The sequence below is a fragment of the Streptomyces sp. NPDC018833 genome, assembly GCF_044390825.1.
In the GTDB taxonomy this organism is placed as follows: Bacteria; Actinomycetota; Actinomycetes; order Streptomycetales; family Streptomycetaceae; genus Streptomyces.
The window spans coordinates 208,151-249,412 of the sequence record NZ_JBIRZM010000012.1; the positions used below are offsets into that span (position 1 = coordinate 208,151).

Consider the following 41,262-nt stretch of genomic DNA (forward strand, 5'->3'; position numbering starts at 1 on the left):
GGTCGAGCGCACCGGTGGTCGAGCGCACCGGTGGTCGAGCGCACCGGTGGTCGAGCGCACCGGTGGTCGAGCGCACCGGTGGTCGAGCGCACCGGCGGTCGAAGGCACCGGCCGTCCAACGCACCGGCCGTCCAACGCACCGGCCGTCCAACGCACCGGCCGTCGAGCGTACCGGCGGTCGAAGGCACCGGCCGTCCAACGCACCGGCGTCGAGTGCCGGATCAGTAGTTCTGCCACTCCTGGTTGGTGTACTCCAGGATCACGGGGTCCATCAGGGTGCTGGCCCGTACGTCGCGCGGTCGGCGGTCCACGGGGAAGACGGTGGCCGCGTCGAGGACGGCGTCGTCCAGGAACCGCAGCGTCGGGGCGTCCTCGGCGAGGCGCAGGGACGGCGGCGGGCCCTCGGTGCCGGGAACGGCCAGGACGAAGCCCCAGTTGCCGAAGCTCGGTACGTCCACCTGGTATTCGGTGGTGCGGTAGCCGGCCTCGCCGATCGTCGCGGCGATGGACCAGTACGACTTGGGCGCGAAGAACGGTGAGCCGCCCTGCACCACGACTTGGCTCTCCGGATGCAGGACGTGCCGCAGCAGGTGGTAGAACTCGACCGAATAGAGCTTGGCCAGCGCCGCGTTGTCCGGATCGGGGAAGTCGATGACGACCGTGTCGTAGCGCCGGCTGGCGTCGCGCAGCCAGTTGAAGGCGTCGGCGTTGACGGTGTGGACCCGTGGATCGGCCAGGGCGCGGCCGTTGAGCTCGCGCAGCGGTTCGAAGGTACGGGCGAGCCGCGTCATCGCCGGATCGAGGTCGACCAGCGTGACCTCCTCGACGTCGTCGTAGCGCAGGATCTCCCGCAGGGCCAGGGCGTCACCGCCGCCCAGGATGAGCACGGACGACCGCTTCCCCGACAGGGCGGGGTGGGCCAGGGCCTCGTGGTAGCGGTACTCGTCGACGGAGGAGAACTGCAGGTCGCCGTTGAGGAACAGCCGTGTGTCGGGCTCCCCGGTGAAGGCGGTGGACCGGGTGACGACGATGTCCTGGTACGGCGTCGTCTCGGCGTGGATGATCGGGTCCCGGTAGAGCTGCTGCCGCGCGGTGATCTCGATGTCGTCCGCCAGCGCGTACACCGTGCCGAGTACGGCGAGGACGGCGGCCACCCCGGCGAGCAGCGCGGTCCGCACCACACGTCGGGTCTCGCGGCGGAAGATCCACAGCACGACGAGCACGCCCGCCACCGCGTTGACGGCACCCACCACCAGCGCGCCCTTGAGCTGGCCGAAGGCCGGCAGGAGCAGCAGCGGGAAGCACAGACCGCCGACCAGTGCCCCGATGTAGTCCACGGCGAACATGTCGGCGACGGCGCTGCCCGCCTCCTGGCGCCTGATCCGCTGAAGCAGCGTCATCAGCAGCGGTATCTCGGCTCCGATGAGGAGGCCGACGAGAAACGAGACCACCACCATGGACGGCATGTAGATCCGCAGCCAGGCGAACGACACGTAGAGGACGAGGACCGACAGACCGCCGGTCAGCGCGAGCAGTCCCTCCACGAGGGCGAAGGCGCCGACCGCGCGCCGCTGCAGCGGCTTGGCCGCCAGGGAGCCGATGCCCATGGCGAAGACCATGACGGAGATGACCACGGACGTCTGCATCACCGAGTTGCCGATGAGGTAGCTGCCCAGCGCCGTCAGCGCCAGTTCGTAGACGAGGCCGCAGGCCGCGCAGAGGAACACCGAGAAGAGCAGCAGGAAGCGCGCCCCCCGCGAGTGGGCCGCGGGCGGGCGCGCGGTGACCGTGGTGCCGCGGTCGAGTGCGGTGGTGCCCATGCGAGGTTATGAGACGGCGGCACCGACCATGAAGGCCGTGCCGATGTACATCGCGGCCTGGACCCAGGCGGCGGGGTGGGGACGGTCCCCGTTGTCGTCGAGCACGGCGGCGCCCAGGCGGCCCGGGATCAGCAGACCCACTATGACGGAGACGAGCGTCATCACGGCGACTCCGGCGAGGCCGTACAGCAGGGTGCTGAACAGGCCGAGGCCGAGGCCCTGCTCGGACTCGCTCGCCCGGATGGACTGGTCGATGACGAGACCGATGGCGATCGTCTGGCCGGCGAGCAGGACCGCGGCGCCGCGGTTGCGCTCCGTCCACACCACATGGACGAGCTTGCCGGGGGTCACGAGGTCGAGTGCGATGAAGCCGACCGCCATCACGATGAAGCCGGTCATGCCGTAGAGCAGGGCGGTGCCTGCCGACTCGAGGATCTCTGCCACGGGGGTGCCTTTCGGGGACGTCGTCGGGGAGTTCGGGTGGGTGGACCGGAAGCGGTTACTTGCCGGAGCCGGGGCCGCCGCCGCGGAATGCGTTGCTCTCCGGGTCCGGCCACACGTTGCGGATGTGGGACCTCCAGCGGCGGTGGCCGTTGCGGTAGTCGTCGACCTCGATCTGGCTGCCGCCCTTGTAGGGGCTTATCGCGACGATGTCGTCGCGGTAGCGCAGGAACACCAGGTCGCCGTCGTCGATGCGGTCGACGGCGTCGGTGTGGCCGTCGATCTCCTTGGCGACCTTCGACGTCTTGTCACTGCTGTCGGTGTAGATCGGGCCGACGCCGTCGTACTCCTGGTGGATCCACGACCTCGGCGCGTCGTTGCCGTCGTCCGGTTCACCGGCACAGGCGGTGAGCGCGACCGTGGCGAGCATCGTCACGCTGATGAGTCGGGCGGTCTTCATCGGGCCTCCAGCCGGGTGTGCGTCGCCACGATCTGGCGGCTCTGCGGGTACGTGTGCCAAGTGCGCCAGCTCACTCCGGTGCTGTGCCGCTCGACGATCAGGGCGGTGACGGCCTCGGCGGAGCCCGGGAAGATTCCGTACAGCGCCCCGGGATGCTCCCCGGACCGGCTGCGGATCCACGCCACCCGTGTGCTGAACTGCGCCGCGGCGAAGTGCCGGACGCGCGCGCCGAAGTGGTAGCCCCAGTCGTCGAAGTCCTGCACCGCCGTCGCCGGCAGTCCCCCCGCGACGCCGGGCAGGCAGGCCACGGTCTCCCGTACCGGGCCCGCGAAGACCTGATGGGAGGCGCCGAGCAGCCTGAGCTCGACTTCGAGCCCGCCGACCGTCAGATGGCGCACGGCAAGGGCGTCGAGCGCGGGCCGGCCCAGGGAGAAGGAGAGCTGCTCCGCGTCGGTGTCGAGGTAGGGAGTGCTGAGTGTTATGCCGCTCACTTAACGCTTCCCGCCGGGATGTCGGCTGCGGTCGTGGCGGGGCGCTGTCCTGGCGCGGCCGTCCGGTTTCTGCGATCGGCACCGGAGGCGGATCCGGTGCCGAGGACGGCGGGCACGGGCTTCAACAGTGATCCCCACGACTTCGTAAACGGGCAGCGAGCGCGCCGAGTATGGCACAGCGCTTCCACGTCTCCTCGCGGGGGTGGGCAGCCCGGGGTGCGGCGGCCCTGGCGGCCCGGGCCGCCGCGGGCGTGGTCAGCCGGTGGCCGTCCGCAGGTACCTCTCGTGGTCGTCCGCGGAGACCTTGCTGCCGGAGGCGGGGAGCAGTTGCGGAATGCCGTCCACGATCGGGTAACTCAGCTGCAGACGCGGGTTGTACAGCACGTCCAGACCGGCCGGCCGCACCAGCGGCCCCTTGTCGAGCGGGCAGGCCAGGATCCGCAGCAGCGGGTCGTCCGGATTCATGGGGCGGCTCCTCGTTCTCGTGGACTGCGTCGTGGGCGGGCGGCTCGGCGGTTTCAGGTCCGAGGGTCGTGGCGCGGCATGGCCAGGAGCACCGACAGCGCCAGAGCGGTGCCGGCCAACCGCAGGGTCAGCAGCAGCGGATCGTCCGGGAGCCGCTCCCCGAAGGTGAGCGTCCCGAGCACCGCCGTGAACAGACAGGTCACCGTCGTGCAGACGGGCACGATGAGGGAGGCCCTGCACCGCTGGAGAGCGGCCTGGGACATCACGAGGCCGGCCGCCGCCGTGAACAGCAGCAGATACGGATACGGGGAGGCGAACAGCGACCGGGCCGCCTCCCCGATGCCCGCGCCCGTCAGCCTTCCGGACGCGCCCTTGATCGCCAGCGAGCTGACGCCGTAGAGCAGCCCTACGGCCACGCCGTAGCCGATGCCGTTCGTCGGCACCCGGTGGCGCTTCCTCGCCCGCGCCTCCACCCTCCCGTACAGCCACACGCCGACCGCGAGCGCCGGTACGCACACGAGGAGCACCAGCGTCCACGGCGCCCCGGTGCTCACGACATCCTCGCCCTCGCGCACCGAGGCGACGACCATCAGCAGGGCGACCAGCACGGCGCCGAGCGCGTAGCGCTCCCGCCCGGACGGCTGTTCGCCCAGCACCGCGGACGACAGGAGCAGGAGCAGGACGAGACCGGACACGAAGATGCCCTGCGCGGCCGCAATGGGCAGCGCCCGGTAGACGATCAGCTGCGCGACGAACCCGGCGGCGAGCGCCAGTGCCCCGGCGATCCACAGCGGGCTGGCCAGCAGCACCCCGACGACGCGCAGCGGCCGCCGGGCCGACAGGGAGGGCAGTGCCCCGAGCGCCCGCTTCTCCACCACGAACCCCACGCTGTACAGCACGTTGGCCAGCAGCGCCGCGCCCACACCCCACCACATGCCGCTACCTCCGCCGTGCGTGGGCCAGCAGGACGGAGGAGGCCGACGGGACGGCGCACGCGGCCCGGTCCAGCCACCGCAGTCCACGCGGCACCCCGTGGAACGGCGCCCCCGCGATTCGGACGACCTCGAAACCCGACGCGGTGAGGAAGGAACGCAGCGCACGGGCGGTGTACAGCCGCAGATGGCCGACCACTTCACGGCCGGGCCGGCCGTGGATGCCGCGCAGGCTCACCTCCGAGAACACCGGCTGCCACCCGGCGAGCAGCAGGACGCGGTTGTACCAGGCGGCGAGGTTCGGCGTGGACAGCATCAGATGACCGCCCGGCCGCAGGATCCGCCGCACCTCGTCCAGGGCCCGGTCGGGGTCGACGAGATGCTCGACGACCTCGCTGAACAGCACGGCGTTCGCACAGCCGTCGGCGAACGGCAGGCCGCCCCGGTCGAGCTCGCCGCGCACCACATGCGCGAGCCGGGGCCGGGCCCGGCGCAGGGCGTCCTGCGACCAGTCGACACCGACGATCCGGTGTCCCGCGAGGATCGGCGCCGCGGCGGCAGCCGCGCTGCCGTCCCCGCAGCCGACGTCGACGACGAGCGCGCCGGGTGCGCCGAGCGCGGCGGCCAGCATCCGCGCCTGGCGCCTGCTGCGCGCGTCGCCCGACGCCACCGGCACGGCGGGGTTCTCGTAGAAGTCACGGAGCTCCGGGGGAGCGGTGCTGCTCACAGAGCCTCCGCGTCGGTCGCCGCCAGACGGCGGGTGAACAGGTGCAGCAGCCGCCGCCCGTCGTCGTCGCCCAGCAGCGCCCGGGACCAGCGCAGCACCAGATGCAGCCTGCCGCCCGTCGAGGCCGTGGTGACGGTCAGTCCACGGGGCATCCTGGCGGGCGCCGAGAACCAGACGGCGCTCGCCCGGCCCGCCTCGCCGAAGTCGAGCGGGTACGGGATCCGGCCGATGTTGCTGAGCAGCGTCGTGGAGGTCCACGGCGAGGCGAGCAGCCGCAGGCCCCGCGTCGCCGCCGCCCGGGCGCCGACGGGCAGCACCGGCGCGGTCAGCAGCGCGGCCGCGCGCCCCAGCGGGGGCCGGGGCAGTGCCTTGAGGGCCCGGGTGCGCTCGGCTGTGCGCCGCAGCAGCTCGGCCGGGTCCGTGTCCGCCGCCACCTCGGCGGTGGTGAAGCCGACCTCGACCAGGCGGGTGCCGTTGCCGATCGGCATCTCGGGCCCACGGCTGCGGTCGTCGACGGGCATCGTGATGCGCAGCGGGCGCTCGGGCGCGCCCTGTTCCCGGTTCCAGTCGGCGACGGTCAGGGCCGTGGCGACCATCAGCTGGTCGTTGACCGTGTACGGGGCGCCGGACTCCCGCCGCGGCACGGGCAGTTCGGCGACGAGCATCGCATTGCCGGGTACTGGGCCGGGTCTGCCCGCCGCGACCCGGGCGGGCCGGGCCACCGCGGGCGTCCGGCCCGCCTGTCGCGTCGCCGGTGCCGCCAAGGGCCGGACGACGGACGGTACGACGGGGGCCGGTCGTCCGCCCAGCAGTTCGGCGGCCGTCGCCGCGAGCCGCAGGCACGACGGGCCGTCCAGCGCCGTGTGGTGGATCGTGAAGAGCAGCACGCAGCCACTCCTCCCCGGTTCCTCGACCACCTCGAGGCGCAACGGAGGCGACGACGCCAGGGAAGGCGCCTCGGTGAGCGCGCGTTCGCGGGCGCGTGCGAGCGCGCCGGGCGCGCACGGGGGGAAGGAGACGACCTCGGTGTCCGGCCCGTCCGTGAGCTCCCACTCGTAGCGCAGGGCGAGCGGGCCGCGTGCCCGCTCCCGCATCAGCGCCCGCGGGTGCCGGGTGAGCGCGCGGGTGAACGCGTCGCGCAGCCGGGCCGGTTCGACGCGCCCGGGGAGGTGGATCTCGATGTGCACCGTGTTGGGCTCGGCGCGGTCCGTGCAGTGCCGTGCCACCTCGTCGACGACGGGAAACGGCACGCGCGGCAGCGGTCTGTCCGCCGCCTCGCCGGAGAAGGACGGACGTTGAACGGTGGCCATCAGGCACTCCCTCGGTCGTGGTCGAACCCTCGCCGGCCGCCGCCCTGCGCTTCTGGACCGGGCGGGCCGTCGGGCTGCGTCCCCGGGACGGCCGGCCGGTCGGCCCGATGGGCCCCGGCCCGGCGCTCCCGCCCCACCGTCACCAGTGCGGCGAACAGGGCGGTGAGCGCCAGCAGTTGGGCCACCGGTCCGTACGCGCCCCTGCCGAGGGCCGCCGCCTCCCCGCTGCCGGCGACCGCGGCGATCCCCGCACCGGCCATGGCCGCGAACGCCAGCGGGCCGAGGAGCGCGGGGCGCAGCCAGGCCACGACCGCGAGGACGGGCACCACCGCGGCGACCGGGCCGGCGACCACCGCACCCACCAGGGTCAGCGCGACCGTGCCGAGCAGCAGACCGGGACCGGGCGGCACCGGCTGCTGCTGCACGGTCACCGGCGGGCGGGAGCGGCGGCGGACGAAGGCGAGAGCGGCGAGTGCGATCAGCAGCCCCCCGGCGACGGCCAGACCGGCGTCGTACAGGCGCGAGGGCTCGTACAGGAGCGTCACCGTGCCGCCCTGCCCCGCCGGGACGAGCCACGCCTGCTGCCATCCGTCGATCCGCAGAGGGGACAGCTCCCTGCCGTTCAGCGTCGCCTTCCAGCCCGGATTGTGGTTCTCGTGGATCTGGAGGTACGAGGGGTCTCCCGCGCCCACCCGCACGGTTCGCCGGTCGCCGCCGCCGGAGACGGCCTCCACCTGGCGCCCCGCGCTCACGGCGCCCCGCGACGGACCGGTGGAGAGGGTGATCCCGGTGACGGCCAGCGGACCGGCGTCCCCCGCCTCGATCGTGTGCGTCCGCCGGTCGAGCGGCACCCGGCTGTCCTCGGTGCAGAGCGACACGGCGACCGGTCGGCGCTCCGTCAGATCCCGTACCCGTCCCTCGGCGCGTGTCTCGAGGAATTGTCCGTCGACCGACACGACCGGCCCCTTGCCGCACGGCAGGGTGAACGTGTCGTCCGGATCCGGCTGCGGCGCGCGGAACCTCTCCAGGGCCGGGATGTGGACCTCGCTCAGCCCGACCGGCAGCTGCAACTGGTCGTCGGCGACCGGGTTGTGCAGGGTCAGCGGTGCCACGCGGGAGATCGTGATGTCCATCCGGTCGGTGGTGATCGGGGAGAACCGCGCCATGCCGTTCTCGTCCACCGCCGCCACCGCGGTCCCGTCGGGGGAGCTGATCTGCACCTGCTCGGGCCGCGTGGCCAGGCCCCCGGCCGCCGCGAACACGATCTCGCCGACCGAGGTCTTCTTCGGCCAGGACAGGTGCAGCACGGGGCGTTCCCCGGCGACCCAGGCCGTGGTCAGGTCGCCGTCGGTCAGGTTGCGGGGGCTGAGATTGGTGCCGAGGCGTGCGGTGGAGTCGGCGCTCACGAGGATCTTGTCGCGCTGCCCGGTGAGGTCGAACAGCAGGTCGTCGAGCGCGTCGCCCGGTACGGGCAGGGCGGCGGCCCGCACCGTGTGGTCGCCCGACCGGACGGCGTCGAACTGCCGGTGCAGCCCCACCTCCGCGGGCACCGCGGACAGACCCCCCGGATCGCTGCCGCGCCGCAGCGCGTAGACGACGGAGTCGGCCCCTTCGCGCGGCGCGTCGGCGGGCAGCTGAAGCATCCGGGTCACCTGCACACCGGGGACCGAGATCTCGGTGAACCCCGCGCCGGTCAGTCCCGGGCGGCCCTGCTGCGAGTCGAGGATCGTCACCTTCAGCCATGTCGCGGCACCCTGGGGCGCGGCCACCTCCTGCGTGGTCCCGTCGGGCCGCAGGGGGCTGACCCGGCTGCCCCGGTCCGTCTCCACCCGTACGGTGGTCGGGGCCGCGCGCACATTGGCGCTGGGCAGCGGTGTCAGCGACAGCTTCTCGGGAATCGTCGTCGGGCCGGCGAAGGCGATACGCAGCCACTCGCCCTTCGGCGAGCCCGGTGAGCCCTCGGCCCAGCCGGTGTCGGGGTTGCCGTCGAAGGCGTTCACCGGGTCGTACTGGGGCAGGTGGAACAGCCAGTTCCCCACGGAGGAGGCGCTGACGGACGCAGCGCCCCGCAGCACGGCCGTCGTCCGGTGCCGCTCCCCGGTGGACGGCAGGATCTGGCGCGGCTGTGCGCCCGGGTCCTGCACCGCGCCTTCCGGATTGCGTTCGTCACGGGTGTACGTGTGGGACGTGTGGGAGTTCACCAGCCCGAACCGGGTGTCGGCACGGCGCATTCCGTCACCCGCCGCGTACAGCGGCGGCCGGTCGACCCCCGGATGCGCGTCACCCGCGAGGACGGCGGGCCGCCCGGCCAGGACGCCGTCCGCGGACAGCGGCAGCAGGCTCTCGGGCCCGCCGCTGACGACCGCCGTAGCCGCCACCGGCGTCAGCCGCGCGGCGCCGGGACGGGTGGTCCCCGCAGGCGGTTCGTAGATCTCCACCGCGCGCTGGCGCGGGAACAGTCCTTCGACCTGCACGGGGGTGTCGTCCGCGATGCGGCCGCCCGTCAGCACCGGCCCGAACCCGGTGACCCGCCGGTATCCGGACGCCTCCAGGGTCCGCTTCACCGTCGTGGTCGGGACGTGGCCGATCTGGTCCGGGTCGAGGTCGTTGCGCACGACGACGTAGTGCAGACCCGCGCGGCCCAGGTACTCGCTCAGGCCCGGCACTTCGCCGCCCGACGTCAGCGCCTGCTCCACCGCGTCCATGGCCCGGCGGTTGCCGGGCGTCCCGAAGGGCACGTAGTCGCGCTGTGCCCACGGCGAGCGGGCCAGCACGTCCAGCGGCTGGTCGATCGGCGAGCCCCAGGTGTAGAGGCCGTGCGCGGTCGCGGGCACGACGAGGGCGCGGTCGTCGGCCGAGTTCTCCGCCAGCCAGTCGGCGGTCGTCTCCCAGTACGCGGGCAGTTGCCGGAAGGAACCGGGCTGCAGGATCGAGCCGTTGAGGTACGGCCAGCACAGGCCGGGCAGCACCAGTGCGGCCGCTGCCATTGGCACCAGACGCCGCGCACGGGCGGGCAGCGTCCGGGGCACGGCGGCGGTGAGATACATGAACCCCAGGGCGAGCGCGAGCGCCAGGCCGGTCTGGAACTTGTAGATGTTGCGGAACGGCACCAGCGGACCGTTCAGCCAGTCCCGCACGGTCTCATGGAAGGGACCGCCCAGCGCGCCACCGTATCCGGCCAGAGTGACGAGGGCGACCGTCAGGACCGTCAGCACCAGCCAGCGACGCTCGGGCAGATCGCGCCGGGCGAGGCCGGCGAGGCCGAGCGCCGCGGCGAGCGCCGATCCGGCGATCACCGCGACCGAGGTGGCGACGGTCCAGCCGGCGGGCAGCCAGGGCTCGCCGAAGTTCAGATAGCCCACCCAGTTCCCCGCCCCGCGCAGCACCTCGGTGGCCGACATCGTCGCGGTGGTGGTCTGCGAGGTCTCCACGTACGGCATGAAGTTCTCGCCGTACGTCCCGAGGAGCAGCAGCGGAACGACCCACCAGGCCGTCGCGAGGATGACGCAAGGGGTCCACCAGGCGATCAGGGCGCGCTTGCGCGCACCGCCCGGCCGGCTCAGCAGATACAGGCCGACGGGCAGCAGCGAGGCAAGGGTGGACGCGGCGTTCACACCGCCCATGAGCGGAATCAGCAGCGCGGAGCGCGCGGCGGCGATCCGGGGGCTGGTGCGCGGATCGGTCAGCGGCAGGACCACCCAGGGGAGAAGCGCCCCGGGCAGGGCGGCTGCCGACGTCGAGCCGACGACGATGGTGTACGTCGGCCACAGCGCGTACATCGCGGCACCGGCGGTCCGGGTGGCGGCGGACCCGGTGCCCAGGCGCTCGGCCAGGCGCAGCGCACCCCAGAAGGCGGTGGTGACCACGAGTGAGAGCCACAGCCGTTCGGCGAGCCACACGGGCAGCTGGAGCAGATCGGCGGCGGCGTGGAAGGGCAGCATCGGGATCGCGTAGCCGATGTACTGGTCGGCGATACCGCCGAAGCCGGCCCGGTCGTGCCACAACTGCCCCAGATCACGAAGGAACTGCCACGGGTCGGCCACGACACCGAGCTTCGTCTCGAACGTCATCCGCCCCGGCGACACCGCGAGGAAGGCCACGAACACCGCGGCCCAGAACCCCAGCAGCCAGCGGCGCGAGCGCGGCGGCGGGGGCGGTGCTCCGGGCGGCGCGGTCCCGGCCGAGGGGGAAGCGGGCGGTCGTGCGTGGACAGCGCTGGTCATGAACACCGCCGGAGGATGAGAAGGAGGTTCCATGTGGCGAACTCCCGCAGCCCCGGCACCTGCGGGACGATATGGGGGACGACGGGCCAGTACCGCGACCGAGCGGAGACGATCTCCACATCGCCGCGGCCCCTGACGTGCCGCAGGGTCGTTCCGACGCCGATGGCGAACAGGTTCTGCCCGAGGCGGTGCTTGGCCGGTCGGCCGGTCCGGCGTTCGTACCGGGCACGGGCGCGCTCGGCGCCGAGGTAGTGCCAGGGCGCCCATTCGTGACCGCCCCAGGGAGACAGCCAGTTGGTGAACGAGACGTAGATCAGTCCGCCCGGCCGGGTGACGCGCACCATCTCGCTGAGGAACGTGCGCGGGTCGGACACGTGCTCCAGCACGTTGGAGGAGAAGCAGACGTCGGCCGCGCCGTCGGCGAGCGGCAGCAGATAGCCGTCGGCGACGACCGTGCCCGCGCCCGGCTGGGCGGCGAGCTCGGCCGGGTCCGGTTCGAAGAGGTAGCTGTGGGCGCCGCGCCTGCGGAACTCCCGCGTGAAGTACCCGCCTCCGCCGCCGATGTCGACGACGATCCGGCCGTTGAGCGCGATGTGGCGCTCGACCTGGTCGGCCGCGTCCCGCGCCAGCAGGTCGTAGGCGGTGCGGGGGTCGTCCTGCTCGCGCAGGAAGGCACGGAGGAGGGTGAGGGAGCGGCGGAACGACGGGTCCTTCACCTGCGTGCGCCCGTCGCCATGGCACCGGCGGCCCGGGCGCGTTCCACGGCCTCCGCCGCCACCGCCCCGAACTGCCGTACGGTGCTGCTCCAGTGAAAGGCGGTGGCGCGCTCGGCCGCGGCCTTGCCCATGACCTCACGGCGGTCGTCGTCGAGCGCCAGCGTGCACCACGCCGCGGCGAACGACGACTCGCCGCGGACGAGGACGCCGGTGACACCGTCCTCGACCGAGTCCCGCAGGCCCGGCACGTCGAAGCCGAGCGCGGGTGTGCCGCGCGCCCCCGCCTCTGTCACCACGAGCCCCCAGCCCTCGACGGCCGAGGGATGCAGCAGGAGCCAGGACGCGCACAGCAGCCGGTGCTTCTCCTCCTCCGTCACATGGCCGGTGAACTCCACCGATGAGCCCGCGAGGTGTTCGAGCCGCTGCCGTTCGGGGCCGTCGCCGACGATGACGAGCCGGCCGCCGGTCACGGGCCTGACTCTTTCCCACAGCCGCAGCAGGAGGTCGATGCGCTTGTAGTCGACCAGCCGGCCCAGCGCCAGGAAGAGCGGGGTCGCGGAGCGCGGGCCGCGCGGAGCGGGCTCGTGGACGCCGTTGTGCACCAGGCGGATCTGCCGCTGGTCCACCCCGATGGCGCGCAGGGCCTCCGCCGTGGACGGGGACACCGCGACCAGGAGGTTGCCCCGGTGCGCGCGCGCGAGGGCCCAGTGTTCCAGCAGCCGCCCGGCCCGTGCGACGGGTGCCGGGAAGCGCATGTCCCACAGCTCGGTGTGCACATGGTTGACCAGGCACAGGGTGGGTCCCCGGTGCCACAGCGGTGTCAGGTACGGCATCCCGTTGCAGACCTCGACGAGCAGGTCGCAGGCGCCGACCTGCCGGGCGAAGGCCGAGCGGGCGGCTGCGTAGTGGCCCAGCGTGCTGCCCGCCGACACGACGCGGTAGGACCGCCGGTGCGTGGCGGGGCCGCCGCACAGCAGGGTGACGTCGTGGCCCGCGTCCGTGAGGCCGCGGGCGAGTTGGTCGATCAGCAGCTCGGAGCCGCCGGCGGCCGGGTTGTCCAGGTCGCGGTGGGCGAGGAAGGCGATGCGGTGGGGACGCTCGGGGTCGTGCGGGGCGGCCTGGGTGCGGCCGAGCGGGTGCCGGTGCGGGTACTGTCCGGCGCCGAGCAGTGGGGGAGGTACGTGCTGGGGCATGCGGCTCCAACTCGTTGTGCGGTGTGGGAGGTTGGGGGACGGCCGCTGGGTGGGGGAGCGGCCGGCAGGCCGGTGCGGTGACCGGGGTTGGGGGGTGGGTGACCGGGGTGGGGCCGTGCTGTGGTGGGACAGCCAGTGTTCGGTACGTGTTCGACGCACGGCTACTCACGGGTCTGACAACTTGTTCGAATGTCAGGTCGGTTGATTCGTCATCAGGTGAGCATCCGGATTCACTGCTTCCGGTCGGCGTCCACGCGCTACGAGAGCACCGCCCACGAGGGTGAGCACCGCTCCGAGGGTGGCGGCTCCGGCCGGAGCGGTCGTGCCGAGCAGCGCGAGCTTCCGGCTGTCCGCCGAGGCCAGCTCCACCTGCTGCCGTTGGGTACGGGGCGTGAAGGCGATCTTCTCACTGGCCAGGAGCACGACCGCGTCCTTGTCCGCGCCCGGTGCGCGCAGGGTCTTCCTCGGTCCGATGGCGGCGTACACGATACGGCCGGTGCGCCGGTCCGCGACGAGCTCGATCCCGCTGTTGGCGTACCACTCCTCGGCGAGCACCTGGGGGCTCTTCGGCCTGCCCACCAGCCGCCCCGGCACCTGGCGCACGCCCGTCCTGGTGGGCGCCACACTGCCGGTGAACCGGAGTCCCTCGTATCCCTGCACCTTTGTGCGGCCCGTGTAGCGGAGCTGTACAACGGCGCCGAGCGTGCCGTCCCACCAGCGGTAGCCGCGCTCCTCGACGTCGAAGGGGAACTTCAGGTACGCCTCGCCGTCGAAGACCGGCGACTCCCGGCAGCAGTGGACCGGCTCGTTGGTGGAGCGGTCCGTGACCCAGCGTTCCAGCGTCCACTGCAGGGAGTCCCGGGTGTCGGACGCGGGCAGGGTGTCGTCGGTGTCGACGGAGGTGGACACGTCCCAGACGGCGTTGCCGCTCTCGACGCTGTCGGCGACGTCCCCCCGGACCTGCCGGGTGACCGTGATCGTCTTCCCGTGCACGGTCTTGAGCTTCCCGGTGTCGAAGTAGCTGCCGGTACCGGTGAAGACCGTCGTGGTGTCCACGTCGATCGGGGTGCGCTTGGCGTGCGGCTGGACGTACGCGACCAGAAGAGGGGCGAGGACGAGCAGGAAGACCCCGGCTCCCAGCAGGACAAGGGACATCGGTGAGGCGGTACGGCGCATCCGGGCACTCCTGAATCGAGAAACTCGCAGGGAGGTGCACGGGTCCCCGGGCCGGTCAGCCCTTGAGGGCCAAGACAGTAGGCAGCCACTTGACGGATTGTCAATGTCCTGTCAACACTTGCGTCCAGCCGGTGGGGGCCGGCCCATGGGGTGGGGATCGTCTCCAACGAGGAGCTGACCCGACTATGCGCAGACTGTCCGCCGCCGCTGCCACCGCGGTGATCGCCGCGGTACTCGCCGTGGGCACGGCCTTCGGGATCGTCGCCTTGCTGAACGCCACGCCCGACCAGCCGAACGTCCCATTGATCAGCTACGACACCGCCCCGCCCCGCCGATGACGCGCCCGGCCTGGAGCGAGGTGCCCAAGCCGCAGGTGGAACGGTTCGCCGCCATCGCCCTCGGCGAGGCCGGCGAACTCGCGCAGGCGATCCTCCACCAGATCCGCCAGGACTTCCCGCACCTCAGGCTCGTGGAGGACGACTCCGGCGAACCGATGGCGCTCATCGGCATCCGGCGCGCCATCGAGGGGTTCGTGCAGCACCTGGCCTCAGGGGCGCTCAACCCCCGGGTGCCGCCCGAGGTGTTCCAGGAGTTCGGCCGGGGCGAGGGCCTCAACGGCCGCAGCCTCGACTCACTTCAGGCCATCTACCGGCTCGGAGTCCGGCTCGCGTGGCGGCGGTTCGCCGAGATCGGCCAACAGGTCGACATCGCCGCGCCGGCCATGTACGAGCTGGCCGAATCCGGTTTCGAGTACCTGGACGGGCTGGTGGAGCAGTCGGTACGCGGCTACGCCGAGGCAGCGGCCCGCCGAGCCGGTGAACGCCTGCGGCTGCAACGGCAGTTCATCGACCGCCTGCTGGTCCAGCACCGCGGCGACCCGGTCGACGCGCTCGGGGAACGGGCCGCCCGCATCGGCTGGGAGCTGCCCGGCACGATCGCCGTGGGCGTACTCATCCGGCCGGCCAGGGAAGCGGTGGCGCCGGCCGTCGGCCAGGGCATCCTCCTCGACATGGAGAGCGAGCAGCCCCGCATCGTCATCCCCGAACCGGACACCGCGGGCCGCTCGGAGATGGTCCGGCGCGCCACGGCCGGCTGGTCCGGCGCGATCGGCCCCTCCGTACCGCTCGCCGCCGCCGCGACCTCGCTGCGGTGGGCGGAGACGGCGGTACGGCTGGTGGAGAGCGACCTGCTGCCCCGGGGGGAGGTGCTGCACTGCACCGAACGCACGGAAGAGTTGGTGCTGTTGCCGTCCCAGGAACTGATCGACGCGGCGGCCCCACGCTGTCTGGCGCCCCTGGAGGGCATGAGCCCGGCCCAGGCGCGCCGCCTCGCCGCGACCGTCCTTGCCTGGCTCGAAACCTCGGGCGGCGCACCCGAGGTGGCGATCCGCCTGGGCATCCACCCCCAGACGGCCCGCTACCGGCTGCGCCAGATCCGCGAACTGTGGGGTGACGCACTCGACGACCCGGACCGCCGCTTCGAAATGCTGCTGGTACTGCGCGCGCAACGCCTGCGCGGCGACTCGGCGGACGGACCGGAATGACCGGGCCACGGGGGCGGGCACATCATGCCGCGCTCCGGCACGTGGCCCCGGGCGGGGCCGGTCGGCCTGTGGGCGCGCCTGAGCGGGGTCGGTTGCCGAGGGGCCTTCCCCGGCGTCCCGGGCCGGGGTGTCCGGCTGGTGGGCGTCTGCCCGCGCTGTCGGCCTGCTGCCCCTGGGCGGGGCGGGTCGCCGAGGGGGCTTCCTCCGCGTCCCGGGGCCGGGGTGTCCGGCTGGTGGGCGTCTGCCCGCGCTGTCGGCGCGTGGGCCTGAGCGGGGCCGGTCGGCCAGGGATCTGCCGCGGCGTCAGGGGCCGGTGGGCGCCATCCCGCGCTCACGGGCGCGCAGCGCCTCCCTGCGCGTCACCGCGGCCAGGGACCTGCCGCGGCGTCGGGAGCCGGTGGGCGCCATCCCGCGCTCACAGGCGCGCAGCGCGCCCCCCGCGCGCGTCACCCCGTGCCCGTCGTCCATACGTAAGCCGCCTGTGCCGTGAACTCCCGCTGGCCTCCCGGGAACAGCAGGTCCGCCGCCAGGAACGCCGGGTCGGTCGCCGTCGAGGGGACGTACGGCACGGCGATGCAGCGCATGCCGGCCGCCCGCGCGGCCGCTGCGCCGGGCGGGGCGTCCTCCAGGACGACACAGTCCGCGGGGACTGCGCCCAGGCGGCGGGCCGCTTCCAGGAAGACGTCCGGTTCCGGCTTGCCGCGCCCGACCTCCTCCGCGGAGACGATCAGCCCGATGTGGGCGTCGAGACCGGTCCCGGCCAGCACCGCCTCGATCGCCGCCCGCGACGAGCCCGAGGCGACAGCTGTCGGCACCCCGTCCGCCGCCAGTCGCTCCACGAACTTCCGCATCTCGGGGAAGACGTCCGTCGACGCGCGCGCCAGCTCCAGATAGATCCGGTTCTTCGCCGCCAGCAGCTCGTCGAGCGGCGCGTCGATGGCGTAGCGCGCCCGAAGGATCTCCAGCGTCTCGCGTGTGCCGATGCCGATGAACGACGCGTGCTCGTCCCAGTCGAAGCCCGTCACCCCGTGCGAGGCGAGCAGTCGGCGCCCCGCCTCGTAGTAGTTCGGCTCGCTGTCCACCAGGGTGCCGTCGAGATCGAAGATGACGGAGGGGGTCCGCGCGGTGCTCATGGCGTCCAGCATGCCAAGCCCCCGTTCAGCGTGCGGAACCGGCCGCCTTCCCCACGGACTCCACCAGCGGCAGCAGCCGGTGCGGAACCCGCTCGCGCAGAGCCATCTCGGTCCGCGTCCGGACCACACCGGGCAGATTGATCAGCCGCTGGATCACATCCTCCAGATGACCGTTGTCCCGGGCGACGACACGGGTCAGGAGATCCCCGCCGCCGGTGATCGAGAACGCTTCGATGATCTCCGGCACGGCCGCCAGTGCCTCGCCGACCTCGTCCAGATGCCCCTGGGTCACCTCGATGTGGACGAACGCGAGCACCGGATGACCGAGCGCGGCAGGGGAGAGGTGCGGCCCCGTGCCCGTGATCACACCGTCGCGCTCCAGCCGCTCGATCCTGGCCTGAAGTGTGCCGCGCGCGATCTGGAGAATGCGCGCGTACTCCCGCACGCTCGTACGCGGCTGCTCGATCAGCAGGCGCAGGATGCGGGTGTCGAGCTCGTCCACCGCCATGGTCCGTTGGCCCTTCCATGGTCTGTACGCACGTACTCCTACTGTACCAATGGCCCAGTGCGAAAGGGCCCGGTTGAGCCATTGACCCGGGGATGGTTTCCTGGGGGGCATACAGGGCGCTGCGCAGCGCCGGACCGGCGACGGAGCCGGGCCGGACCCGCGGCGCCTTTGCCATGTCCGAGACCGTTGCCGCGTGGCGCGTCGATCAGCAAGGGGGCGGGAGAGCAGTCGTGAGGAGCATGACCGGCCTGCAGCACATCAGGAGGGCCTTCGTCGCGCCCGATCCGGGACGCCTGCGTCTGCGCGTCTCGACGCGTGCGGTCCTCGGTGTCGGTCTCGCCGTCGCCGCCGCGGAGCTGACCGGCCTCTCGCTCGTGGCCTCGATCACCGGCGGCCTCGCCGCGATGCTCGCCCTGTTCACCGTCGGCGACCCGTCGGTGCGCCGCCAGGCCGTGACCACCGCGCTGCTGCCCGCCGCCGGCTTCCCCGTCCTCGCGTTGGCGACCGTTCTGCACGGCCAGCCGCTGCCGCGCGCCGCCGCCTGGCTCGCCGTGGTCTTCTGCGGCGTCTATGCCCGCAGGTGGGGCCCGCGCGGAAATGCGCTGGGGATCTTCGCGTTCATGATGTTCTTCGTCACCCAGTTCCTGCAGGCCGTCCCCGCACAGCTGCCCGAGCTGTACGGAGCTGTCGCGCTGGCGCTCGTCGCCTCGTCCGCCGTCCGTTTCGGCGCCTGGTGCATCGAGCGCAGGACGCCCCCTCCAGCCGTCCCGGCACCGCTGCCGGGCCGGGGGCTCGCCCGCCCCACCACGCGTCAGGCCTTCCAGGCCACGGCGGCGTGCGCCGTCGCCATCGCGGCGGGCCAGTTCGTCTCCGGAGACCGCTGGTACTGGGCCGTCGGCACCGCCTGGTGGATCTTCGTCAACACCGCCTCCCGCGGGGAGACGCTGGTACGCGGCTTCCGCCGGGTCGTCGGCACCGTCATCGGCATCGTCGCGGGCCTGCTGGTCGCGATCCCGCTGGCCGGCGCACCCGGCCCCACCGCCCTGCTGGTCGCCCTGTGCGTCTTCGGGATCTTCTACACCGCGGCCCCGTCGTACAGCTGGATGATGTTCTTCGTGACCGTCATGGCGGGGCTGCTCTACGGACTGCTCGGCGTCCTTCACCCGGGCCTGCTGCTCCTGCGCCTGGAGGAGACCGCGGTCGGCGCCCTGGGGGCGGCGCTCGCGGTCGCGGTGATTCTGCCCGTCACCACCCACGCCGCGACCGACGCCTGGATCCGGCGCGCCGTGCGGTGCGTGCACGACTGCACCACCGAGGCAGCGCGCCGCCTCGCCGGGGACGAGACGGCCGACCCCGCGCCGCTCGCCGCTGAACTGGAAGTGCTGCTCGGCCGCGTACGCCTCTCGCTCGCTCCGCTGACCCACCCGCTCAGCCCGCTGCGGGCCCGCAAGGCGCGCGCGCTGCGGGTTGTCGAGCTGCTCGACCTGTGCGCCCGCGAGGTGCGCGGCCTGGCCGCTGTCGCCGCCGATCCGCAGGCGTCCCACGACGCCCGCCTCGCCGCCGCCTGCGGCCGCGTCGAGGCGGCCGTCCACGCGCTCGTGCCGGCCCGGCCCGCGCGGGCCGCGGTCCCGACCCGGGTCGTGCACGTCCCGCCGCACCACCCCGGCGCGGAGGCGGCGCTCGGGCATCTGCGCGGCCTCGAGCGTGCGCTCGCCGACCTCGCCCACCCCGTACACACCTCCCCGCGTGCCCCGCTGATCACGGTCTGACCGACGGCGTACGCCCGTTGCCGCGTGGCCGCTTTGCACTCCCCTGGTCTAGACCTGCTGCTACCGTCGGGGCCGCGCACCGCGGGGTGCGGCCCGTGGGCGGTCCACGGGTGATCCGCGGTTGGAGAGGGGAGACGTTGTGGGTGACACCTGCGCGGGTCGGGCCTTCATCGGATCGTTCACCTCGGCGGGCGGGAGGGGGATCCTGGCCGCCGAGGTGGACGTGGGCACCGGCGCGCTGACCGCCGGGGAGGCCACCGACGCCGTAGCCGACCCCTCCTACCTGGCCGCAGCGGGCGGAACGGTCCTGTACGCGGTCTCCGAGAGGGCTGACGGCGCGGTCGCCGCGTTCGACATCGCGGACGGCCGCCTCCGGCCGATCGGTGAGCCGGTGTCCGTCGAGGGCGAGGGCCCGACCCACCTCGCGCTCGCCCAGGGGCGTGTGCTGACCGCCAACTATGGCTCCGGCAGCGTCAGTGTGCTGCCGCTCGGCCCGGACGGAGCCCCCGGTGCCGTCGCCGCCGTCGTCCCGCACGAGGGCCGCGGCCCCGATCCCGACCGGCAGACGCGGCCCCATGCCCACCAGGTCCTGCCGGACCCCTCCGGTCGCTGGATACTCGCCGTGGACCTCGGCACCGACACGGTGCGCAGCTACGCCCTCGACTCCGCCACCGGCGGGCTGACCGCCCACGGCCGGACCGCACTGCGGCCCGGCACGGGACCGCGCCACCTCGCCTTCCACCCCGGCGGCCATCACGCCTATGTGCTGGGCGAATTGGAGCCGACGCTCACCGTGTGCCGGTGGGACGACCGTGCGGGCGTGCTGGAGCCCGTCGCGGAGTGCCGCGTGCTGCCGGACGGCGTCGACGGGCCCACGTACCCCTCGGCACTGGTCGTCGCGCACGACGGCAGGCACGTCTGGGCCGCCGTACGCGGCCACGACAGCATCGCGGTGCTTGACCTGGACCCGACGTTCGAGAAGGCGGAGTTCGCGACCACGGTGCCGTGCGGCGGCCACTGGCCCCGCGACCTGGCGCTCGATCCCACGGGCCGCCGGCTCTACGCGGCGAACGAGCGCTCCGGGGACGTCACCTGGTTCCACGTCGACGAGGAGACGGGCACCCCCCGACACGCCGGCTCCCTGCCGGTCCCCGCACCCTCGTGTGTGGTCTTCGCCTGACCTGTCAGGCGCACCTGTCGTAGATCGCGGAAGCCGCCCTTGGGCCGAGCCGGGCCGGAGGCTGAGGCGGCGCTGCTCTCACCGCCCTTGGAGCACCCGGCGCGCCAAGCAAGCGGCGCCCCGCGCCCACGCGCCCCTGACGCCGGTGCCCAAGTGACCGGTGCACTGCGCGGGTGACCGCTCACCGGGGCAGTGACGTTGGATCGATCGATCGATCGATCGATCGATCGATCGATCGGTTCGGTGGCTCGTTCACTGGGGCGGTGACGTGGATGGGTTGATCGGTTCGGTGGCTCGTTCACTGGGGCGGTGACGTGGATGGGTTGATCGGTTCGGTGGCTCGTTCACTGGGGCGGTGACGTGGATCGGTCGATCGGTTCAGTGACCGCTCACCGGGGTGGTCACGTGGATGGGATGACCGGCATGGCGACCTACTCGCCGGACGGTGACGTGGATCGGCTGATCGGCGCGGTGGCCCGCCACCGGCGCGGCCGACCAGGACGGCGCCCCGCTCACCGGGCGGCGACGCGGAGCGGATGGCCGACACGGCGACCCGCTCACCGGTCGCCGACACGGATCGGTCCCCCGCACGGCGACCCGCCACCGTAGCGGCCCCTGCGCCGCATCACGCGCGAGGGCCCGCGCCGGAAGTCGCCCTCCGGCACGGGCCCTTGTGCGCTGACGCCCGGCGGGACCGTCAGCGCAGCTGAGTCCCCTGGGGCTGAGCGATGCCCAGGGCCGTCGCGTACTGCGACAGCACCAGTTTGCCGATGGCCGGGTACGCGCCCAGTGCTTCGGAGGCGGCGCAGCCGGCCTCCTTCGCCGCGGCGTCGAGCAGACCCTCCGGCAGCTCCGGGCCGACCAGGTAGGGCGCCAGCGCCAGTTGGACGGAGCCCGAGCCCCGCAACTGCTCCGCGACGGCGGCGACCGAGCCCGGCTCGTCGAGCGCCGCCGCCATCACCGGCACCGCCAGCCGGGCGGCGAGCAGCATGCCGGTGATACCGGCGGCCTGCACGGCCTCCTCGCCGCCCACCGTGGCGAGGACGATGCCGTCGGCGGCCGTCGCCACCGTGAACAGCCGGGCGCGGTCGGCACGCGCGAGGCCGGCCTCCGAGAGCCGGACGTGCACAGCCTCGGCCAGCAGCGGGTGGGGACCGAGGACGTCGGTCAGCTCCACCGCGGCCCGGCTGTCCATGAGAGCCTCGCGGATCCGGCGCATCAGCGCGTTGTCCGGGCCCGCCAGCAGCGGGACGACGACGGCGGCAGGGCCCTCGGGCTCGGCGACCTCACGGCCGGCTGCCTTGGCGATCTCGTACCGCTCGGTGCGCAGGGCCGCGGTGCTCGCGAGCACCGTCGTGAGCGTGGGGTACTCCTCGTCGTCGCCGTCGACGTATCCGATCACGACCTCGAGGCCGGGCAGTTCGGACCGGGCGATGCTGATGACTTCTTCGGCCAGGCTGCGCGTCGTGGGCGCGGGAGCGCCGGGCACGGCCAGGACGAGCGCGGGCGCGCCCTCGGGAGCGGCCACGGGCTCCGGGCGGCGGTGCCGCCCGGACTGTCGGGGGCGTGGCATTCGTACAGGCAGGCCGGGTGCAGGCCCAGTGGGGGAGCTCATGGCGCCGCATGCTACTGGTTTTGTGGACGCGGCTGTTCGGGGAGGGTGCAGTCGTGCGTCTTCTGTCCGTGTTTATCCGCTCGTTATCCGCTCGGCGACGTACGGATCCCCTGCCCCGTCCCGTCGCAGACGTAGAGCATGGTCGGGTGCGGCGGCACCAGCAGCCGGCCGGTGGCGACGGCCTCCGCGAGCAGCAGGGCGCCGTGCAGCGGGTCGCCGGCCGCGGGAACAGCACGCGCCTGCGGCACCTGACGCGTGAGTTCGGCTCGCAGGGGCACGAGCAGCGGGTCGCCCAGTTTCGGTACGCCGCCGGTCACGGCGACCAGGCACCCCTCCGGCGCCTCGGCCGTGGCCGGGCACACGGCCGCGGCCGCCTCGGCGATGTGCTCGGCCGCCCGTGCGAGGATGCCGGCCGCGACCGGATCCCGGTCCGCGCAGAACGCGACCTCCGGGGCGAAGGAGGCCAGCATCGCGGGCCGGTCCGTACGGGGATAGAGCAGCCCGGGCAGGTCCGCAGCCGGACCGAACACGGCCTCCATGCGGGCCAGTAGCGGCCCTGAACCGCCCCGCCGCCCGTCATGCGCGCGCAGCGCGGCCTCGAGCCCGGCCCTGCCGATCCATGCCCCGCCGCCGCAGTCGCCCAGCAGGTGCCCCCAGCCGTCGGCCCGGCGCCACGAGACCAGGTCCGTGCCCAGTGCGATCATTCCGGTGCCCGCCGCGACCACGGCACCGGGCCGCTGACCCAGCGCACCCGCATAGCCCGTCACGGCGTCAGCCGCCAGCCCCAGCCGCCGCACGCCGAGTGCGGCGGCGAGTGCGGCGGGCAGCTCGGCACGCAGCCGGTCGCCCAGCGTGGCCATCCCGGCCGCGCCGATCACGACCGCCACGGGGGCGCCGCCGCCGTCCTGCTCAAGGAGGCTTCGTGCCATCGGCACCAGCTGCTCCAGCATGTGCCCGGCGTCGATCCCGTCCCGACCCGTGCGCACCGGTTCGGCCGACACCGCCGTCCGGGGCCCGTCGAGCGCCCCGGCCTCGGCGAGCGCGACGCGCAGTCCGGAGCCGCCCGAGTCGACGCCGAGCAAGCGGGTCACGGCAGCCGCCAGTCGACGGGCTGCCCGCCCTGGCGCACCAGAAGCTCGTTGACCCGGCTGAACGGCCGGGAGCCGAAGAAACCGCGGTCGGCGGACATGGGCGAGGGATGTGACGACTCGATCGCCGGCAGGTCGCCGAGCAAGGGCCGCAGGTTACGGGCGTCCCGGCCCCACAGCACCGACACCAGCGGTTTGCCGCGCGACGCGAGCGCCCGGATCGCCTGCTCGGTGACCTCTTCCCAGCCCTTGCCGCGATGCGCTGCGGGCTTGCGCGGCGCGGTCGTCAACGCTCTGTTGAGCAACAGGACGCCCTGCCGCGTCCAAGGCGTGAGGTCCCCGGTGGAGGGACGGGGATGGCCTGTGTCGGCGTGCATCTCGCGGAAGATGTTGTCCAGGCTGGGCGGCCACGGTGTCACCTCGGGTGCCACGGAGAAGCTGAGCCCGACGGCATGGCCCGGAGTCGGGTAGGGATCCTGACCCACGATCAGCACGCGGACGTCGTCGAACGGCTGCTGGAAGGCGCGCAGCACATGCGGTCCGGCGGGCAGATACGTACGGCCCGCGGCGATCTCCGTACGGAGGAAGTCCCCCATGGCGGCGATGCGTTCGGCCACAGGGGCGAGGGCTTCGGCCCAGCCGGGCTCGACGATTTCTTTCAACGGTCGTGGTGCCATGGGCGGCTGTCTCCAGGTGTCGCTTGTGTGTCAATGAGCAGCCGCGGGTCACGTCGGCCCTCCACCTGCAAGGACGGCAGGTGGCTCTTGCGGCCCGGCAGGAGCCGCCGATCGGCAACGCCGATCGCCGCTGTGAGAGCCTTGCTCATGTCAGTCCCTTCCACGACTGGCCGATCCCGGGTGGCGTGGCCTCGCTTCCCGGGATCACTCATGTGGCGGCAGCATCCTACGCAGCAGGTCTGTCAGCCCACGACGAAAAGAGCATCTGCAGCAGGTGGTTGTACGTGCTTGAGTGGAGGCTCTTCGTTGACGGTCCACTCCAAAGGGACCTCCGGATCGGCCTTGGCCGCGCTTGTATGCCGGAGCGGAGGCTCTTGGCGGGCATGTGTGCAGGCCACGTCGCCCGGCGCAGGCGAAGACAGATGACACCTGGCGCTGGGGCGTCATCGGTGCCACCGGACCCGCGGCACCACGTGATCATTCTCCGGGCGGCCACCGACCGGCAACCGCCCGTGCCCGCCCCGCCTCAGCGCATCACCGCGGCCCGCACGCAGAGCACATCCGGGAGGTGCGAGGCCAGTTGCTGCCAGGAGTCGCCGTCATCCGCGCTCGCGTACAGCTCGCCGTTGCGGTTGCCGAAGTAGACGCCGGCCGGGTCCGCGTCGTCCGTGCACATCGCGTCGCGCAGCACCGTCCCGAAGTGGTCGCCCTCGGGCAGGCCCGCCGACAGCGCCTCCCAGCTCCCGCCCGCGTCCCCCGTCCGGTACACCCGGCAGCGCCGGCCGGCCGGGACGCGGTCGGAATCGGCGGTGATCGGGAAGACGTACGCCGTGTCGGCGCGGTGCGGATGCGTGGCCACCGCGAAACCGAAGTCGGACGGCAGCCCGGCGCCGATGTCGATCCACCGCTCCCCGGCGTCGTCGCTGCGGTACACGCCCCAGTGGTTCTGCAGGTACAGGCGGTCGAGGTCCGCCGCGTCCTGGGCGATCTTGTGCACGCACTGCCCGAACTCAGGCTGCGGGTCGGGCAGGAACACCGCCGACACCCCCTGGTTGGAGGGAGCCCAGCTCGCCCCTCCGTCCAGGGAGCGGAACACCCCGGCCGCCGAGACGGCGACCGTGACCGCATCCGGATCCCGCAGATCGGTCACCACGGTGTGCAGTCCCTCGCCGCCGCCGCCCGGCATCCACTGCGAGCGGGTCGGATGCTCCCACAGCGGCCGCACGAGAGAGAAGCTCTCACCGCCGTCGTCGGAGCGGAACAGCGCGGCGGGCTCGGTGCCCGCGTAGACCACGTCGGGCGCTGCCTCGGATGCCGGGTGCAGCTGCCAGACCCGCTCCAGCGAGGCGTCGGTGTCCTCGGGGAACTTCACTGCCGGCTGCTTCGGCTCGACCCATGTCCGGCCGAGGTCGTCCGAGTGGAAGACGGAGGGGCCCCAGTGCGAGCTGTCACCGCCGACGAGCAGGCGCGGGACCGCTCTGCGGGTGTCGATGGCGACCGAGTACACCGCCTGGGCGTTGAAGTGGGGGCCGTCGAACTCCCATTGACCGCCGCTTCTGCGGCCGATGAAGAGCCCCTTGCGAGTGCCTACGGTGAGCAGTACATCGGTCATGGCCGATATCCCTCCAGGACGCCGTTGTCTCGGTATGGGCCAGTCTGCACCCGACCACTGACAGCGTCCTGCCCTGCGGTCTGCGCGCACGTCGGCCTCGCGACAGCAGTACCGACCGGACCGGGACGCGGAACTCATCGGTGCGGGCCGATCGGTCCGGTCGAAGTGGCGTACGGCCCGCCGTCGGCAGGCTCGGGGCGGTCCGCATTCTGCCGGTAGGCAGCCGTCGGTGGGCCCCGGTCGGCGCCCACCGCCCGGTGCGGCGCCAGTAGCGCCCGTGCAGGAGTGCGCGCGCGCCCGGTGTCCAGCTGCCGGGCAGGGCTCAGAGCGGTCTGGGGCGTCCCAGTGCGATGCGGCCGGGCTCGGGGCGGTCACGGCCCGCCGTGCGCAGCCGTCGGCAGGCTCGGGCCGGCGTCAATCCGCCCGGTGCGCCGCTGCGGGCAGGCCCGAGGCGGCCTCCGTTCGCCGCCGGGCAGGCTCGGGGCGGTCGGTCCTTCTGTGCGTAGCCGTCGGCAGGCTCGGGTCGGCGTCAATCCGCCCGGTGCCCAGCCGCCGACAGCCTCCGGTCGGTCCTGGTCGGCCCGGTGCGCAACCCTCGGCAAGCCCCGGGCTCAGCCCGCCCGGCGCGTCGCTGGCAGGCTGGCCTTGAGCGGCCCCGGTCCGCCGCCGGTAGCCTCGGGCGGTCGCGGCCGGCCCGATCCGTCGCCCGGCAGCAGGCGCGCGCTCCCCTCAGTCCGCCCCGCGCGCCGCCGACAGCAGGCCCTGCCAGTCCGCAATCTTGACGGAGCGTCGGCCCAGCGTGCGGCCCAGCGCTTCCTCGGCCGACTCGATGGCCAGCCAGCCCGGCCAGGCGACCGGACGCTGACCCGTCGCCTGCAGCTCGGCCAGCGGATCAGCCGCGACCGGCCGGGCCGCCAGTTGCGGCGCGTCGTCGAGCAGGGAGGCGACGGTCTCCTTGGCGCACGGCCGGTTCGTGCCGATGACGCCGGTCGGTCCTCGCTTGATCCACCCCGCCACGTATTCGCCGGGGGACGGCGCACCGTCCCTGAGTACGCGCCCCGCCGCGTTCGGCACGATGCCGCGGTCCGTGTCGAACGGCAGCCCGGGCGTGGGGACGCCCCGGTAGCCCACCGCCCGCAGCACCAGCTGGGCCTCGATGTCCTCGTACTTGCCCGTGCCGCGCACCCCGCCCCGGCCGTCGGGCGCCGTGCGCTCGAAGCGGACGCCCGCCACCCGTCCGCCGCCCTCCAGCACCTCCACCGGGCGGAGGAAGAATCGCACATGGATGCGCCGCGCCCGCCCCGCGGGCGGCCGCGCGGCCCATTCCCGTACGACCGCGAGATTGCGGCGAACGACCGCGGGCACGGCCTCCGGGTCGGCGTACGCCGTTTCCAGGGCGAGGTCCGAGGACTCGACCATCACGTCCGCACCGGGCAGCGCGCCCAGCTCGCGGAGCTCCTTCGTGGTGAACTTGGCCCCGGACGGGCCGCGCCTGCCCACCATGTGCACATCGCGCACGCGGCTCGCGGCGAGCGCCGCCAGCGCCGGTTCGGGCACATCGGTGGTGCGCAGTTCGTCCGCCCCCCGGGCGAGGATGCGGGCCACGTCCACAGCCACGTTGCCGACCCCGATCACCACGGCCGACGGTCCGCCGAGCCGGAAACCGCCGGTCACCGCGTCGGGGTGTGCGCTGTACCAGGAGACGAAGTCGGTGGCGGAGTGGCTGCCGGGCAGGTCCTCGCCGGGAATGCCGAGCCTGCGGTCCCGCGCCGCCCCCACGCAGTAGACGACGGCGTGGTACAGCTCCAGCAGCCGTGCGGGTGTGAGGCCGTGCGCCCCCACCTCGACGTTGCCGACGAAGTCGATGCGTTCGTCCTCGAGCACGGACCGGAGGTTGTTCTGCAGCGACTTGATCTTCTCGTGGTCGGGGGCGACCCCGTAGCGCACGAGCCCGTACGGGCAGGGGAGACGGTCCAGGATGTGCACCCGGACGTCGGGCACGGCGGACTGCTGGACCAGGGCCTGTGCGGCGTAGACCCCGCTGGGTCCCGAACCGACGACGGCGACACGAAGCACGGCTGCGCTCCTTCCCGCAGGGGATTCCAGCATCGCACCGGCGCGCGCCCCTGGGGAGTCTCCGGCCCGGGTGGCGTCCCGGCGCGTCAGATGAACGACCGGCGCACCGGCGCCGGCGCGGGTGCGCACGCAAGAGCTCAATGTGCGGACGCGGGAGCCCAATGTACGGACGCAGCCGACCTAATTCGACGACTCCGCGGACCCGGCGGACTTCGGCGACTGACCCGGAAGGGCCGGGACGGGACGAGTCGCTCCCCCGGGCCGGGCCTGGCCCGGCGGAACGCCCAGCTCCCAGTCCAGCCCGTAGCGCTGGAACAGCTCGGCGCGCAGCCGCGGGTGGGGCATCGGGGCACCCGGCAGCAGCACCGCGAAGACCGCGCCCATGAGCAGGGCCCGCAGCAGCGGGTAGTCGGTGTCCACGTCGGTGGAGCCGTACCGCCGCACGGTGTCGCGCAGCAGAGCGGCGAGCTGCTGCTGCTCCGGGCACTGGACGAAGCCCTCGGCCTGGAGGATCCCCGCCATGTGCGTACGCATCAGCCTCGGGTGTTCGACGGCGAGGCCGAGGATCGCGTCGATGGCCCGGGCCAGGCGTTCGCGGCCGTCCTCGGTGGGCGGCTCGTGCTCCAGGGCGGCCCGAAGGGTGCGGTGCATCAGCCGGTGCACCGCGGACTGCAACAGCTGCCGTTTGCCGGGGAAGTAGTACGAGACGAGTCCGCGTGCCGAGCCCGCGCGGTCGGCGATGTCACCGAGCGTCGTCGCCTCGAACCCGCGCTCGTCGACCAGCTCCACCGTCGCCTGCAGCAGCCGCTCGCGCGAACGCCGACGGAGCTCTTCATTGACCTCTGCGCTTCGCGGGGACATGCTGAACTCCTGCGTTGACTGGCTCTGAGCCAATATACTCAGCGTGTCCCGCTTCCCCAGTCTCCAGGGCTGGTCGGCGGGGGTGCTGCCCGGACCGGGCGACGCGGGGGATCGTCCGGTCCGGGTGGCTCTTCACCCATTTCGGTCGCCTGTCTTCAGTGTGCTCCGGTCCCTTTGCCGAACTGCGCTCCGGGCGCCGCCGACGACCACACCCGCCTCGCCTAAAGCGAGGTCCACGCCGATGAGAAGGCCGCCACCTGCGCCGCCTTCCTGCGCCGGGCCGCGGCCTTCTGCGCCACTGGGGGCATCACCCGCATCGAGCGGATAGTGACCGACAGACGCCTTCGCCTACCGCCACAGCCACGCCTGGCACAGGCCCTGGCCGACCTAGGTGCAGCCGGCAAGCGCACCCGCCCGTAACGGCCGCAGACCAAAGGAAAGGTCGAGCACTTCAACCGAATCCCGCTGGACGAATGGGCCTGCGTCCGGCCCTGCACCAGCAACAACAAGCGCTCCGCCGCACTGGGACATCTTCCTGCGCAGCTACAACCATCACCGGTGCCACACCGCACTCGGAGGCCAGCCACCGATCAGCCGCGTGAACAACGCTTCAGGTCGATACAACTAGCGGGCCCGGTCGACCAGAGCGAGCACCGGGCGAAGCCCCTCGGGCCGCTCGTCCACCGGCAGATGATCGACGAAAAGGACCGCGCAGCCCAGGCCCGCCGCGCCACCGTCGGCCCGCCGGTCGTCGCCCACCATCAGCGCCTCCCGCGGATCCCGGCCCAGTGCGTCGAGGGCCGTGCGGAAGAGCCGCACATCCGGTTTCTGCACCCCGTGCTCGTACGACAGCGTGTACGCGTCGACGAGCGCGTCGAGGCCGTGGGCGCGGAACACCGGCCGCAGGTCCCAGCCGATGTTGCTCACCACGCCGACGCGTACGCCGCGCTCCCGGAGCCTGCGCAGCACCTCGGCCGCGTCCGGGTAGGGCCGCCATGCGGCAGGCGTCATATGGCGGTCGTAGAGCGCGTCGTACAGGCCCTCGTCGGGTAGTGCCACCTCACGGGCGAGACCGGTGTAGGCCGCCCGGTGCAGCTCCGTGCTCGTGTCGCGTACCGCCCATGGCCCGGCCAGATGGTCCGGCAGCTGCCGTGGCTGCGGTCCGCCCGGAAGCGCACCGGCCCGCTCCAACCGTCGGGCGAGGCCGGCCACCTCGTAGTCCGGGAGCGACATCCCCCGCTCGCGGAGCACGGCGCGGAGCCAGTCGTGGGCCGATTCGATACGGAACAGGGTGCCGGAGAAGTCGAACAGCACAGCCTTGATCGCCATACCGTCGTATCCTTCACGGCTCAGCCGCGCCGAGACAAGGCCAGCCGTTCGTAGGAGAGCACCGTCAGGGCCACGACGGAGGCCCCCAGCAGCCATCCGGCGACGACGTCGGACGGCCAGTGGACCCCCAGGTACAGGCGCGTGAGGCCGACGCCGAGGACGCTGACGCCCGCGACCAGCACGCCTGCCGCCCAGCCGTGCCCGGCAGCTCCGCAGCGGCGGGCCAGCCACAGCAGCAGCCCGCAGGTGACCGCAGCCGTCATCGCGTGACCCGACGGGAAGGCCGCGTACTGCGCCGAGTCCACCGGGTCCGGCCACTGCGGCCGCTCACGGTCGGCCACCGCCTTCAGCGACTGCTGCACGGCCGCGGCCAGTACGCTCGCCGCCGCCACCCACACCGCGAGGAGCCGTTCGCCGCGCCACCACAGCCAAAGGGTCGCCGCGGCGGCCAGCAGGCGCATCGTCCACGGATCCCACACCCAGTCCGTCAGCACCCGGTTGACATGGGTGAACCCTGGCTGGGTGACCGCGGAGCCGTGCAGCGTCTCCACGACGTCGCGGTCGAAGGAGACCAGCGGCGACCAGGGCAGGGCCACCAGCAGCGTCAGCACGGCCGTCAGGGCGAGGCAGAGCGTGCCGGTGCGGGCCGCCGCCGTCATGGGCGGGGCCGGACGGCGGGGCGGGGAAGGGGCCGGGCTCAGCTTCTGCGAGGAGGACATGCTCCGATCCTGACTCCTCGGCAGGCGGTGCGGCTATCCCAGCGCGCGCAGTCCTGGGACGAACGCCACGAGCAACGGGACCACGGGCACCAGCGCGGCCGCCGCCGTCAGCTGGAGCCGGCGGCCGGCGGTGAACCGCGGCACCGGGCTGAGCAGCCGGTTCACCCGCTGCGGCAGCTGCGCGCCCGGCGTGGGACAGGGGCCGAACACCCCGCTCTCCTCGTTCAGTTCGACCAGGGCCAGGGCGATCGTCAGCCGCCCGAACCGCCGGGACGCGACATCGTCGGCGGCCAGCTCGACCAGCCGGTGCATCTCGTCGCGGAAGGCGGCGAACACCGGGATTTGTGGGAACCCGTTGGCCAGCGCCGCCGAGCAGTGCAGCAGCCAGTCGTGCCGGGCCCGGGCGTGTCCCTGCTCGTGCGCCAGCACCGCATCCAGCTGACTGCCCTTCAGTCTGCGCAACGCGGCAGTCGTGATCACCAGTTGGGGAGCCGCGCCCGGAAGCCACCAGGCGTCCGGCCGCTCGCCCTCCAGGACCACCAGCGGCTCGTCGCCGGGCACCTCGCCGGGCAGCAGCGGTGAGCGCACCAGCAGTTCCCTGCGCCGCCGGCGGCGGCGCGCGTGGGTCCGCAGCACCTCGTGCGTGAGCATCGCCGCGGTCCACAGCCCGCCGCACGCCAGGAGGACGGCCAGCGCGGCGGACCAGGGCCCGCTCGCGCCCAGGGCGTAGGCCTCGACGACGCCGTGGGGTGCCGGGGCGAAGACATGGCCGCGGACCAGTTGCCAGGCGGCGGCGGCGCTCAGGGTCATCGACAGGCCGAACGACAGGAGCACGGCGGCGACCACGCACTGCCACACCCACAGCGCGACGACGGGCTCGCGCTCCGCCCAGTCGCCGTGTGACACCAGTCGTGGGGCGACAACGGCGGCCAGTGCGCCGAGCAGAAGCAGCGCGAGCGAGACCATCATGCGGCCAGCCTATGAGCGAGAGGCTACCTGCGGGTATGGCCGTGCCCGGCAAGTGACGCACACCACGGTTTGACCCGGGGAGACCGCCTGGGGCGTCTCACGAAGTGAGAAGCATCGCCAGCATCGCCAGGCCCATCGAGAGCCTGCAGGCCAGGGCCAGTTCCGGCCCGGAGCCCCGGGTGGGCACCGGCGTGCCCGGCGCTCCGGCCGGTGCCGGGACCGGCGCCAGCCGCAGGCCGGTGCGCAGCACGTACCCCGCGAAGTAGACGAACAGGGCCAGCGTCAGCACAGGGGTACCGGTGGCCCCGTGGGACACGTGAGCGCCGCCGGAGCCTGCCATCGCCGCGGCCATGTGGATCATGGCCAGGCACCCGACGAGATGGTGCACATGATGCCGGTCGGTGCGCATGGCCGATATCGCGCGCAGGGCCGCGGCGGCGAACACCACCGCGTACACCACCCAGTGCCAGGACGGCAGCGTGAGCAGGGTGGCGGGCACGGCCATGGCGGCCATGCCGAAGCCCATCAACGCCTCGCCGCCGGCCGCCTCGCGCGCCCCACCCGCGCACCTGCGCATCCGCACCAGGCAGTACGCCCCGGTCGCGGCACACAGCGCCATGAGCAGCCAGCCGGACGTCATCGGTGCGTGCACGCGCATCTCCCCCTTCGACGGCGTCGAAGGGGGCATGCCCGCAGCGGCGGTACGCACGCGAGCGCACGGGAGTGCAGGGGGAGCGCGCCAGGGGCGCAGGCAGGGAGGAGCCAGGGGAGCCCGGACCGGAACCGGTCCGCTCGCGGGCCGCGTTACCCTCTTGCCACGCCTACCCCTTGTGCCTGCACCCTGCCGTGCCCGGCACCTGGTCGAAACGGAGCCGCCCATGGACACCGCACCGCCCCGGGAATCCGGCGAGCTCACCTACCGTGACGGGGTGGCCGCCGACGTGTCGGTACTCGTCCCGCTGATCGAGTCGGCGTACCGCGGCGACGCCAGCCGCACCGGCTGGACCACCGAGGCCGACATCCTGCACGGCCGGCGCACGGACCCGGAAGGTGTGCTCGCGGTCATCACCGCTCCGGGCAGCCGGCTGATGGTCGTCGAGCGCGACGGGGAGCCGATCGCGTGCTGCCAGCTCGAACATCGGGGGGACGCCGCCTATTTCGGCATGTTCGCCGTCCGCCCCGAGCTCCAGGGTGGCGGCCTGGGCCGCCGGGTGATCGCCGAGGCGGAGCGCAGCGCACGCGAGACCTGGGGCGTGCGGGAGATGCACATGACGGTGATCAGCGTCCGCGAGGAGCTGATCGCCTGGTACGAGCGCCGCGGCTACCGCCGTACGGGACAGCTGAGCCCGTTCCCGTACGGCGACGAGCGGTTCGGCATCCCGCAGCGCGACGACCTCGTCTTCGAACTGCTGGTGAAGGACCTCGAAGGCTGACGTCAGCCGGCGCCCGGCGAAGGCCCCGCAGGGTCCAGCAGCCGGCGCCTTGCGAGATCGTTCGGCCGCGAGCAGCCGGCTCGCCCAGCCCCCTCTGGGGGCGGGGTCGGCGCCCGGCCGGCGCCCTCGGCAGGGAGCAGGGGCTTTGCGGGACCGATCGGCGGGTGGCAGCCGCCTCGTAGGACCCGTCGCCGCGCGCGGGGTGCCCGCGCCGGAGCAGCAGCCTCGGCGGGTAGCGGCCGCCCCTTGCAGGCCCCGCTCGCCGTGACCGGCGCCTTGCCGGGACCCCGCGTGTCGGCAGCAGCCGCCCTTTGCCGAGCCCCGAGGCCGCGAGCGCCGCCTCGGGGGCCTGTAGCCGCGTGCGGGCGCCCTCGGCAGGGAGCAGCGGCCTTGCAGGACCGATCGGCCGCCGGCAGCCGCCCCTTGCAGAGGCCGCCTCGTGGGACCCGCCGCCGCGCGCGGGCACCCTCGCCCGGGTCAGGCCGTGAACCGCCCCGTGCGCCGGATCTCGGGGAAGTCCGTGGTCGCGCCGTCCAGTTCCAGCGCACGCACCAGCCGCAGGTGCTCCTGGGTGTTGACGACCCAGCCGATCACTCCCAGTCCCTCCCCGTGGGCGCGCTCCACGGTCTCCAGCGTGAGCCGGCGGATGTTCAGCGCCAGCGTGGCCGCGCCCACCGCCTTCGCCCGGTCCACGATGTCCGTCCCCCACCGGCTGGCGATCAGGACCGTGCGCACGCCGGGCACCAGCGAGGCGATCTCCGCGACGGCCTCGTCGTGGAAGGACGACACCTCCACCCGGGGCACCAGGTCGCGGCGCTCCATCACCTCGGCCAGGGCGCGTGCCGCCGCCACGTCCTTGATCTCGGCCTGGAGCGGTGAGCGCACGGCGTCGAGGACCTCCTCGAAGACGGGCACCTGCTCGCCCAGGCCAGCGTCCAGCTGACGCAGTTCGGCGAGGGTCTTCTCCGCGATGGGGCCGTTTCCGTCGGTCGTGCGGTCCACGTCGGCGTCGTGCATGACGGCCAGCGCGCCGTCCTTGGTCAGATGCAGGTCCAGTTCGATGGCGTCCATGCCGCACTGCTCGGCGCGGACGAAGGAGCGCAGGGTGTTCTCCGGCTCGACGCCCATGACCCCGCGATGACCGATGGTGAGGAAAGTCAAGATTCTCTCGCTTCCGTCGACGGCGGCTCCCGCGGCCCGGCCCCCGCTCGCCCGCGCGGTGGGGGCGCACGCGGTAAGGAGGCAGCCTAACGGCCCGTCCGCGGGAGGGGACCGTTCTCGCGCGGGGTGTCCGGAAGCTGCCCGTCCGCGTCCCGCCCGCCCTGGCGAAGCCGGTGCTGGCAGCCGTGACGAGGTGTGGTGCGGAGTGCGGATCACCCGCCGGTGGGCGCGTCCGGCGTCTTCTTGACCGACCGGCCCCCCGAGGTGCTCGACGATGTGCTCATGGGGCCCGGACTGTGCGTGACGACCGCCACTCGCCGTAAAAACTTCTGCGATCATGGGGGTCCCGCAGGATAATTTCCCAAGCCTCCTCTTGTAGGAAGGAACGCGCGATGGATACGGTGTCTTGACGCGAGGTTCTCCCGTGAAGGAAGTGACATGACGGAAATTCTTGTGCAGGACGTGGCCGCAAGGGGCATATCTGGCGCCGGCCGGGTGGTCGACCACCCGAGTTGGCCGGTGCTCAAGAATGCCGTGGAAGAGATCCGCCCCTGGCAGTCGAAGGACGGTTCGATCGACTTCGACGCAGAGGGCGCCCCCGCCCGCTCCGATGCCGAGGCCGCCGTCGAGCGGGTCGTCGGCGCGGTGGAGGAACTGTCCCCGCTGCTCCCGCACGACGAGGCCTATCACCGGGCCCTCGTCGCCGACCTCCGCGCATGGGCCAAGGCCGGTTTCACCGTCCCGGACTTCCTGGACTCCCTGCTCGCCTTCCATCCGGCCGCCGGCCGTGAGGACGGGCTGCAGCATCTCGTCGTCTTCCCGATGTACACGCAGAACGGCAACCCGGACCGCAATCTCGAAGCGGTCGTCCTGCGCATGGTCTGGCCCGACTGGCTCGCCGAGCTGGAGCGCACGCGCTACGACAACCCCCTCTTCTGCGGCATCACCTTCGAGGACTTCACGGCTGGGTACGACACCAATTCCGCGGTCCTCTTCCCGGAGACGATCGCCGTACGCGAGGCGCCCGAGCGCTTCACCTGGGGCGGCATCTTCTGCGACCGCGAGGCGGCCCGCTTCCGCGCCGTCACCGAGGAGGCCGTGCGCATCCTCGGTCTGGAGCTGCCCGACGACATCCGTGAGATGGTCGGCGACCAGGAGCGCTGCGAGCAGGCGTTCGTCCTGTGGGACATGGTCCACGACCGCACCCACAGCCACGGCGACCTGCCGTTCGACCCGTTCATGATCAAGCAGCGCCAGCCGTTCTGGATGTACGGCCTGGAGGAGCTGCGCTGCGACCTCACCGCCTTCAAGGAGGCCGTGAAGCTGGAGGCCGAGGGCAACCGGCACGGCCGCGACGTGCAGTACGCCGTCCTCTTCGACCGCATGTTCCGCTTCCCGGTCACGGGCGACCGCAACCGCAACTACGACGGCCTCGGCGGCCAGCTGCTGTTCGCGTACCTGCACAAGCACGACGTGGTGCGGTGGACCGACAACACACTGAAGATCGACTGGGAGCGGGCGCCGAAGGTCACCAACGAGCTGTGCGCCGAGATCGAGAAGCTCTACCGCGACGGCATCGACCGGCCGAAGCTGGTCCACTGGTTCGCCGCGTACGAGCTGGTCTCCAGCTACCTCGCCCCGCACCCGGGCTCCCGCTGGGCCAAGGGCCCCGATGCCCTGGATCTGACGCAGCCGCCGCGCAAACTGGTGGACGACGTGCTTCCGGACGAGTTTCCGCTGAGCATGTTCTATGAGGCGCTCTCCAAGAAACTGAAGAACGTGATCGCCTCCACCAAGGGGATCACCGCTGCTTCGGTCGGAGCGGCCGCGTGAGCTCTCGCATCCAGGAGGCGACGATCATGAACCGGAACGGCAGCAGCGCGCTCGAAGGCGCGGTCGTGGCGGTGGCCGGTGCGGCCGGCCCCGCCGGACGGGCCACCCTGCTGAGACTGGCCGAGGCCGGTGCGACCGTCGTCGCCTCCGACGCCGACGCCGAGCGGCTGGCGCAGGCCGTCGATGCCGCCCGGTACGCGCACGGCGGCGCCACCGTCATCGGCGACACCGTCGATCTGCTCGACCTGAACGCCGCCAAGGAATGGGCGGACAGGACCGAGAAGGAATTCGGCCGGGTCGACGGACTGGTGCACCTCGTCGGCGGCTGGCGCGGCAGCGCCGGCTTCACCGACACCGATCCCGCCGACTGGGCGCTGCTGGAGAAGCTGCTGATCCGTACGGTCCAGCACACCTCGCTCGCCTTCCACGACGCACTGCTGCGCAGCGACCGCGGCCGCTATGTGCTGATCAGCGCCGCGGGAGCCACCAAGCCCACCGCGGGGAACGCCGCCTACGCCGCGGCGAAGGCCGCCGCCGAGGCGTGGACACTCGCCGTCGCCGACTCCTTCCGCAAGGCGGGGGGCGATCAGGGCCCGGCCGCAGCGGCTGCCATCCTGGTCGTCAAGGCACTGGTGCACGACGCCATGCGCGCCGAGCGCCCGAATGCGAAGTTCGCGGGCTTCACCGACGTGTCGGAGCTGGCCGCCGCCATCGCCGCAGTCTGGGACCGCCCCGCCGAGGAACTGAATGGACAGCGTCTGTGGCTGACCCCCAAACCCTGAAGACCGACGCCCGCCGTCACCACGACCCGTCCGTCCGCGGGTTTGCCAGTGACAACTACGCGGGCGCCCACCCGGAGGTGCTCGCGGCTCTCGCCCTCGCCAACGGCGGCCATCAGGTCTCCTACGGCGAGGACCAGTACACCGAGCACCTCCAGCGGGTCATGCACAGCCACTTCGGGCCGACGGCCGAGGCGTTCCCCGTGTTCAACGGCACAGGCGCCAATGTGACCGCCCTCCAGGCGCTCACCGACCGCTGGGGCGCGGTGATCTGCGCGGAGACCGCACACATCAACGTGGACGAGGGCGGTGCGCCGGAGCGGATGGGCGGCCTCAAGCTGCTCACCGTGCCGACCCCGGACGGCAAGCTCACTCCCGAGCTGATCGACCGGCAGGCATGGGGCTGGGAGGACGAGCACCGGGCGATGCCCCAGGTCGTCTCGATCACCCAGAACACCGAACTGGGCACCGTGTACACGGTGGACGAGGTCCGCGCCATCGTCGAGCACGCGCACGGTCTGGGCATGAAGGTCCATCTCGACGGTGCGCGGATATCCAACGCGGCCGCCTCGCTGGATGTCCCGATGCGGACCTTCACCAACGCGGTCGGTGTCGATGTGCTCACCTTCGGCGGCACCAAGAACGGCATGCTCTTCGGCGAGGCGGTCGTCGTCCTCAACCCGGACGCGGTCAGCCACATGAAGCATCTGCGCAAGATGTCGATGCAGCTCGCCTCCAAGATGCGCTTCGTCTCCGTGCAGCTGGAGGCACTGCTCGCCAAGGATCTGTGGCTGCGCAACGCCCGGCACTCCAACGAGATGGCCCAGCGTCTGGCCGCGGGGGTGCGCACGGTGGACGGGGTGGAGATCCTGTATCCCGTGCAGGCCAACGCCGTCTTCGCACGGCTGCCGCAGGAGGTGACCCGGCGGCTGCAGCAGCGCTTCCGGTTCTACTTCTGGGACGAGACGGCCGGTGACGTGCGCTGGATGTGTTCGTTCGACACCACCGAGGACGACGTGGACGCGTTCGTCCAGGCGCTGAAGGAAGAGATGGCCCACTGACGGGTTAGTGCATAGTCATGCGGTCGACCGGAAATTGATTGACACCCGGTCGGCCGCATCTCTACGGTCAGGGGCCATGGAGCTGATGCAGCACACCCCTGAGATTTCCGCGTATCTCGCCGCAGATGCCGTCATCGACCACGGGCATCCCTGTGTACGGGAAACCGTGGCGATGCTGCGCGCCGATCGCATCGGCGCATACTCATACGCCAAGGCGGCCTACGAATTCGTCCGCGACACCATCGCGCACTCCGCCGACAGCGGCGATATGCGGGTCACCTGGCGGGCGTCGGACGTCCTCGCGCAAGGGACCGGCATCTGCCATGCGAAGTCCCACGCGCTCGCCGCTCTGCTGCGCGCCGAAGGCATCCCCACCGCCCTGTGCTACCAGCGCCTCACGGACGACGACGGCTCCCGCCCCATGGTCCACGGGCTGGTCGCCATCCGGCTGCCCGGCATGCCGGGCTGGCTGCGTCAGGATCCGCGCGGCAACAAGCCCGGGGTCGACGCCAGGTTCTCGCTGGCGGAGGAGCGGCTGGCCTGGCGCGTACGACCCGAGTTCAATGAAGTGGACTATCCGATACTCTTTGCTGAACCCCACGCGGCGGTTCTCGCGGCACTCCGGGCAGCGCCCGACCGGCCGGCCCTCTGGCGCATGCTGCCCACGCACATCTGACACGCTGCCCACGGACACTCGATCGGCGGACCCATGGCTCTCTCCCTCACCGTCTCCGACGAGGTGCGCGCCCTCGCGCCCGGCTTCGTCCATGTCGCCGTCGAGGCACGTGGCCTGGTGAACGGCCCGAGCGGCGAGGACAGTTCGGCGCTGCTGGACGACGCCGTACGCCGCCTCGCCGTCCGGCTGGACGGGCGTGCCCCGCACGAGGACCCGCACATGGCGGCCTGGCGCGCGGCGTACACCGCCTTCGGCTCCAAGCCCTCGCGCACCCGCAACTCGGCCGAGGCGCTGGCCCGGCGGGCACTCGCCGACGGCGGACTGCCTCGTATCAACGCGCTGGTCGATCTCTACAACGCGATCAGCGTCGCCCACCTGATCCCGGTCGGCGGCGAGGACACCGACCGCATCGCCGGTGCCATGCGCCTGGTACGCGCCACGGGCCGAGAGCCGTTCCACACCGTCGCGGGCGGCACGGAGAGCATGGAACACCCCGAGGCCGGCGAGGTCGTCTGGTGCGACGAGGAGGGGGTGACCTGTCGCCGCTGGAACTGGCGCCAGGGTGTGCGCACCCGGCTCACCGAGGACACGGTGAACGCCCTGTTCCTGCTGGAGGGCATGGCGCCCGCGACCGGCGGCGAGCTCGGGGCGGCAGCCGGCGAACTCGCCGAGGGGCTGGAGAAGTTGAGCCCCGGGGCGCAGGTCACGGTCCACGCACCCCGGTAAGGGACAGCGCCTCGCGGCACGGCTTCAGCGGGCCTCGCGGACCTCGGCGGGCGTGGGTGCCGTGCCCCCGAGGTGCGCGGGTACCCACCAGGTGTCGGCCGCGTCCTTCGGCCGCACCGGATACGCGCGCTGAGCCGCCTCCAGCAGCTCCTGCACCCGCTCGCGCACCCGCCGCGTGATCGCGCCGGCGTACTGGTCCGTCGGCGCCTCCATGGGCTCGCCGACCCTGATCGTCACCGGGATGTGCGAGCGTCGGAAGTTACGCGGACGGCCCTTGGTCCACAGCCGCTGCGTGCCCCACAGCGACATCGGGATCAGCGGCACGCCGGCTTCCTGCGCCAGCCGTGCCGCACCCGACTTGAAGGACTTCAGGGTGAACGACTGAGAGATCGTCGCTTCGGGGAAGACGCCCACGATCTCGCCCGAGCGCAGCGAGTCAAGGGCGTGCGCGTAGGCCGCCTCGCCTTGCTTGCGGTCCACCGGGATGTGCTTCATGCCCCGCATGAGGGGTCCGGAGACCTTGTGGCGGAAGACCGAGTCCTTGGCCATGAAGCGGACCAGGCGCTTCTGCGGCAGTGCGGCGAGGCCGGAGAAGATGAAGTCCAGGTAGCTGATGTGGTTGCTGACCAGGACAGCACCCCCGGTACGCGGAATGTTCTCGGATCCCTGAGTGTCGATCTTCAGGTCGAGCGCCTTGAACATCGTGAGGGCGGCGCCGATGACCGGCCGATAGACGAGCTCTGCCATCTGGGGAGGACCCTTTCGTCGTGCCCGGGGAGGGTTCTCCCGGTAGAAGTTACGCAGCCGTAGGTTTTCGGCATTGGGGCGATCGTCCCCTATGCGTGGCGTGCTGACCAGCCCTGGGGCCTGGTATGGGCGAGATTCTCATCACGTCGGGTGTGCCGTCGTTGCGCGTTCACCCCGGCAGCCGGGAATCATCGGCCACGGCTCAACGCTACAGCGGTGGACGACTCGACGGAGGTGGGCCCACGGTGGGCGTTCAGGACCCGCATCAGATGCTCGGTACGGCGGAGCTGGGCGCGGGGCTCGGGCGGCGCGCGACGCTCGTCCAGTTCTCGACGGCCTTCTGTCAGCCGTGCCGTGCGACTCGTCGCACGCTGGCGGACGTCGCGGGCATGGTCGAGGGGGTCGCGCACGTCGAGATCGACGCCGAGGAGCGGCTGGAGCTCGTCAGGGAACTGGGCATCGTCAAGACGCCCACCGTCCTGGTGCTCGACTCCGCGGGCCGCATCGTCACCAGGGCCTCGGGAGCGCCCCGCCGGGCCGACGTCATCGCCGCGCTCGGACGCGCCGTATGACGCGCCGTGACACCGGTCCCACATTCCGGTGCGCACTTGACTGCACAGGGCAACCGTCGTCAGGCTGACATCCGTGCCTCCAGTTCTCCTTCTCCACGGACGCGTCCATGTGGACCTCGTCCGTTACGCGAGCGCGCGCTGTCCGGCTGATGTCGCCGCCGCAGCCGCCTAGTTCGCACCCATGCAGAAGGAAACCTCGATGACGGCCCCGACCCACCTCGGCACCCCGGCCCCCGCTTCCTCCTCCGGCCGTACCGGAGCCCGGCCTGTGATCCCCGTCGGCCGTGTCGGCCCCCAGCACTCACCTCTCGCCCCGCCCGCCGCCTCTCCGGCCGCGGGTGACCTGCTCAGGGCCGTCTTCCGCCAGCACGCCGCCGGCGTCTCGATCGTCACCGCTCCGGGGGAGCGCCCCGCCGGCTTCACCGCGACCTCCCTCACCTCCGTTGCCGCCGACCCGCCCCTGATCTCCTTCGGTGTGGGCACCACGTCCTCCAGCTGGCCCGCCGTCGCCGAGGCCGAGCACATAGGCGTGCACATACTCGGCGAGCACCAGCAGGAGCTGGCGGCCACCTTCGCGCGCAGCGGCGCCGACCGCTTCGCGCCGCCCACCCGCTGGCACACCGGTCCCGAGGGCGTGCCCGTCCTCGAAGGGGTCGTGGCGTGGCTGGTGGCGCGAGTCGTGGCACGGGTGCCCGCGGGCGACCACCGTCTGGTGATCGCCGAGGTCGTGGCCGGGGACCCGGTCGGCGGCGGCCGCCCCCTGCTGTACCACCGCGGCCGCTTCACGGCGCTGCGTGACTGACCTGGCCGCCGTTGTCAAGGTCACATGGCAAAGCGCTTGCTTAGCGAGACCAACCTCGATGTACTGGCGAGTAATATTTCGATCGGAGCGCGGCCTGCCCCGACCGGGATCCGCCCCTTCGGACGCCTATGCTGCGTTCACAAGGCAGTCCAGTAGAGACGATGCAGTAGGAGAGCCGGCGTGAGCCTGAGGATCGTTGTCTGTGTGAAGTACGTGCCCGACGCCACCGGCGACCGGCACTTCGCCGATGACCTGACCGTCGACCGCGACGACGTCGACGGCCTGCTGTCGGAGCTGGATGAGTACGCGGTGGAGCAGGCGCTGCAGATCGCGGACGAGGCCGACGATGCGGAGGTCACCGTGCTGACCGTCGGTCCCGAGGATGCCAAGGACGCGCTGCGCAAGGCGCTGTCGATGGGTGCGGACAAGGCCGTCCATG

General features: G+C 72.6%; 41 protein-coding genes and 1 pseudogene. 15 read left to right on the top strand and 27 right to left on the bottom strand.

Annotated features, from left to right (window positions below):
* Nucleotides 1-221: 221 nt before the first annotated feature.
* The 12 genes from ACH5AF_RS24000 to ACH5AF_RS24055 all read right to left on the bottom strand — a co-directional run bounded on the left by ACH5AF_RS24000 (nucleotide 222) and on the right by ACH5AF_RS24055 (nucleotide 13,954).
* Nucleotides 222-1,820, bottom strand: coding sequence for a polyamine aminopropyltransferase (locus ACH5AF_RS24000; RefSeq protein ID WP_398904045.1), 1,599 nt, complete (start codon nucleotides 1,818-1,820; stop codon nucleotides 222-224).
* Between the two features lie 6 nt (nucleotides 1,821-1,826).
* Entirely contained in the window at nucleotides 1,827-2,264 is a 438-nt protein-coding gene (locus tag ACH5AF_RS24005) for a DUF350 domain-containing protein (protein WP_398904047.1), read from the bottom strand.
* Between the two features lie 55 nt (nucleotides 2,265-2,319).
* Nucleotides 2,320-2,721 (bottom strand): DUF4247 domain-containing protein, encoded by a 402-nt coding sequence (locus ACH5AF_RS24010; RefSeq protein WP_398904048.1) that lies wholly within the window; start codon nucleotides 2,719-2,721, stop codon nucleotides 2,320-2,322.
* Nucleotides 2,718-3,212, bottom strand: a complete 495-nt coding sequence (locus ACH5AF_RS24015; protein WP_398904050.1) for a DUF2617 family protein — start codon at nucleotides 3,210-3,212, stop codon at nucleotides 2,718-2,720. The genes ACH5AF_RS24010 and ACH5AF_RS24015 overlap by 4 nt, the downstream gene beginning before the upstream one ends.
* A gap of 255 nt (nucleotides 3,213-3,467) precedes the next feature.
* Nucleotides 3,468-3,677, bottom strand: coding sequence for a Trm112 family protein (locus tag ACH5AF_RS24020; protein ID WP_398904052.1), 210 nt, complete (start codon nucleotides 3,675-3,677; stop codon nucleotides 3,468-3,470).
* A 53-nt stretch (nucleotides 3,678-3,730) separates the two neighbouring features.
* The gene (locus tag ACH5AF_RS24025; RefSeq protein WP_398904053.1) at nucleotides 3,731-4,612 is read right to left on the bottom strand and encodes a hypothetical protein; all 882 of its coding nucleotides are present in this window, start codon (nucleotides 4,610-4,612) and stop codon (nucleotides 3,731-3,733) included.
* Nucleotides 4,613-4,616: 4 nt separating this feature from the next.
* A complete protein-coding gene (locus ACH5AF_RS24030; protein WP_398904055.1) occupies nucleotides 4,617-5,336 on the bottom strand; it encodes a class I SAM-dependent methyltransferase in 720 nt (239 codons plus the stop codon).
* Complete coding sequence (locus ACH5AF_RS24035; RefSeq protein ID WP_398904057.1) at nucleotides 5,333-6,646, bottom strand: condensation protein; 1,314 nt, start codon at nucleotides 6,644-6,646, stop codon at nucleotides 5,333-5,335. The genes ACH5AF_RS24030 and ACH5AF_RS24035 overlap by 4 nt, the downstream gene beginning before the upstream one ends.
* Nucleotides 6,646-10,869, bottom strand: a complete 4,224-nt coding sequence (locus tag ACH5AF_RS24040; protein WP_398904058.1) for an alpha-(1->3)-arabinofuranosyltransferase — start codon at nucleotides 10,867-10,869, stop codon at nucleotides 6,646-6,648. The genes ACH5AF_RS24035 and ACH5AF_RS24040 overlap by 1 nt, the downstream gene beginning before the upstream one ends.
* Complete coding sequence (locus ACH5AF_RS24045) at nucleotides 10,866-11,585, bottom strand: class I SAM-dependent methyltransferase (protein ID WP_398904060.1); 720 nt, start codon at nucleotides 11,583-11,585, stop codon at nucleotides 10,866-10,868. The genes ACH5AF_RS24040 and ACH5AF_RS24045 overlap by 4 nt, the downstream gene beginning before the upstream one ends.
* On the bottom strand, nucleotides 11,582-12,778 hold the full coding sequence (locus ACH5AF_RS24050; protein ID WP_398904062.1) for a glycosyltransferase family 4 protein: 1,197 nt from the start codon (nucleotides 12,776-12,778) through the stop codon (nucleotides 11,582-11,584). Before ACH5AF_RS24050 ends, ACH5AF_RS24045 begins: the two co-directional genes overlap by 4 nt.
* Before the next feature lie 192 nt (nucleotides 12,779-12,970).
* Nucleotides 12,971-13,954, bottom strand: a complete 984-nt coding sequence (locus ACH5AF_RS24055; RefSeq protein ID WP_398904064.1) for a DUF3068 domain-containing protein — start codon at nucleotides 13,952-13,954, stop codon at nucleotides 12,971-12,973.
* A 185-nt stretch (nucleotides 13,955-14,139) separates the two neighbouring features.
* Between ACH5AF_RS24055 and ACH5AF_RS24060 the strand changes: the two genes are divergently transcribed.
* Both ACH5AF_RS24060 and ACH5AF_RS24065 read left to right on the top strand, forming a co-directional pair.
* Nucleotides 14,140-14,292: a hypothetical protein gene (locus ACH5AF_RS24060; RefSeq protein ID WP_398904065.1), complete on the top strand. Its 153-nt coding sequence runs from the start codon at nucleotides 14,140-14,142 to the stop codon at nucleotides 14,290-14,292.
* Complete coding sequence (locus ACH5AF_RS24065) at nucleotides 14,289-15,497, top strand: helix-turn-helix domain-containing protein (protein ID WP_398904067.1); 1,209 nt, start codon at nucleotides 14,289-14,291, stop codon at nucleotides 15,495-15,497. Before ACH5AF_RS24060 ends, ACH5AF_RS24065 begins: the two co-directional genes overlap by 4 nt.
* A gap of 303 nt (nucleotides 15,498-15,800) precedes the next feature.
* Here ACH5AF_RS24065 and ACH5AF_RS24070 read toward each other — a convergent pair whose 3' ends face one another.
* From ACH5AF_RS24070 to ACH5AF_RS24080, 3 genes are read right to left on the bottom strand one after another with little or no spacing between them, the layout of a single operon-like run.
* On the bottom strand, nucleotides 15,801-15,965 hold the full coding sequence (locus ACH5AF_RS24070; RefSeq protein ID WP_398904069.1) for a hypothetical protein: 165 nt from the start codon (nucleotides 15,963-15,965) through the stop codon (nucleotides 15,801-15,803).
* Nucleotides 15,944-16,630, bottom strand: a complete 687-nt coding sequence (locus ACH5AF_RS24075) for an HAD family hydrolase (RefSeq protein WP_398904071.1) — start codon at nucleotides 16,628-16,630, stop codon at nucleotides 15,944-15,946. The genes ACH5AF_RS24070 and ACH5AF_RS24075 overlap by 22 nt, the downstream gene beginning before the upstream one ends.
* Nucleotides 16,631-16,655: 25 nt before the next feature.
* Entirely contained in the window at nucleotides 16,656-17,138 is a 483-nt protein-coding gene (locus ACH5AF_RS24080; RefSeq protein ID WP_398904073.1) for an Lrp/AsnC family transcriptional regulator, read from the bottom strand.
* Between the two features lie 239 nt (nucleotides 17,139-17,377).
* Between ACH5AF_RS24080 and ACH5AF_RS24085 the strand changes: the two genes are divergently transcribed.
* Both ACH5AF_RS24085 and ACH5AF_RS24090 read left to right on the top strand, forming a co-directional pair.
* Nucleotides 17,378-18,907, top strand: coding sequence for an FUSC family protein (locus tag ACH5AF_RS24085; protein ID WP_398904074.1), 1,530 nt, complete (start codon nucleotides 17,378-17,380; stop codon nucleotides 18,905-18,907).
* Nucleotides 18,908-19,046: 139 nt separating this feature from the next.
* Entirely contained in the window at nucleotides 19,047-20,087 is a 1,041-nt protein-coding gene (locus tag ACH5AF_RS24090; protein WP_398904076.1) for a lactonase family protein, read from the top strand.
* Nucleotides 20,088-20,784: 697 nt separating this feature from the next.
* Here ACH5AF_RS24090 and ACH5AF_RS24095 read toward each other — a convergent pair.
* From ACH5AF_RS24095 to ACH5AF_RS24120, 6 genes are all read right to left on the bottom strand, one after another.
* Nucleotides 20,785-21,702, bottom strand: coding sequence for a sirohydrochlorin chelatase (locus ACH5AF_RS24095; RefSeq protein WP_398904078.1), 918 nt, complete (start codon nucleotides 21,700-21,702; stop codon nucleotides 20,785-20,787).
* 83 nt (nucleotides 21,703-21,785) lie between these two features.
* Nucleotides 21,786-22,793: an N-acetylglucosamine kinase gene (locus ACH5AF_RS24100; RefSeq protein WP_398904080.1), complete on the bottom strand. Its 1,008-nt coding sequence runs from the start codon at nucleotides 22,791-22,793 to the stop codon at nucleotides 21,786-21,788.
* A complete protein-coding gene (locus ACH5AF_RS24105; protein WP_398904082.1) occupies nucleotides 22,790-23,467 on the bottom strand; it encodes a uracil-DNA glycosylase in 678 nt (225 codons plus the stop codon). Before ACH5AF_RS24105 ends, ACH5AF_RS24100 begins: the two co-directional genes overlap by 4 nt.
* 526 nt (nucleotides 23,468-23,993) lie before the next feature.
* A complete protein-coding gene (locus tag ACH5AF_RS24110) occupies nucleotides 23,994-25,079 on the bottom strand; it encodes a WD40/YVTN/BNR-like repeat-containing protein (protein WP_398904084.1) in 1,086 nt (361 codons plus the stop codon).
* 729 nt (nucleotides 25,080-25,808) lie between these two features.
* A complete protein-coding gene (locus ACH5AF_RS24115; protein ID WP_398904086.1) occupies nucleotides 25,809-27,155 on the bottom strand; it encodes an FAD-dependent oxidoreductase in 1,347 nt (448 codons plus the stop codon).
* Nucleotides 27,156-27,335: 180 nt separating this feature from the next.
* The gene (locus tag ACH5AF_RS24120) at nucleotides 27,336-28,016 is read right to left on the bottom strand and encodes a TetR/AcrR family transcriptional regulator (RefSeq protein WP_398904087.1); all 681 of its coding nucleotides are present in this window, start codon (nucleotides 28,014-28,016) and stop codon (nucleotides 27,336-27,338) included.
* Between the two features lie 195 nt (nucleotides 28,017-28,211).
* Between ACH5AF_RS24120 and ACH5AF_RS24125 the strand changes: the two are divergent.
* A pseudogene (locus tag ACH5AF_RS24125) lies at nucleotides 28,212-28,644 on the top strand (integrase core domain-containing protein); the annotation flags it as partial.
* On the opposite strand, the gene ACH5AF_RS24130 reads toward ACH5AF_RS24125, so the two are convergent.
* The 4 genes from ACH5AF_RS24130 to ACH5AF_RS24145 all read right to left on the bottom strand — a co-directional run bounded on the left by ACH5AF_RS24130 (nucleotide 28,641) and on the right by ACH5AF_RS24145 (nucleotide 31,685).
* A complete protein-coding gene (locus ACH5AF_RS24130) occupies nucleotides 28,641-29,339 on the bottom strand; it encodes an HAD family hydrolase (RefSeq protein WP_398904128.1) in 699 nt (232 codons plus the stop codon). The pseudogene ACH5AF_RS24125 and the gene ACH5AF_RS24130 sit on opposite strands and share 4 nt — an antisense overlap.
* Before the next feature lie 26 nt (nucleotides 29,340-29,365).
* Complete coding sequence (locus tag ACH5AF_RS24135) at nucleotides 29,366-30,064, bottom strand: phosphatase PAP2 family protein (protein ID WP_398904089.1); 699 nt, start codon at nucleotides 30,062-30,064, stop codon at nucleotides 29,366-29,368.
* A gap of 33 nt (nucleotides 30,065-30,097) precedes the next feature.
* Nucleotides 30,098-31,033, bottom strand: coding sequence for a M56 family metallopeptidase (locus ACH5AF_RS24140; RefSeq protein WP_398904091.1), 936 nt, complete (start codon nucleotides 31,031-31,033; stop codon nucleotides 30,098-30,100).
* Between the two features lie 97 nt (nucleotides 31,034-31,130).
* On the bottom strand, nucleotides 31,131-31,685 hold the full coding sequence (locus tag ACH5AF_RS24145; RefSeq protein ID WP_398904092.1) for a DUF5134 domain-containing protein: 555 nt from the start codon (nucleotides 31,683-31,685) through the stop codon (nucleotides 31,131-31,133).
* A 226-nt stretch (nucleotides 31,686-31,911) separates the two neighbouring features.
* Between ACH5AF_RS24145 and ACH5AF_RS24150 the strand changes: the two genes are divergently transcribed.
* The gene (locus ACH5AF_RS24150; protein WP_398904095.1) at nucleotides 31,912-32,466 is read left to right on the top strand and encodes a GNAT family N-acetyltransferase; all 555 of its coding nucleotides are present in this window, start codon (nucleotides 31,912-31,914) and stop codon (nucleotides 32,464-32,466) included.
* Between the two features lie 477 nt (nucleotides 32,467-32,943).
* On the opposite strand, the gene ACH5AF_RS24155 is transcribed toward ACH5AF_RS24150, so the two are convergent.
* Nucleotides 32,944-33,627, bottom strand: a complete 684-nt coding sequence (locus tag ACH5AF_RS24155; protein ID WP_398904097.1) for a glycerophosphodiester phosphodiesterase — start codon at nucleotides 33,625-33,627, stop codon at nucleotides 32,944-32,946.
* A gap of 438 nt (nucleotides 33,628-34,065) precedes the next feature.
* Here ACH5AF_RS24155 and ACH5AF_RS24160 point away from each other — a divergent pair, with 438 nt between their 5' ends.
* From ACH5AF_RS24160 to ACH5AF_RS24180, 5 genes are all read left to right on the top strand, one after another.
* Nucleotides 34,066-35,460, top strand: a complete 1,395-nt coding sequence (locus ACH5AF_RS24160) for a DUF6421 family protein (RefSeq protein WP_398904099.1) — start codon at nucleotides 34,066-34,068, stop codon at nucleotides 35,458-35,460.
* A 26-nt stretch (nucleotides 35,461-35,486) separates the two neighbouring features.
* On the top strand, nucleotides 35,487-36,242 hold the full coding sequence (locus tag ACH5AF_RS24165; RefSeq protein WP_398904130.1) for an SDR family NAD(P)-dependent oxidoreductase: 756 nt from the start codon (nucleotides 35,487-35,489) through the stop codon (nucleotides 36,240-36,242).
* Nucleotides 36,239-37,300, top strand: a complete 1,062-nt coding sequence (locus ACH5AF_RS24170; RefSeq protein ID WP_398904132.1) for a threonine aldolase family protein — start codon at nucleotides 36,239-36,241, stop codon at nucleotides 37,298-37,300. Before ACH5AF_RS24165 ends, ACH5AF_RS24170 begins: the two co-directional genes overlap by 4 nt.
* A 76-nt stretch (nucleotides 37,301-37,376) precedes the next feature.
* Nucleotides 37,377-37,976 (top strand): transglutaminase family protein, encoded by a 600-nt coding sequence (locus tag ACH5AF_RS24175; protein WP_398904101.1) that lies wholly within the window; start codon nucleotides 37,377-37,379, stop codon nucleotides 37,974-37,976.
* A gap of 33 nt (nucleotides 37,977-38,009) precedes the next feature.
* Nucleotides 38,010-38,702, top strand: a complete 693-nt coding sequence (locus ACH5AF_RS24180) for a B3/4 domain-containing protein (RefSeq protein ID WP_398904103.1) — start codon at nucleotides 38,010-38,012, stop codon at nucleotides 38,700-38,702.
* A gap of 24 nt (nucleotides 38,703-38,726) precedes the next feature.
* Here the strand turns inward: ACH5AF_RS24180 and ACH5AF_RS24185 are convergent, their stop codons facing one another.
* On the bottom strand, nucleotides 38,727-39,449 hold the full coding sequence (locus ACH5AF_RS24185) for a lysophospholipid acyltransferase family protein (RefSeq protein ID WP_398904105.1): 723 nt from the start codon (nucleotides 39,447-39,449) through the stop codon (nucleotides 38,727-38,729).
* A 269-nt stretch (nucleotides 39,450-39,718) separates the two neighbouring features.
* Between ACH5AF_RS24185 and ACH5AF_RS24190 the strand changes: the two genes are divergently transcribed.
* The 4 genes from ACH5AF_RS24190 to ACH5AF_RS24205 all read left to right on the top strand — a co-directional run.
* Nucleotides 39,719-40,021 carry a TlpA family protein disulfide reductase gene (locus tag ACH5AF_RS24190; RefSeq protein WP_398904133.1) on the top strand — a complete coding sequence of 101 codons (303 nt, stop codon included), beginning with the start codon at nucleotides 39,719-39,721 and terminating at the stop codon, nucleotides 40,019-40,021.
* Nucleotides 40,022-40,094: 73 nt separating this feature from the next.
* Entirely contained in the window at nucleotides 40,095-40,193 is a 99-nt protein-coding gene (locus ACH5AF_RS24195; RefSeq protein ID WP_398904107.1) for a putative leader peptide, read from the top strand.
* 27 nt (nucleotides 40,194-40,220) lie between these two features.
* Nucleotides 40,221-40,823 carry a flavin reductase family protein gene (locus tag ACH5AF_RS24200; protein WP_398904108.1) on the top strand — a complete coding sequence of 201 codons (603 nt, stop codon included), beginning with the start codon at nucleotides 40,221-40,223 and terminating at the stop codon, nucleotides 40,821-40,823.
* Nucleotides 40,824-41,003: 180 nt separating this feature from the next.
* The coding region (locus tag ACH5AF_RS24205) for an electron transfer flavoprotein subunit beta/FixA family protein (RefSeq protein ID WP_398904110.1) at nucleotides 41,004-41,262 on the top strand (259 nt) is incomplete at its 3' end.

Coding starts and splice junctions, on each gene's coding strand:
- ACH5AF_RS24080 (WP_398904073.1), bottom strand. CDS start 17,138: ATGGCGGTGGACGAGCTCGACACCCGCATCCTGCGCCTGCTGATCGAG.
- ACH5AF_RS24185 (WP_398904105.1), bottom strand. CDS start 39,449: ATGGCAGAGCTCGTCTATCGGCCGGTCATCGGCGCCGCCCTCACGATG.
- ACH5AF_RS24050 (WP_398904062.1), bottom strand. CDS start 12,778: ATGCCCCAGCACGTACCTCCCCCACTGCTCGGCGCCGGACAGTACCCG.
- ACH5AF_RS24105 (WP_398904082.1), bottom strand. CDS start 23,467: ATGGCACCACGACCGTTGAAAGAAATCGTCGAGCCCGGCTGGGCCGAA.
- ACH5AF_RS24055 (WP_398904064.1), bottom strand. CDS start 13,954: ATGCGCCGTACCGCCTCACCGATGTCCCTTGTCCTGCTGGGAGCCGGG.
- ACH5AF_RS24010 (WP_398904048.1), bottom strand. CDS start 2,721: ATGAAGACCGCCCGACTCATCAGCGTGACGATGCTCGCCACGGTCGCG.
- ACH5AF_RS24085 (WP_398904074.1), top strand. CDS start 17,378: ATGACCGGCCTGCAGCACATCAGGAGGGCCTTCGTCGCGCCCGATCCG.
- ACH5AF_RS24070 (WP_398904069.1), bottom strand. CDS start 15,965: ATGGACGACGGGCACGGGGTGACGCGCGCGGGGGGCGCGCTGCGCGCC.
- ACH5AF_RS24200 (WP_398904108.1), top strand. CDS start 40,221: ATGACGGCCCCGACCCACCTCGGCACCCCGGCCCCCGCTTCCTCCTCC.
- ACH5AF_RS24175 (WP_398904101.1), top strand. CDS start 37,377: ATGGAGCTGATGCAGCACACCCCTGAGATTTCCGCGTATCTCGCCGCA.
- ACH5AF_RS24165 (WP_398904130.1), top strand. CDS start 35,487: ATGAACCGGAACGGCAGCAGCGCGCTCGAAGGCGCGGTCGTGGCGGTG.
- ACH5AF_RS24060 (WP_398904065.1), top strand. CDS start 14,140: ATGCGCAGACTGTCCGCCGCCGCTGCCACCGCGGTGATCGCCGCGGTA.
- ACH5AF_RS24110 (WP_398904084.1), bottom strand. CDS start 25,079: ATGACCGATGTACTGCTCACCGTAGGCACTCGCAAGGGGCTCTTCATC.
- ACH5AF_RS24000 (WP_398904045.1), bottom strand. CDS start 1,820: ATGGGCACCACCGCACTCGACCGCGGCACCACGGTCACCGCGCGCCCG.
- ACH5AF_RS24135 (WP_398904089.1), bottom strand. CDS start 30,064: ATGTCCTCCTCGCAGAAGCTGAGCCCGGCCCCTTCCCCGCCCCGCCGT.
- ACH5AF_RS24040 (WP_398904058.1), bottom strand. CDS start 10,869: ATGACCAGCGCTGTCCACGCACGACCGCCCGCTTCCCCCTCGGCCGGG.
- ACH5AF_RS24065 (WP_398904067.1), top strand. CDS start 14,289: ATGACGCGCCCGGCCTGGAGCGAGGTGCCCAAGCCGCAGGTGGAACGG.
- ACH5AF_RS24120 (WP_398904087.1), bottom strand. CDS start 28,016: ATGTCCCCGCGAAGCGCAGAGGTCAATGAAGAGCTCCGTCGGCGTTCG.
- ACH5AF_RS24035 (WP_398904057.1), bottom strand. CDS start 6,646: ATGGCCACCGTTCAACGTCCGTCCTTCTCCGGCGAGGCGGCGGACAGA.
- ACH5AF_RS24180 (WP_398904103.1), top strand. CDS start 38,010: ATGGCTCTCTCCCTCACCGTCTCCGACGAGGTGCGCGCCCTCGCGCCC.
- ACH5AF_RS24020 (WP_398904052.1), bottom strand. CDS start 3,677: ATGAATCCGGACGACCCGCTGCTGCGGATCCTGGCCTGCCCGCTCGAC.
- ACH5AF_RS24075 (WP_398904071.1), bottom strand. CDS start 16,630: ATGAGCACCGCGCGGACCCCCTCCGTCATCTTCGATCTCGACGGCACC.
- ACH5AF_RS24150 (WP_398904095.1), top strand. CDS start 31,912: ATGGACACCGCACCGCCCCGGGAATCCGGCGAGCTCACCTACCGTGAC.
- ACH5AF_RS24095 (WP_398904078.1), bottom strand. CDS start 21,702: ATGAGCTCCCCCACTGGGCCTGCACCCGGCCTGCCTGTACGAATGCCA.
- ACH5AF_RS24190 (WP_398904133.1), top strand. CDS start 39,719: ATGCTCGGTACGGCGGAGCTGGGCGCGGGGCTCGGGCGGCGCGCGACG.
- ACH5AF_RS24160 (WP_398904099.1), top strand. CDS start 34,066: ATGACGGAAATTCTTGTGCAGGACGTGGCCGCAAGGGGCATATCTGGC.
- ACH5AF_RS24025 (WP_398904053.1), bottom strand. CDS start 4,612: ATGTGGTGGGGTGTGGGCGCGGCGCTGCTGGCCAACGTGCTGTACAGC.
- ACH5AF_RS24140 (WP_398904091.1), bottom strand. CDS start 31,033: ATGATGGTCTCGCTCGCGCTGCTTCTGCTCGGCGCACTGGCCGCCGTT.